A 57,671-nucleotide genomic window follows, 5' to 3' on the forward strand; every position below is an offset into this window, starting at 1 on the left:
TGTTTTTCCATCTGGGTCGCCAAATATTTACGGGCACGGGTATCCGCCAGATTCAAACGATTTTCATTGACCAGCATGGTTTGATGTTTTAACCAGGCCGCCCAGGCTTCTTTGGACACGTTTTCATAAATCTTTTTACCCAATTCGCCAGGGTAAGTTGGAAAATCTAAACCTTCGGCGTCTTTATCTAATTTTATACAGTGGACCATGCGGGCCATAATACTTACTCCTTCAATAATTCAAATTCTAGGGTGATCAGGCTGAGATTATACGTTTGATTCTTAAATTCAGTCGTCGATTGCAGTCAAAGCTGCTTGATTAAGACCAAGGATTTACGCTGCCAGTTGTACATTTTTTGTCTGTCTTTCGGTAAATCATCGACCGTTGCCTGCACAAAGCCGCGCTTTAAGAACCAATGTGCGGTACGAGTGGTGAGGACAAACAGGGAGTGAAATCCGGCACGACGTGCGCGTTTTTCCATATGCTTCAGTATGCGCTCGCCATCACCCTGGCTCTGTACATCAGGGTTAACCGTCAAACATGCCATCTCGCCCATTTTATCAAAAGGGAAAGGATAAAGCGCTGCGCAACCAAAGATGACGCCATCATGCTCAATCACCGAGAAGTAGTTGATCTCACGCTCTATCAATTCGCGACCGCGTTTGACTAAGGTGCCATCCGCCTCTAAAGGCTCAATCAATTTAATAATGCCGCCGACATCTTCGACCGTTGCTTCACGCAAGCTTTCCAGATTTTCTGTCGAAATCATGGTGCCTACGCCATCATGGGTAAATAACTCTAATAAAGCGGAACCGTCAATTTTATAGGGCACGATATGGATACGTGGCACTCCACCGCGCGACGCTTTGACCGCATGTTCGAGATAAAAAGCGGAGTCAGATGGCAAGTAAGCTTTGCTTAATTCCACCTCAGCCTGTTTGTAAGATAGCTCACGTATTTCATCACCATCTTGATCGACCAACATCGGGGTTTCGGAAATGAAAATTAATTTGTCGGCGCGTAGGGCACTTGCAGCAGACACCGCCACGTCTTCCATGGTCAAATTAAATGCCTCACCAGTCGGTGAAAAACCTAATGGGCTCAATAAAACTAAGCTGCCCGCATCTAAAATTCTATCGATGGTGTCATAGGCTACTTTGCGCGTGGTTCCTGTCAATTGGAAATCAACACCATCGACGATGCCGATAGGCTTGGCAGTGACGAAGTTGCCAGAAATAATCCTGATCGCAGCATGTGCCATCGGCGTATTTGGTAAACCTTGACTGAATGCCGCTTCAATATCCAAGCGCAATTCACCCGCCGCTTCTTTTGAGCATTCGAGCGCGGCAGTATCGGTAATGCGTATGCCATTATGAAAACGACCTTCGACATTACGCAGCGCAAGTTGCTCGGCAACTTGTGGACGTGAACCATGCACAATTACGATTTTGATTCCGAGGGCATGGAGTAGCGACAAATCCTGCGCCAAAACGGGCAGGGCGCCAGCCACTACGAGTTCCCCCGGAAACGCGACCACAAAGGTCTTTCCACGGAAGGCATGAATATACGGTGCGACCGAGCGCAACCAATGAACGAATTGAACAGAATTTTCCATGGACGGATTATAATCGCGTCCGCTATGTCTGATAATAAAACTCCCCAAAAATCACCAAAAAAAACGCCTGCTGACTTGAAGGCTTTGCGTGATAGCCTGCGTCAAGCGGCACAACAACAAGTCAAACCCACCGGATTTCCTAAAAAGGATAAGCAAGTCAAGCCTGCATTAGCGCATAGTCGTGCTGAAAATGCTAGCCAGTCAGGAAATAAACCGCTACCTCTGAATAAGCAGAAGCCTGTACAAGCCAGACCGCTACAAGCGAAAAAGCCAGAGACCCGACCAGAGCCAGCGCTGCCATTTCGTAATCCACCGCCTGTCATTACTTATCCTGAAGAATTGCCGGTTTCCGGCAGGCGTGATGAAATCGCCGAGGCGCTGCAAAAAAATCAGGTCATCATCGTCTGTGGCGAAACTGGTTCAGGTAAAACCACACAATTACCCAAAATTTGTTTGGAACTAGGGCGCGGTCAAAAAGGCTTGATTGGTCATACGCAACCGCGTCGTATTGCCGCCTCATCGACGGCGAAGCGTATTGCGCAAGAACTGAATTCTCCATTGGGCGAGCATGTCGGTTTTAAGGTTCGCTTTACTGATACATTGACCAAAGGTGCCTCGGTCAAGCTGATGACCGACGGTATCTTGTTGGCGGAAACACAGACCGATCCGCTCTTACGTCAATATGACACCATCATCATCGATGAGGCGCATGAACGCAGTCTCAATATTGACTTCTTGCTCGGCTACCTCAAGCAAATTTTGCCTAAGCGTCGTGATTTGAAAGTGATCATCACTTCCGCGACGATAGATGCGCAACGCTTTGCCAATCACTTTGGTGAAAACGGTAAAGCTGCGCCCGTAATCGAAGTTTCAGGTCGTTTGTATCCGGTCGAAGTGCGTTATCGTCCAATTCAAGCGGATGAAAAAGACAAAGAACGTGATCTGATGGTGGCGATCACCGATGCCGTCGATGAATTGTGTCGCATTGGTTCTGGCGATGTGCTAGTGTTTTTGCCCGGTGAACGTGAGATTCGTGATGCGGCAGAAGCTCTGCGTAAGCATCATCCACCGCATGTAGAAATCCTGCCTTTGTTCGCTCGTCTGTCGGCACAAGAACAGGAACGTGTTTTCAAAATATCGAATGCACGTCGCATTGTATTAGCGACCAATGTCGCTGAAACTTCTCTGACGGTTCCCGGCATCCGCTACGTTGTCGATGCTGGTTTGGCTCGCGTGAAGCGCTATAGTTATCGTAATAAAGTCGAACAATTACAAGTCGAAGCGATCGCTCAATCTGCAGCGAATCAACGCGCGGGTCGTTGCGGTCGTGTCGCGGCTGGTGTGTGTATTCGTCTGTATGAGGAACAAGAATTCAAACAACGCACGGCATTTACCGAACCTGAGATTCTGCGCTCGTCTTTAGCCGCTGTTATTTTGCGGATGAAGTCTTTGCGTCTGACGGATGTCGAAAGTTTCCCTTTCATCGAACCACCACCCGGTCGCGCGATTGCCGATGGTTACCAACTCTTGCAAGAGTTGGGCGCGATGGATGACAGCAATCAATTGACTGCCGTCGGTAAAGAACTTGCGAAGTTGCCTCTAGACCCACGTGTAGGCCGTATGATTTTGGCCGCACGCGACAATCAAGCCTTAAGCGAAGTCTTGATTATCGCCGCCGCATTGTCGGTACAAGATCCCCGTGATCGACCTATGGACGCGCAAACTGCCGCCGATTTAGCGCATAAAAAATTCGCCGATGAAAAATCCGAATTCACGTCGTATCTTAAAATTTGGAAATGGTTTGAAGACGCGATAGAGCACAAAAAAACCAATCGTCAGTTACAAGATAATTGCCGCAGTAATTTCTTAAGTCAAATGCGTCTACGCGAATGGCGCGAAGTGCATTCGCAGTTGCTGACTATCGTCAAAGAGCAGGGCTGGCGTGTGAATGACACACCCGCCACTTACGAGCAATTGCATCTTTCATTATTGACGGGTTTACTTGGCAATATCGGTTTTAAATCCGAAGAAGATGCACATTACTTAGGCGCACGCGGCATCAAGTTTTATATCTGGCCCGGTTCTTACATGGCGAAGAAAGCCGGTAAATGGATTATGGCCGCCGAGCTGGTTGATACCTCGCGTTTATACGGTCGCTGTCTAGCCCAGATACAACCAGAATGGCTAGAAAAAGTCGGCGGACATTTACTCAAAAAATCCTACGGCGAACCACGTTGGGAAAAGCGCACGGGTCAAGTGTCGGGCTTTGAACGAGCAACTCTATACGGCCTAGTCGTGTACAGCCAAAGACGCATACAGTATGGCCTAACGCATCCTAAAGAAGCACGCGAGATATTTATACGTGATGCACTGGTCGAAGGTGACTTCGATACCCGCGCACCGTTTTTAGCTTTCAATCAAAAACTGATACGTGAAATTGAAAACATAGAACACAAATCACGCCGCCAAGACGTGCTGGTCGACGATCATTTAATCGCCGCTTTCTACGACAAGCATCTACCAGCCGACGTCTACAATGCGGTCTTGTTTGAACAATGGCACAAAGAAGCGACCAAGGGCAATCCTAAATTACTTTATCTAAACAAAGATGAGTTAATGCGCCACGAAGCTGCCGGAATTACCACCGATGTCTTCCCTAAGACCATGCAAGTCTCGGGTGTGGGCTTGCAACTCTCGTATCATTTTGAACCGGGCAGTCCGCGTGATGGCGTTACTCTGTGGATACCTTTATTCTCACTGAATCAAGTATCGAGTGATCGCTGCGAATGGTTAGTACCGGGCATGATCAAAGAAAAAGTGCAGTTGCTGATTAAATCGTTGCCACAAAAAATCCGTCGTCATTGCGTGCCATTACCCGATTACGCTGCGGGATTTTGTGAGCGCAACGAATTCGGCAGAGGTAATTTCTTAGAAACCTTGATCGCCGATATCCGCGAGCAAAAAGGCTTGCAATGCCTGAGCACCGATTTTAAATTCGAACTGCTTCCGGCCCATCTCACGATGAATTTCAAAATCATCGATGAACACGGTCGCCAACTAGAAATGGGCCGCAACCTCGCCACACTACGCGCCGAATTCGGCTCGCAAGCGCGCGAAAGTTTTCAGAAAATCGCCAGCGCCGATAAATTGGCTCTGCTAGATAACTCAAAACAAGCAGGAACAACGAACAATATTGACCGTCATTCCCGCGAAAGGGTTGGCGAGGAATTTGGGCAGCATGCTGCCCGCTCGCAAACCGGATTGCGCTTGCAAGCGCAATCGCGCCCTGCAAGGGGGAATCCAGCAGCACCAGCCATCCAGCAAGAAAACCTAAAGGAAAACTTAACTGCCTGGACCTTCGACGAACTCCCGGAACTACTAGAAGTCCAGCAAGGAAAACAAACCTTAATCGGCTACCCAGCCTTAGTCGATAAACAAACCCACTGCCACATCGAAGTCTTCGACGACCCCGATGAAGCGGCACGCGTTCATCACTCAGGCTTACGCCGTCTGTTCGCTTTGCAGATGAAAGAACAAGTCAAGTTCTTAGAAAAAAACATCCCTGGCTTACAGCAAATGGGCATGCAATTTATGTCGCTAGGTTCGCAAGAAGAGTTACGCGAGCAAATCGTCACGACAGCCTTAGACCGTGCTTTCATGCAATCGCCCTTGCCGAAAAATTCCGGCGAATTCAACAAACGCCGCGACGAAGGCAAGGCCAGACTCAATTTATTAGCCAACGAAATCGCGCGTTTAGCAGGCTTAATTTTGGCCGAATACTACAGCCTGCCAAAGAAACTACAAGGCCTCAAAGCCCACGCGCAAGCCGCAGCCGATATGCAACAACAACTACAAAATCTAGTCACCAAACGTTTCATCGCAGAAGTCGATTTCGCGCAGTTAGCGCATTATCCGCGTTATCTTAAAGCGATTACGGTACGCATGGATAAACTGCGCGCCGATCCTGCTCGCGATGCAAAGTTAATGGCTGAGTGGAACATCGTCGCCCAGCCGTGGCAACGCACGCCACGTAAATCGGGTGTCGATGCCGATCCTAAGTTGATCGAGTTCCGCTGGCTGTTAGAAGAGTTGCGTGTGTCTTTATTTGCACAGGAATTGAAGACGCCTATGCCGGTGTCGGTTAAGAGGTTGCAGAAGGTTTGGGAGAGTTTGTTGCGGTAGGTTTTTTTGGGGGGGGCTGGAGAAATTCACAAGCTATCAACAATGACGATATCGGACGTAATATGAAAATCGTGACATGGAATTGTAATGGTGCATTTAGAAAGAAATTTCGAGAGATCGAAAAACTTCGTGCCGATATTTACGTTATTCAAGAATGTGAAAACCCAGAGTTCGCCATCGGTGAATTTAAAGAATGGGCAACGAATTATCGATGGATTGGCACAAACAAGAATCGAGGCATAGCGATTTTTGCTAACGAACAAACCTATTTGGAAAGCTTAGATTGGATGAGTGAAAATTTGGAATTATTCTTGCCAGTTCGAATAAATAATTCATTTAATTTGGTAGGTGTTTGGACAAAACAGGCGAATTCGCCAACATTTTGATATATTGGGCAGCTTTGGAAATATCTGACATTGCATAAGTCAAAATTTGCTGAACCAACAATTCTTTGTGGTGACTTTAACAGTAATAAAATTTGGGATGTCTGGGACAGGTGGTGGAATCATAGTGATGTGGTTCGTGAGTTGGAACATGTCAATATGAGTAGCCTCTACCACCGTTCTACCGGTGAACTTCAAGGTGAAGAAACGAGACCAAGCTTTTTCCTCCAGAAAAAACTAACAAAGCCATATCACATCGATTACGCATTTGCGACCAATGAAATGTTTGAATGCAATGTGAATGAAGTTGAATTATTTTCACCGGATGAGTGGTTAAAGTTTAGCGACCATATTCCATTAGTTTTTACAATTATGCACGCGTAGCCATGTAGGGCGGGTGAAACCCGCGCCGCTAAAACTTTGAAAATATCGCGATGGTAATTTGAAGCTAGAAATCATTTCAGCTCGGTAGTGTGGGCAGTTTTTTTTTGCCTACGCGAAAAACGCCAATCTTTTTCGCAAACAAGTCACCTATTTTTATCCAAATTTTCGCTTCTAAACAATCTCATCGTTCACAGGTCGGTGGTAGACCGACAGCTACTATCTTTTCTTTGCTTCGCCAAAGAAAAGATAGCAAAAGAAAGGCGACCACGCTGCCACTGGCCTTCGGCTTCCCAATTGTGCAGGACGAAAAATGGGAAAGCCTTGAAACTCGCCTTCGGCTCAAACAGCAAGGCTTTCTTTATCCATTTTCTGTCCCGCACAATTGGCAGTGTCAGAAGTGGGTGAAAGTCAAAAGCAACAGCAACAGCAACAGCAAAACAATCAGTAGCAACGGGCATTCATTTTTCTAATAGCTTTATAAGTCGTTGTTTTTGACTTTGTTGTTGACCTACTCCAGTTCGAGACGATGTAATTTGTGCGTCACAGAAAATGGATAAGAAAGTGTTGTGTTTGAGCGTAGCGAGTTTCAACACTTTCCCATTTTTTGTGATGCACAAATTATGCTGAAGCGTAGCGTAAGCACCCGCAGGGCGAGTCTACGGTCGTCTTTTTTGGATTACCTTTTTTGACGAAGCAAAAAAGGTAATTGGCTGTCGGGCCACACCCGACCAGCAAACCTAGAGAATGCGAGGCAGCGATTTTCGGTAAGTCGAGTGATTAGGTTTTTTGCAAATGCGGGATTAGCCAATCATTCGCAAAAAAATCATCTATTTTTATCCAAATTTTCGCTTCTAAACAATCTCATCGTTCACAGGTCGGTGGTAGACCGACAGCTACTATCTTTTCTTTGCTTCGCCAAAGAAAAGATAGCAAAAGAAAGGCGACCACGCTGCCACTGGCCTTCGGCTCAAACAGCAAGGCTTTCTTGATCCATTTTCTGTCCCGCACAATTGGCAGTGTCAGAAGTGGGTGAAAGTCAAAAGCAACAGCAACAGCAAAACAATCAGTAGCAACGGGCATTCATTTTTCTAATAGCTTTATAAGTCGTTGTTTTTGACTTTACCTTTGACCTACCCCCGTTCGAGACGATGTAATTTGTGCGTCACAGAAAATGGACAAGAAAGTGTTGTGTTTGAGCGTAGCGAGTTTCAACACTTTCCCATTTTTTGGGATGCACAAATTATGCTGAAGCGTAGCGTAAGCACCCGCAGGGCGAGTCTACGGTCGTCTTTTTTGGATTACCTTTTTTGACGAAGCAAAAAAGGTAATTGGCTGTCGGGCCACACCCGACCTGCACACCCAGAGAATGCACGGCAGCGATTTCAGCGCAGGAAATCAAGAAACCGAATATGATTGATAGCTAATTTTTTTCAAAGCTATGTGGTGGGCTCCTTATTTGTGCACACGCCAAAAGCTCTTGCTATTCCTAATTAATATGTTGCGAAACTATGAACAAAAAACCTTCCAACAAATCAGCACCAAGCGCCAAAAGAATTTACTTACTCTTGCTTTTGGTTTTCGCGCTGTTCGTATTGTGGCAATTAAAGCCCGCAATTGAGCAAAAGAAAATTCAGAATGCGCAGCAGGATGAGATGAAGGACGAGGTTTTTTACGATGATCAGGGTGAGCAGATTCATCGTTCTGTGTTTGAACAGCAGCAGGGTTTTAAGCAAGCGAAGAAACGTGGTTTTTCTTCGCATGCGGACTGTACTCGCGAGTTCGAGGGTTTGGCTAAAATCGGGTGTGATGAATTTGTTTCTGCCCAGGTAGTTGCGCCAGTCGAAGTCAAGCGCGGTGATTTTGCTAGTGGTAAAACAACGGCGGAGTGTGAGGCGGAGGTCGACGCACATTGGGATCCTATTATTAAAGATACCAAGGACAAAGGCGACATTGCCTATGCTGATAACCTGGCACGTACCAAGAGTTTGAGTTTTTCCGAGTGTCGTAATTACGATAATATTAGGATCACTCAAGTCATCCATGAGCCTAGGGTTCGAGTCGATGCATTGATCACAAAAATGATGGCAGGGCATGAGGTGAGCGAGACCGAGATTGCACTTGTGAGGAAAGAAGTGGAAGTCGCTAAGCGCTTTCCTGACGATACTGCACGCACTGGTTATTTGTCGCAAGCCGAGCGTTTCTTTGGTATGGTGGAAGGACGGATTCCTAAGCCCAAACTTAATTTGAAATTGTCTTGCGCAGAATTGCTCGACAAGAGAAAAAGTTTAAATCAGTCGGTAATGTCGGCTTCGGTTGAGCTGGCAAAGTACACTAAAGCGGATGGTAGTGTGATCGACAAAGTCTTGCACAAAGTAAAATCAGATAAATTAATGGTGATTTTTTCGGAGTTAGACTTAGTAAATCAAAGTGCGAAAGCCGCTTCGTGTGAGCTGCCTTAATCTTAGACCGGTAAATAGCCGAACTTTGCTCTTACCAGTCAGCGTTTATCAACGAAGGCTTACCAACTAGCGCGGCGGCGCCCAGCCGCCCAGTGGGCATTGGGGATGTCTGTATCTAGATGAACTTCGTCGGTTGTCATGAAAATATATTCGCCACCGACACGACCTCGATATACGCTTTGAGCGTTGGCGACTTTTCGGGTTGCTGCAGCAAAGTTCCACGCCTCTTCCATACTGCACTGTACGGTTTTATTTAAGAAAGATGGGTGCTGTTGGGCTCGCCCCCATTTCTTTGCTAGCTTGGCGTGTTTGCGTAGAGCGGCGGGGAGTGAATCATTGGCCCAAGCCCAAGTGAAGGTTCCCGTCGCTTCTTCATAAATACCTACCGTCTGAAAATGTGCCGTGCCTGTTTTGTCACCATCAAACTTAAACATAATAACGCCAGCGCTGAGATCTGCAGTCCAAGCTTTTTCTTTACCGTGCTGCCAAGTTGTCGCATGTTCGCGATGTTGGGCGAGCATTTCTTCAAAGGCCGTCGTGATAAATGCTAAGGCTTCCGCGTTGGGCATTTTTTCTGAGGTGCGGCGCAAGATGCGGTTTATAAATTGGCTGAAGTAATTCATGGATGCTGATAAAAAAGCTAATCAAATCAAATGTTTATGTCTTGCCAATAGATTTGATAGAAATAGCTTCCATTATAGCAGCACAATTTTGTCGTGGAATTGGAGTCCGAATTTGTAAGGTCGTTGAACCGCCTGAAGTGGCCATTTTTACGCTAATAGAAACATGATATTGGATGAAACTCAGTTATCGCGACGCATGAATTACTGGCGTCTGGTCAATCCTTAATCGAATATGCATAGGCAGGCTGGCGATTGTTTTAAAACATCAAAACTTCAACTTAAAATTAATCTTGTTTAAGCTATGTACCGCAAGCATGATCAGGCTGGCATAGAGTAGTGCAGCAAGCATGCCTGAGCCACCCTCGAAGGACCGCAGAGGAGAGCGTAGGCCAGTTAAGCTGAGTAGGGATTCAATTACAAATGGCAACAGGTAACAGACCAGTGGATTGACCGCAGCAGGTTGGACGACACGCATCCAATTTTGTACTTGCTTAAGATCGATTAACCAATACAGAAAGCTAAATACGCTGATGCAAATGGCGGCTGAGTAGAAGCACCAGGAAGGTGTGGCATAGATTTTGGAAATCTTAAATTCATGTCTTAGTAAAGTTGCGACGACGACTAGCACTATAGTCAAACCTAAAGCACGTAAAAAACGATCTGATTGTGTCAGCGTTTGACTTGCTTCAAAAAAAATTAAACTACAAAGAATGCCGCTTATCACAATAGAGCTATGCGCTGCGTGTGCGTCCAAGCTGAGGATAAATTGCAGTGTTTGATTGGTTTGTGCAAGCGCTATCGTGCTAGCTTGATGTGTGATTATGTAAAGCACCGTGCAAAGACCAACAGCGAGCAAGAGCAAGAATTGTTTGCCCTTAGTCACTTGATAAATTGCGCAAGAAATTAAATAGGCCCAACCGATTAAACCCAAGATTCCCCACCAATGTGCTTGCATACTTTGCGTACCATCGACACCGCCGCGGTAACTGAACGCAAGTAGGATCAACATCAAAATCCCTAGACTAACTAAGGCATGATTGAGTAATCGCTGTTTGAATTGGTAGACGCCCCAGATCAACATGAATGCCAGATAGGATAACAGCGCCCAGAGTTGTATCGGCAGTGACATTGAGGCTTGATGGTAACCATCTTCGGCATTCACCATAAAAAAACCCATGATGATTAGGGCCAGCGCACGTAACAGAATATGCAGGTTTAAATTGAATCTTTGTTCTCCCTTGGCTATGCGATGATTGATTCCGAATGGAATCGACATACCAACGATAAATAAAAAGGCAGGGAACACAATATCGGGAAAGCTCATTGCATCGGCATTGGCTGGCATGTGTTTGAGCCAGGGAGAGATACCTGCCACGCCAGCGAGTTCATTGACGATAATCATAATCAAAAAAGTGATTCCACGAAAAGCATCGATAGAAATGATTCTTTGATTTTTGAGTGTATTGATGGGTGTTAACATAAAAAAACAAACTTTCAGGAAGCTGAGCTAAGGCAAGACAGTACTGCTTCGATGGCAAACAGGCATGTAGTTGGTAAGAAAAAGCCAACGCGAGGAGGCGCAAGTAAGCCACAAAATATTACCGCAAATGATGCAGTATGGAAATTTACTCTGCTACAACTGAAACGGCAATGCATAGAACTACTTTGAGAGATAGGTAAATTTACTTAGCTTTGGGGAAATATATTTCAATTGGAATTGAATTGAGGCACACTGCGGCTTATTAAATTCACATCAAGCAACGCGAAAAAAAATATGAAAATGGCGAAAGGGAGATTGTTGACTATCCTATTTGGTTTAGTGCGCAAAGTGCGTACTTTGCACTTCTTTGATAGGCGTATTTTTAACCGAGATTTTCCATTAGGCGCGCCGAAGGCGCTATTTGAGCGCCGAGGGCGCATTTTCGGTCATTTTTGTTGCTCTTCGTTGCCAATAGCTCGCTATTGGCGCCTCATTCACATCAAAACTGCCTCGAAAAGTGCATCCCTCATCATCTCAAATCCTAATGGAAAATCTCGGTTTAATCTGCGTTCAGTTGCTAAATCTCGTCGCCTTTTAATCTTGACTTGCCTCTGGCTTGGCAGTGCGCAGGCTGTGCAGGCAGTGGAGTTGAATATCTGGGTTATGTCGACCACCGCGCAACCTCAACAAGATATGCGGGAAATTTTGCGTCCCTATCTGGCACTAAATCCTAATCTGCGTGTGAATGTTACGGTGCTCAATTGGGAAAATGCCTGGAGCAAAATTAGCGCGGCCGCAGAATCAGGGCAGGGACCCGATCTGGTTGAACTCGGTACTACTTGGGTGGCGGCTATCTCCGCGAAAGATGCATTGGAACCGATTAGCCAGGCGCAGCAAAATGAAGTCGGTGGCGAAGCCGCTTTCTTTCCTGCATCGTGGGTGACAACACATCGACATAATCAAGGCAAGGTGTTCGCTATTCCCTGGTATGCCGGTGCGCGGGTTGCGTTTTATCGCACTGACTTGTTCAAGCAAGCGGGCATCAATCCGGGAGATGCGTTCGCCAATTGGAGTAGTTTTAAACAAGCGATGCAAAAGATTAATGGCATCACTTTTGAAGGTAAGAAAGTCGCTGCTTTGGGTTATCCAGGCAAAAGTGACTCAGACATTTTGCATAATCTGGCGCCTTGGATTTGGAATGCGGGCGGTGATTTTTTGAGCCCTGACCGAAAATCGGCCAGTATTAATTCGCCTGAAACTCTACAAGCCGTCGCTTATTACACCAGCTTTGCCGATGAAGGTTTGGTGCCACGCTCAGCATTGGAAAAAGACTCGGTGCAAATTGAGTCGGGTTTCTTTACCAATCAGTATGCGGTTATCTTTAGCGGACCTTGGGTGTTGAAAATGTTGAATACACCGAAAGCCAAGGGCGGCCAATTGGAAACCGCAACGGCGCGAAATTTTGCAGTTGCGTCTTATCCTGCCGGCATAAAAGGCAATCAAACTTTTTTTTCAGGGTCCGATCTGGCATTGATGAAATCGTCCAAAAACAAAGAAGAAGCCTGGAAATTATTGAAGTATCTGGTGTCACGCCCAGCCCAAGTGAAGTTCAGCCAATTGTCAGGCATGTTACCTGCTCGTTTAGATGCTGTGAACGATCCCTCTTTGTTGAAGGAGCCTCACTATGCTGAGTTTATTCAACAGGTTAAGTTAGGACGTCACTATCCAGTCGTGGCGGCTTGGGGGCAATTAGAAACAGTGTTTCGTAGCCATATCGCGAAAATGGTGACTTCAATCAATGTGCCGCCTGTGACCGTTACGAGTGCGCAAGTTAAGGGTCAAAAAGATTCACACAGTACGCTCGCTATCAAGAGAAATCTAGAGCAAGCATCGAATCAGGCGAATGCGATTTTGGCGAAAGAACCGTAATCTTTAAACTGATTGGCGAATCTCTTGACCTCAAAATAGAATCGCCAATTGTTATTGTTCATTCTTGAATCAATGTCGATTTGTAGCCTTAAGCCTTACGGAAATTTTTTCTTGCATGCGGCAATTTTTGCAGGATCACCTTGCGCGACTTGAATACACTTAAAGCGTTTATAGCTGTTGTCAGGATCCTTTGGTAGCGGGCCGCTATTGATTGCATAAGCTGAACTTACACCAATACCCAGAGCTAAAACGAGCCCGATAAGCTTACATGTTTGTTTCATTTTTGATCTCCAATGATATAAATAGAATTGATAAGGTCTTCAAGGGGGCGTCATTTTTTCGTCGAAAACATCATCAATCACAATATAAAATCGGAAGCGCGAAAACACTATTCGGAAAACTACTTTGCAATATGAGTATTATTGCGATGAGCATTTTCACCCAGGTTGAATCCGATACTAACTCTTACTGCCATAAACTCGGTGGAATATCGCGCAGCTTGGCAGCCAACTCCATGCTGGTGCGTACTTTCAATTTCTGGCAGATATGTAGGCGGTGTGCCTCTACGGTTTTTGGGCTGATAGAGAGATGGTCTGCAATTTGTTTTCCCAGATAACCAGCGACGATTTCAGTGAGTACCATACGTTCCCTTTGTGTCAATTCAGCGATCTCTTTTAGTAAATCTGCCTGACTCAAATAGTTGTTGCGGGCCGCCTCATCGGTAGCAAGTGCGCGACTGATAGCGTCGAGCAAGCTACGATGGTCAGCTGGTTTTTCTAGGAAATCAACAGCGCCCTGTTTTAACACACGTACGACCAACGGAATATCACCATGCCCGCTCAAGAAAATGACGGGGGGCAGATAACTATTATTGAGCTTGCTGCGACGAATGAGCTCATCGAATAATTCCAAGCCATTGGTTTCGGGAATCCGTACATCGACCAGTAAACAATTGAAGTGGCCAGGGTCGACATTCTCTAGAAAATCTTTAGCCCTTTCAAATTCACAGGTCGCCCAATCACGTGTCTCCAATAGCATGACGAGCGAGCCGCGCACGCTGGGGTCGTCGTCAATGATAGCGATTTTGGGTATCTGGACTTGTGAATTGTATTGGCTGCTTTGTGTAGACATACCGACTTTCTGTGCGGAAATCATAAGGTCACCGTGGGGGTAGGTTGCTAATTATTTGACGCTGATTGTTGCGCAAAGTTCAGCGAAAAATCTTGTTCTGATTGTTTTGATTTTATTGTTGATGTCGGTAAGGCCGATGGTGCGTTTTGTGCATTCAGGGGCAAGCGAAACTGAAAATTTGCGCCGCCATCTGGATTATTGTCCGCCCAGATTTTACCGCCGTGATTCTCGATAACTGTTCTACAGATCGCCAGACCCAATCCCATCCCCTCTGATTTGGTCGTGTAGAAAGCCTGAAACAATTTATCCGCTTCAACGATGCCGTGGCCACGGTCGATAATGCTAACGCTAACATACAGATTGTCTTGTTTGACAATGATTTTCAATTGTTGTTCGGCCCGGGTTGCGGCAGGTACTTCCGTCGAGTTTGCTGTCATGCTGGCAGCTTCCATCGCTTCTAAGGCGTTACGCATCAGATTGAACAGAACTTGTTTTAGCATGACCGCATCGCAATCAAGTATCAGCTCTTGGATTTGTGCATCTAATTGAATCGGTATCTGCTGACGTTTGGCCTGTGCTTCGATCAGTTCTATCGATTCATTGATCAAGCGTGGTAGCGAGTAGGGCTCATGCGGCGTTGCGCTTTTCTGTATCAGGCTACGCATACTGCGCATGATTTTTCCTGCACGACGCGATTCTTCGCCCATTTTCTCTATCGCCTGCCGGATTTTGGGTGATTGCATTTGCTCGGTTTGCAGTAGGCATTCTGCGGCAGCGGCATAGTTGGCGATGGCGGCTAAAGGTTGATTTAGTTCATGTGCCATGCCCGAGGCAAATTCGGCAAGGCTGGATAAGCGTGCAGTGTGCTGAATCAGTTCGTCGCGCTCGCGCAGCGCTTGTTGCGTAGCTTGACGCTCTTTGAGCCAACGTCGCAATAGACGAAGCAACCAGATGATAAGGAGGCCAAATAAGAGCACAGCAAGTGCCAAAGAAAATAAAAGCGTATCAAAATTTTGTGTTGCACGTATGCTGGTTTTCAAAGACAAGCCTGTATTCGCAGGTCCAAAGTCGAGTCGGTTAACTTCTTTACTGTGCGTGACGATACCGCCTTCACTGGGAGACAATTGTTTGTCGTTTCTATCAACCAGACTCAAATCATAGCGCTGCACAAACCACCACGGTACTTCTTGCGTGAGCAGTTTATCCAGGTCGTAGGTGACCAAAATTTGGCTCTCGCTGAGTGCCTCATTGGGATTGGGCATGGCGAGTACCCATAGTGGCGCAAATTGTTCTATGACCTTGCTGTAAGCGGTATTTTTTAAATTGCGGCTTTGATTGATCGCTTCGCTGACTAAAGGGTCGTTGAGGGGCGGTAAATTGCTAGGGCGTTGTTCATAGTCAGGCAGGCCTATGATGCGTTGATGATTCTTGTCAATCAATTCGACCGCGAGTATGGCATGATTTTCTTTGACCAAGCTATCGACTCGGTGCAGTAGTTCTTCACGTGAGGTGGCTGAATTGGGATCCAGATCAAGTGCCCAGTTTTGCAACATGACTTGGTGGGTTTCTAATTTATTGGTGATGATCTGTTCCATCCATAACAGATCGAGCGAAGATTGTCGTGCGGTCGCTGCACGTTTTTCGGCATACCAAAGCCAACCTAGTGTACTAGATACAAACAAGCCTACCGTCAAAAACAGCATCATGCCTATCCAGGTCCAGCGGTTGTTGAATAAACCAGGTCGCGCAAATCGCATCTTTTTCCCTAATTGCGTTGACGGTTTGTCGTGGGCGAATAATGAATACATCAAGGTAGCGTGTAATCTAACATTCGCGAGGCTCTTTTGCAAAAATGGGCTTGTATGGCTTGCTTCGTTGAGATGAACATCGTGTTTTAGTAGGCATGTTTTTGATTTTTGAGACATCACAAAAAAGAAAAGAAAAAAACGGCAAATTTCTCAGCGAAATTTGCCGTGTAAAGCCAGTTCGCAATACAGCTTCAGTTCTTTTTAAAACTGGTGCGACTTATCCAGTCTTTTTGCTGGTGCAATGGGGGTGACGCAGCAATGGAACTAATTGGTACAACGTCCTGGGGGAAGCCGATTCCAAGTTTCTTTCGCGTTACTTCTTTACCTGTTTTAGCTTTCTTTATCGCGTGATAGAAACACATAAGCTTGGAGCCTTATTGAGTCTTACTGAGCCTCATTTAGTTTTAAATTAGTAATTGACGGTGGCTCTAATCCCAAACATCTTTGGCGGATTGTAGCTATTGAAGGTGTAACCACCCGCATTGCCTTGTCCCATCCAATTTTTGACGATGTTATTGCTCAGATTAGTACCCCACAATTCCACGTTCCATTTGTCTTCCTGGCCGGCTAATTTCAAAGCTGCGGTCCAATTCGTGTACGCATCTTGGTAATCGCCGATGACAGGATTGTTCAAGTTACGCACTGAAAAATACATACGACTCTGATAGCGCATGCCGAACGAGGGTGTCAATATCCAACCATTGCTTAGTTCAATATCATGAGAATAGTTGATGGCATAGGAATACTTCGGCGCCATCGGTAGCTGATTGCCGACCACATCTCGGATTGCACGACCACGTTTGCTAGGGTCTGAACCTAAATAAAGTGGGGCGCATGGTTCTGCACCAAACTCCTGGCGGTAACCGCACATCCAGTTGTCATCGTAGGTGGGATACGATAAAACCTTGGAGTCGAGAACCGAGGCATAGCCGGAAAGAATACCACCACTCCAGGGTCGTGCTTTGTACTCGATTTCTAAACCTTGAATTCTGGAATTGCCGATGTTTTCGGTTTTCCATGCGGTGACAACATCGCAGGTTGGATTCCAATCTGGGCAAGTCTCATCAGCGCGTAGTTTTCTTTGGCCGACCGCGTTCATGCCAGTGACATGCATGTCGTTATACTTGGTATGGAAATAGACCACACTCAAATCTAACTTGTTGTTGAAGTGGCGACCTTTGTAGCCAATTTCAAAGTTCGTGGTGAGCTCAGGTTGATATTCAAGATAGCTATATTTTTGCTTACTACCATCAGTACAAGTACCACCACCGCAGGTATCGAATTTATCGCCGAATCCGCCCGGGCGATAACCTGTTGCTGCGGAGGCAAACACCATGGTCGCTTTATCGATATCGTATTGCAGGCCGAGGCGATAAGTTGGTTTTTCCCAACTCGCTTTATGGGTATTTACGACAGGCTCAGGAAATACACCGACGCCAGCAAATGGTCCCATGCCTAAAGTCAGATCAGTACCATTGTGCGGCGTGCCAGTGCCTGGTTCTTTGGGCACAAATTTCCCGTTGTAATACCACGGCGTATCGGCGCTCCACAGACCAGCGCTGATGCCGCCGAGGTCCTCGCGACTATCTTTGCTCATACGAAAGCCTGCGGTGGCCGATAACTGATCGGCCAATTTGATATCCGCTTGTGCGAACAGTGCTTTGGAATGTACCTGACGATCAGGCTGCGCATAAAATTGACCTTGAGGCATGCCCCAAGGCGCAGCGACCAGGTTATCTTGTGCAAAGTTGATCGCATTTTTTTCTGACATATTGAAGAAGCCCGCGACGTAGCGCCATTGATCAAAATTTTGCTTGATCTGAATTTCATTGACCAGCGAACGATAATTGGAGTCCAACGTGTAACTGGCCCAATCGAGCGCATGCTGGGCGCCCCAATTGCCCCATGGCTCCATCACACCGACGTCGGATGCAAGGAAAGACTGACCGCCATCATCATCGTGATTCTGAGCGCGTTTTTGTACTGCGTAAGCGACTTTGTATCCTAGCTCAGTTTGTGGTGAGAGTTTCCACACCAGATTACTGCGATAGGTGTCGATGCTCATGTCCAGTTTGCCTGGTACATTGATCTTGGCGTACCACTGACCTTGTGGTCCGCAAGCGAAACGAGTACCGGCGGCCATTTTGCAGTCTTTTAGACCAACATCGCCGGCGCCGGAATTTTGATAATGTTCAAAACCGCCCGTCCATTCCCAATCTTTGTGAATCGCCCAACGTGCTGTCAGTCGCGTCGCCCATTGGTCGGAATTGGAGTAATAGTCCTTCGGGGATAGCACACGATTCAAGCGCTGATCCACATCAGGTTTGCCATCGGGGGTGAAATTGGCGCCACCATGTCCATCGGAAAGTAGCACACCTCTATCACTCAAATCACGTTCTTGTTTGATATAGCCATCACGTTTATCCACCATCACTGCGGCACGTAAAGCAAAGTTATCACTGATGCCAAAATTGTAGACTGAGCGTATTTCCTTACCGTTATAGTTGGCGAGGTTGAGTGAGCTCCAGCCATAGTTGGTTTTGAATTCTGGTTTGGCAGGCAAAATATTCACCACGCCCGCCGTTGAGTTGCGGCCAAATAAAGTCCCTTGTGCGCCGCGCAAAACTTCGACTTGATCCAGATCGAACATCAACGCCAGCGAGCCTTGTGGGCGCGGCGAATAAATGCCATCGATATGAATACCGACGGCCGGATCACCAATTTCCGTAAAGTTGGTGGAGGTTACGCCGCGGATAGAGACCAAAACCCCAGAGTCGCCGTTAGATAAACCAAACTGCACATTAGGAATCGCACCGCTCAAATTCAGTAATTCTTTCACATTGGCGCGTATTAAATCTTCGGCTTTAAGTGCTGTCACGGCCACTGGCGTTTTTAGTAAAGACGTCGCTTGACGCGTGGCACTGACGATGATTTCTGGGATAGTTTCTTTCTTGTTGTCCTCAGTTTTATTCGTGCTATTTTGCGCACTGGCTGTTTCTTGAGCGTCGGCTTGAAAACTGAGTAGGGTGCAAGCACTGGCAATAGCCAAATGCATGATGCTTCGTGAAGTTCTGAGGCGGGGCATTTTTGCTCTCTCGAAAGTTGGGTCGGTCTGTCATAAATATCGAGCCAATTGAATTCCCCAATGCGCCCGATGCGAAGCTCATTGCTGATGAATTTATTCAGTCCACTTGTTGACAATGAGGCTTGTCGTAGTTTTATCTTTGTTGACCTTAGTCGCAATTCAGAAATTTACTCTTGCCCCTAAGTGAATTTACTTAGTGCTTCTTAGTCAGGGCTGTCCCATCTAAATATTCATTGACTCAATCGAGAGAGAAAAGTCAAAACCCCTTGACGCCGAGGCGCTGAGATGCCGAGGCGCGCCGAGAATTGCCAATGTTTGCTCGATTTTCTCTAATTTCTTAGTGGTGAGCTAAAGAGGAAATAAAACTTGGTACCGTCTTTGTCCGCGTCTCAGCGTTGAGGGATTTTGTGAAACAAGGAACGTCATTTGTTTGACGAATGTCGCTTTAATGATAAATTTTTGAGCGGCAATTCAATTTGTGGTGGAGTGGTAAAAAATTACGCAGCTTGGCCGCGTAAAGGTGAATTCAAATTAGCGCAAAGCTGACAAATCAGCTGGTGGTTCATCACCCGCTAGTACGCCCGCGCCGCCAGCGAGGCCTTCACCTTTACGTACCAGATAGTCGGTGTGTTCATATACATTCGGACAGCCGGTTTCGGCGATTAAGGTTTTGACGATCGCGACTTTCCAGGCGTCCACACCCGCTGCTTGGAACTGACAGCTCAAATAACCCGCATCCAGTGCGTGATAATCGACAATCAGACCCGGCAAACGATCTTCTTCTGCATTGATCAGTCTTTGCGGCTTACCCGCTTGTGCTGTAAGTGGCAAGTGCTTGGCGAGTGCAGCTTGGATCCTGCGTTTGAACATAGCGTGATCGACCGCCTCGGCTTCATCAAAACTCCATACCCGGGCGCGGATTTGTGATTTGGGGCTCCAGCCTGCTCTTGCCAAAAACTGCCCTGAAGAAGAACGAACTAAGGCGGTGGCGCCAAACTTCATTTTTTCATGAAACTTACCATCGACGCGTTCTATGGCTGACAAGTAGATCCAGGGATCGCCTGCTAACAGGCTTTTTTCCTTGCCTTGTTTGATGGTGATGATGAGCATGGGTACCTCGGAGAAAAATAGTGGGCGGCATGAAATCGCCATAGAGCTCAAGTATACACGTCGGTTTCAAACTAGCACCTTTTTTGATTCGGAAATCGTGCGCCGGATGAAATAGGAAACTTTTCACTAAGCGTCATTGACCTTAGATGGACATAACTTAACGTGTAGATAAAGCCTCTTTACGCGTAAATATTGTTAGAGAAATTTTTTGTTTGGGTATTTTTCTTGGTTTCTTATGTTTTTTATTGGCACGTATGTTGCTATGTTTTGATTGTGGTCTTACAGAATCACTCAGCTTGACAACGCAATTTTCTGTAAATCGAAACCAGGATAAATGGAGGGCATCAATGTATTCCTTAGAACAGTCGTCACAAAATTTGCATCGTCATCAAGAACTATTCTTATATATATCGGTTTTTCTCACAGGCTTTGAGCGTGTGGAGCTAGAAGGAACGGGTATGACAGATCAGTACTTCAATACGATTTGTCAGGAATCAAGTGCAGAGAATTTGGAAAATTTTTTTGCCGAAGTCGCTGCAATTACACTTCAGGCACAAGGAGGCGAAGAGAAATTACTAGCCTTGATCGCTTCGAATCTGATTCCCAATTCTAGTTATCAGGGACTAGCCAAAAATATTATTTATATGTGGTACACCGGCCAATGGGAACCGACAGTAAATAATCCGAATGCCAATTTGCAGCAAGTACGCAATATCAGCGCCAATGCCTATATTCAGGGGTTGATGTGGCCTGCGGCGCAAACCCATCCGCCGGGGGCAAAGCAACCTGGTTATGGTTCTTGGGCGCATATGCCATTGTAGAAATGAGTTTGGAAGAGTGGGCGATGCGACTTGCTTGCGCCTTGTTCTCGTGACTCTTTAGCCAATCTGAATAAGTGAGTGAATGATGACGCATAACTACGATGTGGTAATTGTTGGCAGCGGCATTGCCGGTGCTGTTCTGGCTAAGACCTTAAGCCAGGCAGGCAAATCGGTATTGATGTTGGAGGCTGGCTTAGAGGCCGGTATGGCATTAGATGCTGAGCTTGCCTACCAAAACTATCAATACTATTTGCAGACGTTTTACAGTAAAGCAAATAAGGCCACTAATGGGCCTTATCCCGATATCAAAGATGCTGAGTCGCCTGATGTCCTAGAAATTCAAGCCAAGACGCCGTATGACACGGGTTATTTAGTACAGATGGGACCTTTGCCTTTTGCCAGTGACTGTCTACGTGGCGCGGGTGGGACGACCTTACATTGGTTAGGCAATGTGCCGCGTATGTTACCCAATGATTTTCGTATGAATACTTTATATGGGCAGGGTGTGGATTGGCCGATTAGCTATGAGGATTTAAAACCTTATTACGACATGGCAGAAAATGAAATTGGTGTCGCCGGTGATGTCGCAGCGCAGCTTGGGCCAGACATGACTCGAGCTAATTATGGTGAGCACTATGTCTTCCCCATGCAGAAAATTCCACAAAGTTTTCAAGACCAAGTGTGGATGAAACATACGCAAAATTTGACGGTCACCTTGGATGGGGTTCCTTACAAACTAAGTTGTATCAGTATGCCACAAGGGCGTAATTCCATACCTAACCCTCAGTATCATTTTGGCGCAGTTCAATGGGATAAAGCGCAACAAAAGCTGGTGTTGCCTTTGACGAAAAGCAAGTATCAGGTAGTCGGTTCGATATGGAGTCCATATACCGGGGAACGCTGTGAAGGGAATGCCAGCTGCGTACCGATTTGCCCTGTACAGGCCAAATATAATGCCTTAAAAACGCTCAAAAAATCGGATATGGCTAAGCTGGAAATTCGTACCCAAGCGGTCGCATCTGAACTGATGCTAGATCCACAGACAAAAGAAATTCGCGGCGTCGTGTACAAGAAATATGCCCATGGTGATGCGCCGCAATATCATACCGAAGTAGTGCAAGGAAAAATCTATGTCCTGGCTGCAAGTGCCTTAGAAAATGCCAAGCTTTTACTGGCTTCAAATGTCGCAAATTCCAGCGATCAGGTGGGGCGTAATTTGATGGATCATCTGGTTTTGCTGACTTGGGGCCTGTTCCCTGAAAAAGTGTTTCCTTACCGTGGTCCCGGTTGCACTACCTATATTCCAACTTTTCGCGATGGTGATTTTCGTAAAGATTTTGCTGCATGGATTTCTCCGCTTGATAACTGGGGTTGGTCATGGCCCACTTTTGCACCTGCGACAGATGTCAGCAATGCCTTGGCGAAAAATATTTTTGGTAAAAAACTGCGTCAACACATCAATGACATCGTGCCGCGTCAAGTCTTACTGCACTTCGAATGTGAACAAACACCGGAGCCCAGTAATCGTATGACGATAGACCCCAAATATAAAGATCAACTGGATAATTACCGACCCGTGATTCACTACGACGCTTCAGCCTACATGCGCAAATCTTTTAAAGCAGCGAAGCAAGTGTCGGATCAGATTTTCGCCGCGAATAAGATCCAAGATTTCACTGAATACAATCCCGATGAGGCTGATTTTGTGACTTGGGAAGGGCGCGGTTATACCTTCCGTGGTGCAGGTCATATCGTCGGTACTCATCGCATGGGAAATGACCCTGCCAGCTCTGTGGTAAAGCCTAGCCAGCAAACCTGGGATCATCCCAATCTCTATCTGGTCGGTTGCGGCAATATGCCAACACTGGGCACCTCCAATCCCACCTTAACGATGACAGCGCTGACCTTCATGGCAGCTGAAAATATCCTAAAACAATTAGCGGAGTGAACAATGACACAGTCTATTCAATTGACTATTGATAATGGTAATGGCCGCCGTCGTCACCAATTATTGCCACCGGATTTGCCTGTCGAACAAGCTGGTTCGATTAAGACGATTGCGTCTTTACGCCAGCATTTACAAACCGCTGTCGAGTTGGAGCATTCAACCATTCCTCCTTATTTGTGCGCGCTGTACTCTATCGACGCGGTAAGCAACGAGTTTGCTTACCGCACTATACAAAGCGTCGTGATGGAAGAGATGCTACATATGCTACTGGCGGCAAACATCTTGAACGCGATAGGCGGCGCACCGGCGATTAATAAGCCGAAGTTTATTCCGGAATATCCTACTTATCTACCACACAGCAATGAGGCTTTCCTTGTCCCACTGCAAAAATTCTCTCCTGATTGCATGAATGTGTTTTTGCAGATAGAACATCCTGCAGCGCATTGCGCACCTCCGGAACCAAATCATTACGCCACAATAGGTCAGTTTTATGCGGCCATTAAACACGCCTTACGCCACTTGAATCATACGACGCCTGGCGGTATTTTCACTGGTGATGCTAATCGTCAAGTAACACCGGATCACTATTATGGTGGTGGCGGGAAATTAGTCGCGGTGCATAATCTCGATGATGCGATTTTGGCGATTAATGAAATTATCGGACAAGGTGAGGGCATGAATGGCTCTATCGTCGATACCGATCATGCCCTATTTGGCGAGCAGATTGAATACGCACATTACTTCAAATATATGGAGGTAATGTATGAACGTCGCTATCTGCCGACAGACAGCGCGCAATCGCCTCCCACTGGTCCTGCGGTGGCGGTGAACTGGAATGCCGTATCCGATATGCAAGAGAATCCTAAGATGGGTGATTACAAAAAAGGCTCGGACCTCTGGCAAAAAACCTATGAATTTAATTATTCCTATATGCAGCTACTCAATCAATTGCATCTGGCATGCAATGGTGAGCCACAAGCCTTGATGCAGGCGATTCCCGTGATGTATGACCTCAAATACAAAGCTTTGGAATTAATGCAGATACCGACCGCCAACGGAAAGATGGCCGGTCCTAGTTTTGAGTATGTTGTGATATAGGGATTTCCCCCTGTTAGAAAAACCTTAAACGGCTTGTGCCGCCAATAAACCACTACGCACAGCTGCTTCCAGCGTTGCGGGGTAAGCACCTGCCGTGTAATCCCCTGCGATCAGTAAACCAGGAAATCTAGTGCGATTCTCTGGCCGATGTAAGTTGGGTGTGCAGGCAAAGGTCGCGCGTTTTTCAGTGATAACTTGGGTCCATTCTGGCATGAATAATTCAGGTATTTGTAATTGTTCAGCGAGTTGTTTTGCTATTGCTTGTGCCAGCGTTGAATGATCATTCTGTATTGCATCGCTTGATGCGCTTACGACGACTGCGAATAGGCCGGCTTGTTCTGGATTGAGATGACCACGATCAAAGACGAATTGTCCCCAATACCCTAGCTGAGGATGATCTGCCAAAGCAAAAAAAGCTCTTTCTAACTTGAGCTCTGGTGCATATTGTAAATAGCAAGTGGTGATTGCTTCGTAACTAAAATCAGGGAAGCTAACCGATTCTGAATCGCTTGCAGCATTATTTCCAACGCCAGCAAGCAGGCGTTGACATTGCGTTGCACTGGTAGCGACGATAATGCTGTCAAATTCCTTATCTGCTTCAGGAAATTCATCTAAAAGCCAGGTCCCATGATTTGTTGGGCGCAGCGTTTTGATATTGAGCCCCGTGAACACTTGTCCCTTGTGTTGTTGCAGGTAATTTGCTGCGGCATCCGGCAGCAAGCGGCTTAAGTCGACACGTGGAATTAACATGTCCGAGGCAGCACGTTTTGCGCCTAAGCTATCACGTAACACATTTAAAAAGACTTGAGCAGATGCGCGTTCTGGAGGTGTATTCAGGGCCGCAATGCAAAGTGGTACCCACATTAAGCGACAAAGACGTTCAGTTTGTTCGTAGCGTTCTAATAGCTCACTGACAGTACAATCGTGATTCAGTTGCCAATCCATCCAGCGGGCGGTCGTTGAGAAACGGGCCAAGGCCATTTTGTCATCACGATTAAGACCTTTTGCATTGATAAGCGCAGTAAGCAAATGTAAGGGTGCTGGCAATTTGGGAGCAATAAATTGCATGCCAGTTTGGCGCGGGTACACCATTTGTAAAGGCAGGCGCAGCAATGCTTGCTTTAGATCGATTTTCAGGAAACGCATCAAATCCAGACATGCTGTATACGCACCGAGCATGATGTGTTGACCATTATCGAGTTGCTGCCCATGGATTTCTACTGCGCGTGCACGCCCACCCAATCGCCGTGCAGCCTCTATCAAAGTAACTTGGTGGCCTTGCTTACAAAGCGTGACAGCCGCGGCGCAGCCTGCCCAGCCTGCACCGATGACGGCGACACGCTTTGTTTTTGTTTGCACGCGAAACTTAACCACGGATATACGTCTTCCACGCTAACCAAAGCTTACGGATAGGCGTGAGTGAAATTCTCTGCTTGAGTACCTGGAATTGATCCTGCTGAATTTCAACTAATAGAGCACGATAAATGGCTGCCATGATTAAGCCTGTGCGTTGCGCACGCCTGTCTTCCTCAGGCAATAAAGCAAACGCTTCATCATATAATTTTTGAGTACGCTCGTACTGAAACTGCATCAGTTTAGTAAATTGTTCGCTATGCTTGGCATTGAGAATGTCGCTAGCGGGAACATTGAATTGTTGCAGCTCATTGACCGGCAGATAGATTCTGCCTTTGCGCGCATCTTCACCGACATCACGAATGATATTCGTCATCTGAAATGCCAATCCCAATTTTTCGGCAAATTGTTTAGTTTGCGGATTTTTGATACCAAAAATACTGGCGGATAAGATTCCCACTACACCGGCCGCGTGCCAGCAATATTTTTGTAATGCGATGAAATCCAGATAGCGGTTCTGGTTCAGATCCATTTCCATGCCATCGATGATTGCGAGTAAATGAGCACCTTCTAGTTGATAAGTGCTCATATGGGGTAGCAGCGCATTCGTCACAGGGTGGCTAGGGTTATTATGCAGCATGGCCTGAACTTCTTTGCGCCACCATGCGAGCTTGCTGCGTGCGACCGCTTCATCGCTGCAATTATCGACCACGTCATCGACTTCACGGCAAAACGCATACAGTGCGGTGATGGCACGGCGTTTTTCCTGAGGTAAAAAAAGGAAGCTGTAATAAAAACTGGAGCCGCTCTGAGCGGCTTTTTCTTGGCAATATTCGTCTGGAGACATGCGAAAGCTGAGCTGATTAGATTCTTGGGCACTTATTTCAAATGGAATAAAGTGGGAATGAGGCGTAATCCTAACCGACAAGCGCAGATCGCACAAACCATTACAAAATTGTCTGGTAGTCTTTTCTTACAATATATAGACAAAAAAATGCCTCGGGCATGTTGTACAATGCGAGCTTATTTTCATGTGTTCGAGTCGGAGACGAGCTCGAAATCTGGCTAAAGCCGCTTTAAAGGTAGAGTGATCTTGATTAAATTGAATAAAAAATTGGCGATTATCGGTTCTGCATTAGTCGTGGCACTGGTAGGTTGTGGTGGCTTTGTGTACACAACGGTCGGTGGTTCTGTGAAAGGCTTAACGACTGATGGAAAAAGTACTTTGGTGTTAATTAATGACGCTAGCTATAGTCAGACCTTAACAGCTGATGGTACTTTTGCTTTTAAGGTGGCAAGTAATGCCGCTTACAATATTTCTGTTTATTCGCAACCCAATCCGGTCAATTGCACGGTGGTAAATGGCTCAGGTAGGATGACCAGTGAGGCACCGAATACCAGTATTGCAGTCAATTGCGTCCCAAACATTCCCTTAAGCGGAAATCTCTCCGGACTTGATAGTTCAAAATCGCTGCAGTTGGCTGTGAACGACATTCAACAAACGGTTATTACAGCAAATGGGGCCTTTGATCTGCAAACTTATATTGTGGATAAAAAGACTTATGACGTGAAAGTGTCGATACCACCAGCATCGCAGGTGTGCACCGTTCTAAATGGTACAGGTACTGCAAACATTAATAACTTGCCAGCAGCAAAGAATATCGCCATTAATTGTGTCGCGGGAATACCTGTTGGCGGTACTTTGGCGGGTTTGAAAGTAGGTACTGCATTGGGCTTAACGAATAACGGCACGGATGTTCGTACCATGCTTGCGGATGGCGTGTTCACCTTCAATTTCAGTTTGTTGGATGGTGCCGCTTATGATGTGCAAGTATCCACACAACCTACGGGTCAAAAATGTACGGTGACGAATGGTAGTGGCAAAGTAAGTGCGGCTGCGCCTGACGCATCGCAAAAAATCTCTGTGGCTTGCGTCGCGACTTAACGTTAAAGCATACGCTAAGTTTAGTTAGCGTTAGAAGAGTTAAAAGCCAGGGTATCCCTGGCTTTTTTATTGAACACTAATTAAGACACTCATAGTTACTTATAGGCACTCAAGCCGACCGGCTTGATTGAAATAAAAGATATCTTCATGTTTGAACCCCCATTGACCACCTTTTAGTCGGACAAAGGGTTCAAAGCTGAAAAAATCAACTTCGGATAAGGCGAGGTGATTATTGGATTGTATAAATTGGCGTAACTCGCGCTGACTTTCCAAGCTGTGCCCCACATTGCTACGAAAATCTAAGTTCACAAAACCGCTCTCGCGAATCCGCACATTAGTCCATTGAAAGAGCTGATGAAAACTGACTTCAGGTCTTAGCCATCGCATCATTTCTTCATGTAACTGTGCCAGAAAACGCAGGCCATTACGATACTCTAAAGTCTTGGGTTGTTCTACATAAGAGCCGAATTCAAATGCGAAGGTTCGCGAATAATCACCCCATACGTCATTTTTTGCAGGGCTAAGATCAATGCTGATCAGGTTTTTCCCGCCCAATTTTTCTTCGCTGGCTTGATATTGTTTTCCTGAGATAGAAAGGCAACTGCGACTTCCCGCCAAAACCAATGCCGGGCAGTCGTAATACCAAGTATCAGGGTAGCCAGATTGGCACAATAAGTCATGCGCTTTCTGCGCGATACTTTGTTCGCTATCATCAATGCTTAATAAAGCAGGCAGGCGCGCCATTGCTGATTTTGCAGCATCCTGTACCTGACGATAGTGCTTGATCTGCTCTAGGCTGGGCATAATTCAATCTTAGTATGACTTCTTTGCCATTTTACACTCAGACCCGTCGAGTGGGAATTTACATTTTCAAAGCTTTCCACAAGAGTAGAGGTGCGTCAGTTTTTAAAATTCGTGGTCGCTGATGAAATATGTCTCCCTTTACTCGTTCTATTTTTTCTAGTATGCGGAGACCACCTTGCACTACTAAGCGCAATTCAAAGCCGAATCGACCAGGTACTCGTCTGCAGAGCTGGCTGCCATCGAGCATCATTTGGCGCGTACGTTGAATCTGAAATTGCATTAGCTCTTGCCATGCATTTGAATTGAGCTTTTGTATGCCGAGGTCTATCTCAACCTCACTTATGCCGAAGTGCAATAGGTCTTCTTGCGGAATATAAACACGCTGTTTTTGCCAGTCGATAGCGATATCTTGCCAAAAGTTAATCAACTGCAGAGCACTACAAATTTGATCCGAGCAGCGCAAGTTTTCTTCGGTATCAGCATGAAATAGTCTTAACATAATACGACCTACCGGGTTGGCCGAGTGCTGGCAATAGGCAAGCAGGCTAACAAAATCTACGTAGCGTTTGGTATGAATATCCTGTTTGAATGCCGTCAGCAAGTCGAGCAAGGCGGGAACAGGGAGATGGTGAAGTCGAATAATTTCGCCTAAGTCTTGAAAAAGAGTTTGGTCGCTGCGACCACCGGCAGCAATCAAATGCAATTGATCTTCGTAGTTTTGTAAATCCGAAAGGCGTTGTTCGTCGCTGGCGTCACCTTCATCAGCTATGTCGTCGGCACTCCTGGCAAAAGCATAAATTGTGCGCACCGCAGGGCGCAAATGGGAGGGAATCAGCCAGGAGGCAACCGGAAAGTTTTCGTAATGATTGATTGTCATAATGGCATTTGAAAATAAATGACTCGAAAGTCATTGGCTTTTAAAAGATTCATCATTATAATTACTTACCCGTGAGTCAGTAATTTAATTGCGCTTCGTTTTTTAATCTGAGATAGACTTTTTATAATGCGGAAAAAGATATTTGAAGCCAATTATCGATGCCAGCTTTGCTTTGTGTTCTTATCATGTTGAGCTCCTTGGCCTATTTTTTGCCTATTTTGCACAAATCGCTGATAAAAGCTGCACTCCCGCGTAGATTGTAAATGGTATAGAAGACTGAATATTTAGTTCGACTGTCAGTTGATTGTTGTCGGTGATCATCCGCCTGAAATCGATCAAGCGAGTTTCGAACACAGCTTAAAAATTTCCCCGAGTGCAGCGCATAGGCGTTGCGCCATATGCATAGTGACGGAATAGTAAAGGAAAAACCCGTGTCAAATTCTCCATTGATCCCCACCTCTGTCTTGAAAACATCAAGTCAATCTCGTTCGCTACTCACACTTTTGTCCGTGTTAGGTATGGTAACTATGTTGAGCCTAAGCGCTTGCAGTAAAAAAGTCGAAAAGACCGAAGATATTCGGCCAGTCCGAGCTTTGCAAGCTGTGATGGAAGGGAGTGAAATTGCTACCGAATTTTCCGGTGAAGTACGTCCGCGTATAGAGTCTCGTTTAGGATTCCGGGTTCCAGGCAAAATTGTGGCGCGTAAAGTGGATGTCGGTACAATCGTGAAACGAGGCCAGGTTTTGATGCAGCTAGATCCACAAGATTTGCTGCTAGGACAGGCGCAAGCTAAGGCTGGATTAAGTGCAGCCGAAAGTAACCGCGATCTGGCAAAAGCAGAATTAAAACGCTACCAAGAATTACGTGAAAAGAATTTTGTCGCGCAAGCGGTATTAGATGCAAAAGAAACGGCGTTCAGAGCGGCGCAGGCGAGCTATGATCAGGCAAAAGCAGGATTGTCGAATCAGTCGAATCAAGCCTCATATGCTAGTTTGGTGGCCGACGTTGATGGCGTTGTGACAGGTATTGATGCCGAGGTTGGACAAGTGGTCGCGGCAGGTTCGCCAGTCGTTCGTGTCGCAAAAACAGGTGAGCTTGATGTAGTGGTTGGCATCCCAGAAGATAAAATTAATAGCATACGCAATATGTCTGACGTTAAAGTACGTATGTGGGCAAATCAAGGTGAAGTGATTGCTGCCAAGTTGCGCGAATTATCGCCGATTGCAGACCCGGTAACGCGTACTTTTACCGCCAAAGTGGCTTTGTCTCCTACGGTAAAAGATGTGCGCTTGGGCATGACGGCGATGGTGTCGTTTGGGATGAAAAATCCACATGCGATGGTGCGTTTGCCTTTAACTGCTTTGTTGCAAGAAAAAAATGTCAATTCCGTCTGGGTGGTTGAGTCTGGTGCGGTGAAATTAGTGCCTGTGCAATTGGGCGGTACGATTGGTGAAGATGTGTTGATTGCCAGCGGTGTTAGTTCTGGGCAGATGGTCGTTACTGCGGGTGTGAATTTGCTCAAAAACGGTCAAAAAGTCAAAATTTTGGGCGTTGAAGCAGCAAGTGATGCTAGCAACCCAGCGGTCATGGCAGCGAATGCAAGTGGAGTTGCTAAATGAGTCAAGTCAATCAGCAATCTCCAGGCGATAAGCCTGAGCACAAATCTGAGGGATTTAATCTATCCCGTTGGGCACTTGAACATATTCCTTTAACCCGCTATTTAATGGTTGCATTGTTACTGGGCGGAATTTTTAGTTTCGGACGTTTGGGGCAAGACGAAGATCCACCGTTTACGTTTAGAGCAATGGTGGTGCGTGCCGTGTGGCCTGGGGCTACCGCTTTGCAAATGGCAGATCAGGTGACCGATAAGTTAGAGAAGAAATTACAAGAAGCACCATATGTCGACAAAATTCGCAGTTACTCCAAACCTGGCGAAACATTGATTATTTTGCAGTTGCGTGAGTCAACGCCACCTAAAGAGACTGCTCAAACCTGGTATCAGGTGCGTAAGAAAATTGGAGATATCAAAGGTACCTTGCCGGCGGGTGTAGTCGGTCCCTTCTTTAATGATGAATTTGGTGATACTTACGGTTCAATTTTTGCGATTTCTGCCGATGGCTTTACCTACGAAGAAATGCGTGAGTACGCGGATTTCGTGCGCCAGCAATTTTTGCGTATTCCTAAAGTCGCCAAAGTCGAAATGTTCGGCGTACAAGAAGAGAAAATTAATATCGAATTTTCTCAGAAAAAGTTTTCGCAATTAGGTGTGCCATTTGAAACCGTGGTTGCGCAAATTAATTCACAAAATTCTATAGAAGGTACGGGTGTACTAACGACATCGGCGAGTAATTTGCAAGTCCGTATCTCGGGTGCTTTGCTGACCGTCAAAGATCTTGAGAATCTGCAATTGCGTGCCAATGGAACTACCTTCCGTTTAGGAGATTTTGCGGTTATTAAGCGCGAGTACAAAAATCCACCTGTCGATAAAATGCGATTCAATGGCAAGGAAGTGATTGGTCTCGGTATCTCTATGGAGAAGGGCGGCAATATTATCGAGCTTGGTAAGCATTTGCAAACTGAAGTTGCCACGATCAAGTCGCAACTACCGGTCGGCATACAATTAGATCGTGTTTCTGATCAACCTAAAATTGTTGCGTCCTCAGTTGGCGAATTCGTTAATACTTTGATCGAAGCAGTGGTGATCGTTCTTGCTGTCAGCTTCTTGTCTTTGGGTTTGCATACCAAGCCCTGGCGGCTCGATATTTGGCCCGGTTTAGTCGTCGGTTTGACGATACCGCTGGTGTTAGCGGTAACCTTCTTGTTTATGCGTATGTTGAACATCGATCTGCATAAGATATCGCTAGGTGCCTTGATTATTGCACTGGGCTTGTTGGTCGATGATGCCATTATTGCCGTCGAAATGATGGTGAGAAAAATGGAGGAAGGGTTCTCGCGTTTTGATGCCGCGACCTTTGCCTACACATCGACAGCCATGCCTATGCTCACCGGTACCTTAATTACGGCTGCGGGCTTTTTACCTATCGGTTTGGCGGAGTCAGCGGCGGGTGAGTACACCTTTTCGATGTTCTCGGTCAATGCTTTGGCTTTGTTGATTTCTTGGTTGGCCGCCGTATTATTTACGCCTTACCTTGGCTATCTTTTGTTGAAAGTGAAACCGCATGCTGGTGCGGATGGTCATCATGAATTATTTGATACACCGTTTTATACCCGTTTCCGTGCGCTGGTGAATTGGTGTGTGACTTGGCGCAAGACGACGATTGTGATTACCCTGGCAGTTTTTGGACTTGGTGTATTTGGCTTTAAATTTATTGAGCAACAGTTCTTTCCAGATTCTAGCCGTCCAGAATTAATGGTGGAATTGTGGTTGCCTGAGGGGTCTTCCTTTGCAGCGACAGAGGCCCAAGCGAAGAAGTTTGAAGCCTTTATTCAAAAGCAGCAGGGCGTGGAAAGTGTGACTAGTTATGTCGGTACAGGTAGTCCACGTTTTTATTTACCATTGGATCAGATTTTTCCACAAACGAATGTGACACAAATTGTTGTGTTGCCAAAAGATTTGAAAGCGCGCGAAACTTTGCGCCTGAAAATCACGCAGGCTTTTAAGGAAGATTTCCCTGAAGTTCGTGGTCGCGTTAAACTTTTGCCAAATGGTCCACCAGTGCCGTATCCGGTTCAGTTCCGTGTTACAGGTTTGGAAGTGGACAAGGTCCGTGAAGTTGCGGATCGCGTCAAAGCGGTGATGCGTGCCAATCCAAATGCGATCGGTGTTAACGATAACTGGAACGAGTCAGTAAAAGTCGTACGCATCGATATGGATCAAGATAAGTTGCGTGCGCTGGGAATTACATCTCAAACTGTGATGCGTGCAGCAAACACGATCTTGACAGGCACCACCGTTGGGCAGTTTAGAGAGTCAAATAAGTTGATCGATATTGTTGTCCGTCAGCCAGTTGATGAACGATCCACAGTACAGGCTTTGAGTAATGCAAACATTCCTACTGTAGGCGGCAAAACAGTACCCTTATCGCAAGTGGCACGCATAGGCTTGGCTTGGGAGCCAGGTGTGGTGTGGCGTGAAGGGCGTGAATGGGCGGTGACTGTGCAATCTGATGTTGCGGACGGCATACAGGGACCAACCGTGTCTTCGCAAATTAATCCTAAATTAGATGCGATCAGAGCGAGCTTGTTGCCAGGCTATAAAATTGAATTGGCAGGTGCTGCAGCAGATAGTGGTAAAGCGCAAGAATCGATTGCCGCAAATGTGCCTTTGGTGATTTTTATTATCTTCACTTTACTGATGTTGCAACTACATAGCTTCTCACGTGCAGTATTGGTGTTCTTGACCGGTCCTTTAGGCGTAGCCGGTGCAGCAATGGCTTTACTACTTTTGCAAAGACCATTTGGTTTCGTGGCGCAATTAGGGGTAATTGCCTTGTTCGGCATGATTATTCGCAATTCCGTCATTTTGATTGATCAGATTGAGCAAGACCGAGAAGCGGGTGTGCCAGCTTGGGATGCAATTGTTGAGGCTGCGGTTCGCCGTTTCCGTCCGATTATTCTGACAGCTGCCGCAGCGGTATTGGCGATGATACCTTTGTCACGGTCTGTCTTTTGGGGGCCTATGGCAGTGGCGATTATGGGCGGATTGATTATTGCAACTGCATTAACTTTGTTGTTCTTGCCAGCCTTGTATGCGGCTTGGTTCCGAATTAAGAAGGTTTAAATAGTAGTTTGAAAGAGCGCTTAGGTTGGCTGGAAAAATCATTCGTGTGCCTTGCTTTAGGTAATGTGGAAAGAGCGTTTTATCGCGTGTAATTGACAGGCTTTGATAAAAAAATCGTCGTCAAAGTTGGTAAAAATAAGTGCTTTAAGCGTTCTTTCTAATTCGATTACAAAAAAGACGAGACAAGCAGTAAGAAAATCCAGTAGAATAGTCGGCTGAAGTTGAAATGCCACAATGCTAGTTATGGGCGACAATGCAATTTAAGTCGCCCTTTGCTTTTGTTGGAAGGCATGCTCATCCCGCGAGGATGGCGAAATTGGTAGACGCACCAGGTTTAGGTCCTGACGCCAGCAATGGTGTGGGGGTTCGAGTCCCCCTCCTCGCACCACAGACTCTTTATATTTGGACGATTTTCATGGCAACTGCAGTCGAAACTTTAGAAAAATTAGAACGTCGTATTACGCTCACATTCCCGATTTCAGAAATGCAACCGGAAATTGAGAAGCGTTTAAAAGTACGTGCTCGTTCAGCAAAGGCGCCTGGCTTCCGTCCAGGAAAAGTGCCGATGAAAATGGTCGCGGCTCAATATGGCTATCAAGTTGAAAATGAGGTGCTCAACGAGAAGGTGGGCATCGCTTTCAGCGAAGCAGTTAAAGAAAATAACTTGCGAGTTGCTGGCTATCCACGTATTGAACCTAAGAAAAGCTATTCTGAAAACTACTTTACTTTTGATGCCACTTTTGAAGTGTATCCAGAAGTTGTTGTAGGTGATTTGTCTGGTGTTGAAGTGACTCAGGTTAAAACTGATGTAACTGTTGCCGAGATCGACAAGACAATCGATATTTTGCGCAAGCAACGCGTGCATTTCCACGTTAAAGGTGAGCAAAGTGCGCACGGCGATGGCGGTGCGGATCAGTCTGCACAAAATGGCGACCGCGCTACGGTTGATTTCGTTGGTACGATAGACGGCGTTGAATTTGCTGGCGGTAAAGCAGAAGCGTTTGCTTTCGTCTTAGGTGAAGGGCGCATGTTGCCAGAATTTGAAGCGGCAACTTTGGGCTTGAAAGTAGGCGATTCTAAAGTGTTCCCACTAGCTTTCCCTGAAGATTACCATAGCAAAGATGTGGCTGGTAAAACTGCCGAGTTCACGGTTACTCTGACAAAATTGGAGTGGGCACATTTGCCTGAGGTTGATGCTGAATTCGCAAAAATGTTGGGCGTAGAAGATGGCGACCTGGCAAAAATGCGTAACGACATCAAGGATAATCTTGAGCGCGAAGTTAAAGGCCGCGTTAAAGCAAAGACCAAAGACAGCGTCATGGATGCTTTAGTCAAAGCAGTGGAATTTGATGCTCCAGTAGTGTTGATTGAGCAAGATGCAGAGCGTTTAGCTGAAATGACACGTCAAGATATGGCACAGCGTGGTATGAACGTGCAAGGTGTGCCGTTTCCAACTGAATTGTTTACAGCACAAGCAGAACGTCGCGTACGTTTGGGTTTGATTTTGGCTGAATTGGTGAAAGCGAATCAGTTGCAAGCAACAGCAGATCAAATCAAAGCACAGGTAGAAGATTTTGCTCAAAGCTACGAAGATCCGCAGCAAGTAGTGAAGTACTACTATAGTGATCGTAATCGTTTAGCTGAAGTCGAAGCCCTTGTATTAGAAGAAAACGTCGTTAACTATGTGTTGGGTAAGGCAAAAGTGAGTGATTCAGTTTTGCCGTTTGACGAATTGATGGGTAATAACCCAGCACAATAAGATAGGATAATTCATGACAGGCATCATTCATAACTCTGGTTTAGAAACAAATATGCTTGGCATGGTGCCAATGGTGGTTGAGCAAAGTGGGCGAGGAGAACGTGCTTACGACATCTATTCCCGCTTGCTCAAAGAGCGTGTGATTTTTCTGGTTGGTCCGGTTAATGATCAGGCTGCAAACTTGATCGTCGCCCAGTTGTTGTTTTTAGAGAGTGAAAATCCAGATAAGGACATTTCACTTTATATTAATTCTCCTGGGGGCTCGGTATCTGCGGGTATGGCAATATTTGATACGATGCAGTTTATCAAGCCTGATGTGTCGACACTATGCACAGGATTAGCAGCTTCTATGGGGGCTTTCCTGTTAGCGGCCGGTGCAAAAGGTAAGCGATTTTCTTTGCCAAACTCTCGCATCATGATTCATCAACCATTAGGCGGTGCACAAGGTCAGGCATCTGATATTGAAATTCAAGCACGTGAGATTTTGTATTTGCGTGAACGTTTGAACGGTATTTTGGCTGAAAAAACGGGCCAAAGCATTGAGCAAATTGCGAAAGATACCGATCGCGATAATTTTATGTCGGCGGATACAGCCGCTGAATATGGTTTGATCGATAAAGTACTAACGCATCGTATTTAAGAATTTCCTGCGTAGAAATGAATAAGAAACGCCCGCGACCTTCAGGTGCGGGCGTTTTTGTTTATCTAAGCTCATTTGTCAAGCTTGGTAATTGAGTTTTGTATCTGTAAAATTATTTGCTTTGCCTAGTTTATGCGATTTTTGCAGTAATATAACGGGCATCGCCTACTTCGTTAAAATTAATAAAAAGCATTATGTCAGATAAAAAAAGCACTGCTGGTGAAAAATTACTTTACTGCTCATTCTGCGGTAAGAGTCAACATGAAGTGAAGAAACTGATCGCTGGGCCATCGGTCTTCATATGTGATGAATGTATTGATTTATGTAACGATATTATTCGTGATGAAATCAATGCGCTGGAGCCGATTAGCTCCGCGAAAAGCGATTTGCCAACTCCCGTTGAAATTACAGAATTGTTGGATCAATACGTGATCGGGCAAGAGAAAGCAAAGCGCATTTTGGCCGTCGCAGTCTACAACCACTATAAACGTCTAAAACATTTGGGTAAGAAGGATGATGTTGAACTCGCTAAGAGTAACATCTTGTTGGTTGGTCCTACGGGCTCCGGTAAAACCTTGTTGGCCCAAACGCTGGCACGTATGTTGAATGTGCCATTTGTGATTGCGGATGCGACGACTTTGACCGAGGCTGGTTACGTCGGTGAAGATGTGGAAAATATCATTCAAAAGTTACTGCAAAATTGCAACTACGAAGTAGAGCGAGCCCAAAAAGGTATCGTCTATATCGATGAAATAGACAAGATTTCACGTAAAGCAGAAAACCCTTCCATTACCCGAGATGTGTCGGGCGAGGGTGTGCAGCAAGCTTTGTTGAAATTGATTGAAGGAACGATGGCATCGGTGCCACCACAAGGGGGGCGTAAGCATCCTAATCAAGATTTCATTCAAATCGATACGACCAATATTATGTTTATTTGCGGTGGTGCGTTTGATGGTTTGGCGAAGATTATTTCTGATCGCTCGGAGAAGAGTGGTATCGGTTTTGCGGCCAGTGTGAAAAGCGAAAGTCAAAAAAGTGCTAGCCAGGTTATTCTTGATGCGGAGCCACAGGACTTGATTAAGTTCGGGATCATTCCCGAATTAGTTGGTCGTTTGCCAGTGATTGCGACCCTGATGGAGTTGGATGAGGCTGCTTTGATTCAGATTTTGGTTGAACCAAAAAATGCCTTAATTAAACAGTACGCAAAACTGCTGGAGATGGAGGGTTGCGAGCTCGAGATTCGTCCTTCGGCGTTGCAGGCCATTGCTAAGAAAGCGATCGCCCGTAAAACTGGCGCGCGTGGTTTACGTTCCATACTAGAACACGCTTTGCTCGATATCATGTTCGAATTACCGAGCGAGAAAAATGTCAGCAAAGTGGTTATTGATGAAAATACCATCAATAATGGCGCAAAACCATTGTTGATTTACAACGAACAAGCTAAAGTTGCAGGTGCGTAATATTTCCATTATTTCAAACTCAGTTGCAATTCAGTCGTTTTATTGAAAATTTCCGCAATCTTTTTGCGAATCAGCTTTTTTTGCCTGTGATTCGCAAAAATAAACGGTACAATTTATCGAAACAATAGAGATTTTTAGCTTCAATCGAAAAGCTACCCGGAGACTTCTCTGTGTGGCTTTTTTTATTGTTTTTTTCGGATGACGGGCTTGAGTTTTAGCCTAGTGCGCCAATCTAGTTACTGTAATTTTTTAAAAGGTGCGCCATGACAACTTCCACAATTACTGAACGTACAGAATTACCCTTATTGCCATTGCGCGATGTCGTGGTATTCCCTCACATGGTGATCCCATTGTTTGTTGGTCGTCCAAAATCGATCAAGGCTTTGGAAGCCGCGATGGAGCAGGGCAAGAGTATTATGCTGGCGGCACAAAAAGCCGCAGCAAAAGATGAGCCATCAGCTGAAGATATTTATGAAATTGGCTGTATTGCGAATATCTTGCAGATGTTGAAACTGCCAGACGGTACCGTTAAGGTATTGGTCGAAGGTACGCAACGTGCGCGTATTCATCATATTACTGATTCCGAATCGCATTTTATCGCCGACTTGACACCAGTTGCTTTGGACGCTGGAGACGATTCTGAAGTCGAAGCTATGCGTCGTGCGATCGTGCAGCAATTCGACCAATATGTAAAACTGAATAAAAAAATCCCACCAGAAATCTTGGCCTCTTTATCTGGCATAGATGATGCTGGTCGTCTGGCCGATACTATCGCTGCGCACCTGCCTTTAAAGCTGGAGCAAAAACAAGTTATTCTGGAAATTTTTAGTGTTGCTAAGCGCCTCGAACATTTACTTGGCCAGCTAGAAGGTGAGTTGGACATACTTCAAGTTGAGAAGCGTATCCGCGGTCGGGTTAAGCGCCAGATGGAAAAATCGCAACGTGAGTACTATTTGAATGAGCAGGTCAAAGCGATTCAAAAAGAGCTCGGTGAAGGCGAAGAGGGCGCGGATATTGATGAACTCGAGAAGAAGATAACGGCTGCGAAAATGCCGAAAGAAGCGCGCGATAAGGCAATGAATGAGTTGAAAAAACTCAAGATGATGTCGCCTATGTCGGCTGAGGCAACTGTAGTACGTAATTACATCGATACTATCGTTAATTTACCTTGGAAGAAAAAATCCAAAGTGAATAATGATTTGAGCAATGCGGAAAAAGTATTGAGCGACGATCACTACGGTTTAGATAAGGTGAAAGAGCGTATTCTAGAATATCTCGCGGTTCAACAACGTGTCGATAAATTGAAAGCACCAATTTTGTGTCTGGTTGGCCCTCCTGGTGTTGGTAAAACTTCACTTGGACAATCGATTGCGCGTGCCACGAACCGTAAGTTTGTTCGTATGGCCTTGGGTGGCGTTCGTGATGAAGCCGAGATCCGTGGTCATCGTCGTACTTATATTGGTTCTATGCCTGGGAAAATTTTGCAGAGTCTGTCAAAAGCAGGCGTGCGCAATCCTTTATTCTTGCTCGACGAAGTGGATAAGATGGGAGCCGATTTCCGTGGCGATCCATCTTCAGCTTTGTTGGAGGTTTTGGATCCGGAACAAAATCATACCTTTTCAGATCATTACATTGAGGTTGATTTTGATTTGTCCGACGTTATGTTTGTGGCGACCTCGAATTCTTATAACATTCCACCGGCCTTGTTAGATCGGATGGAAGTGATACGTTTATCGGGTTACACGGAAGATGAAAAAGCGAGTATCGCATTGCGTTATTTGTTACCTAAGCAAGTCAAGAATAATGGTTTGAAAGAAGAAGAAATTTCAGTTTCAGAATCTGCGATTCGCGATATTATTCGTTACTATACGCGTGAAGCTGGGGTGCGTTCATTGGAACGTGAAATCTCTAAAATCTGCCGCAAAGTTGTGAAGATGTTGTTGTTGAAAAAGACCGAAAAGAAAGCCACGATCACGTCGAAAAATCTAGATAAATTTTTGGGTGTGCGTCGTTTTGATTTTGGTGTAGCGACCAAAGAAAATCAGGTCGGTCAAGTCGTTGGTTTAGCATGGACGGAAGTCGGCGGTGATTTGTTGACCATTGAGGCGGTGTCTATGCCGGGTAAGGGAGCAACGATACGCACTGGTACACTAGGCGATGTAATGAAGGAGTCGATTGAGGCAGCTCGTACCGTGGTTCGTAGCCGAGCTGCGCGTTTAGGTATTAAGGCCGATGTATTTGAAAAAACCGATGTGCATATTCACGTGCCTGAAGGTGCAACACCGAAAGATGGTCCATCCGCGGGGATTGCGATGACCACGGCAATGGTATCGATCTTTACTGGTATTCCAGTACGTGCAGATGTGGCGATGACAGGTGAGATTACACTTCGCGGTGAAGTTCTGCCAATTGGTGGTTTGAAAGAGAAGCTGTTGGCGGCACATCGCGGTGGAATTAAAACTGTGTTGATCCCAGAGGAGAATGCGAAAGATCTGACGGAAATTCCTGATAACGTCAAAAACAAGCTGGAGATTATTCCAGTGCGTTGGATTGATAAAGTCTTGGAAATTGCGTTGGAGCGTCAGCCTGTTCCTCTAACGGAGGAGGAGATGGCTGTGCCTACGGTCGCAAAAGCTGACGCGAGCGCAGATACTTCCACGATTAAGCATTGATTAGTATCTACAATTTCTCTTTGTCGCTCAATAGAAAAAATGCCCGATGATTTTATCGGGCATTTTTTTTAGAAGTTTTGCACTTACGTGCACTTACGGTTAGTGAGAATGATCTTTAATCGCTTTGACTAATGGACTCAAACATATTTATTCTCTAGATTTACTTACCAGCTGCGCAGCAAGCCAACTGCAAGGCCTTCTAGCGCAAAGTCGGTTTCATTTTCATTTACGATAATGGGTGAGAAGTCCGGATTTTCCGGTAGCAGTTCAACTCCGCTTGAAGTTTTCAAATATCGTTTTACGGTAACTTCTTCACCTATGCGTGCCACGACAATCTGCCCATTGCGAGCAGTATCCGTTTTTTTGACGGCGAGCAAATCGCCATCCATGATCCCTATGTCGCGCATCGACAAACCACGAACTCTGAGTAAAAAATCTGGTTTAGCAGAAAACAATGACGGATCGACTTGGTAAGTCGCTTCCACATGTTCAGTTGCCAAAATCGGCGATCCGGCTGCCACACGTCCGACTAAGGGCAGACTTAATTGCATCAAAGCTGGATGCGGTAACGCCATTTGCATATTTGGCATGGAGTTTGATAACTCTGATTCTAATAATCGAATACCGCGGGAGGTGCCAGCAGCAATTTCAATAACACCTTTACGCGCTAAGGCTTGCAAATGCTCTTCTGCAGCGTTAGTCGAGCGAAAGCCTAACTCATTGGCGATTTCAGCACGGGTTGGTGGAAATCCTGTATTTTGAATAGCATCTTTTATGAGGTTGAGAATTTGTTCTTGGCGTGCGGTGAGCTTGAGCATGGTAGTCCCGATGGAATCTGAATTGAGTCTGAAGAATCTGAATTTAATCTTGGTATATGCTAAAAGAGGCTGTATATATAAGCAGACTGTATTTTTATACAGTAAATGGCTGAATGCAAGTTATTTTGTGTTTTTTTTACATTTAACCAATCCATCCGCATTAAATATGCACTGTTCGTGTCGCGAAGAAGTGCCGTAAATTCTAATTAAGTGTTACAGGTGATCTAACTGCTTGATTATGATAGGAAAGTGCGTTATAGTCTCGGGCTGTCCTCTTCCTGCACTCGTCTTGACGCCGAGGCAGGCTTTATTTTTGTCCACAAGGAGAAATTATGCGTCATTATGAAATCGTATTTATCGTACATCCCGATCAAAGCGAGCAAGTTCCTGCAATGATCGAACGCTACAAAGCTAGCGTAACTACACGTGGCGGCCAAGTGCACCGCGTTGAAGATTGGGGCCGTCGTCAACTGGCTTACATGATTCAAAAATTAGCTAAAGCTCACTATGTTTGCATGAACATTGAGTGCGACGCTGAAACTTTGCTTGAGTTGGAAACAGCATTCAAATTTAATGATGCCGTATTGCGCCACCTCACAGTTAAATTGAAAAAAGCAGAAACAGCTCCTTCTCCAATGATGAAGTCTGTGCAGAAAGAAGATTCTGCTAAGGCACAACGTGTTGAAGCTCCAGCAGCTTAATCGTTTTGACTAAGAGCGTGTAGGAACCAGTTAGTCATAATTGAGAGTCAGCAACTTGTGAATCAACTTAAAGTAGTCGCTGCGGTTGTTGAAAAGTCAGTGTTGCGTTATACCCCAGCGGGAATACCCATCGCGACAGCAACTTTAGTGCACGACTCTAAGCAGGTGCAAGCAGGTGGTGAACGTCAAGTTGAGTTTGAAATTGCTGCAATTGCCGCAGGTGAAATTTCAAAACGATTCTTGGATATTGAGCTCGGTATGTTTATGATTTTTACAGGTTTCTTAGCACGCAAAAACCGCAACAGCAAAAGTCTCGTTTTTCATGTTACTGAATTTCAGGAAGCTGAAATAACAATAGAAAACGAAACAAATTTACTAGATTAGGAGCCTAAAATGGCATTCGGTAAAAAATTTGATAAAAGCAAATTAAAACAAAAGCGTCAGCAACAAAATCCTTTGTTCAAACGTAAAAAATTCTGCCGCTTCTCAGCGGGTCATGTCGCAGCAGTTGACTACAAAGACATCGATACATTAAAAGATTTCATCCAAGAAAACGGCAAAATTATGCCTGCACGTTTGACTGGTACTAAAGCTTTGTATCAACGTCAAGTTGACACAGCAGTTAAGCGCGCACGCTATCTCGCGTTGTTGCCTTACACTGATTTGCACACAGCGTAATTGACGACGGAAATTAGGAGAAAAACATGCAAGTTATTTTGATGGATAAAGTCGTTAATCTCGGCAATCTGGGTGATGTAGTTCGTGTTAAAGATGGTTACGCTCGTAACTTTTTGATTCCACAACGTATTGCTCGTCGTGCAACTGCAGCTGCGATCGCTGAATTTGAAGCGAAACGCGCTGAGTTGGAAAAAGCAGCAGCTGCTAAATTGGCTGAAGCGCAAGCTCAAGGTGAAAAATTGAACGGTTTGACAGTTCAAATTTCTCAAAAAGCAGGTGTGGATGGCCGTTTGTTCGGTTCAGTAACCAACTTCGATATCGCTGAAGCATTGGCTAAACAAGGTTTCGCAGTTGAAAAGGCGCAAGTTCGCTTGCCAGCTGGTCCTTTGAAAACAACTGGCGATCATTCTGTTTCCGTGGCTTTGCATACGGACGTTGTGGTCGACGTAATCGTAGCTGTTTTGGGCGAGCACGCTTAAGTTTAGTTCTTTCGAGAGCCAAAAAAGCCGGGTTTTCCCGGCTTTTTTTATGACTGTTTTTGTCGCTATTAAATATTGAGATCTGACAATTATTTAGTAGAAAAGTAGGTGCCAAGAAAATTATGAAAATGATTTGCGTATCTATTATTTGCCCAAAATATTCTTGATTTAAAGCTTGTTATTTGAGATGTTTCTTCTGTTTTTGAGTAGGAATAAAAAGGTATAATGCGCACCATGAAACCGCCCTCAGATCCCCAGTTAGACTCAATCCGCGTACCTCCACATTCCATCGAAGCTGAACAATCAGTTTTGGGTGGTTTGTTGCTCGATAATGCTGCGTGGGATAGGATCGCTGATTTTATTCGTGAAGACGATTTTTATCGTTACGATCACCGCATTATTTTTCAATTTATCGTTAAGCTGGTCAATTCTTCTCGTCCAGCCGACGTCATCACCGTATTCGATGCCTTGAATGCTGCCGGGAAAGCAGATGATGTTGGTGGCCTGACTTACTTAAACGCATTGGCGCAAAATACACCCTCAGCGGCAAATATTCGTCGTTACGCCGAAATTGTGCGGGATCGCGGCGTACTGCGTAAGTTGATCACGGTCGCAGATGAAATTTCTGGCCAGGCATTTAATCCGCAGGGCAAAGAAGTGAAGCAAATGCTGGATGAAGCGGAATCCAAAATTTTTGCGATTGCAGAAGAGGGGGCGCGTGGTGCACAAGGTTTTCATGCCATTCAGCCTTTATTGACCCAGGTGGTAGAGCGCATTGACGAGTTGTATAACCGTGATCACACTAGCGATATTACGGGAGTACCGACGGGCTTTGTCGATCTGGATCGTATGACCTCAGGGCTACAGCCAGGTGACTTAATTATTGTTGCGGGTCGCCCTTCCATGGGTAAGACGGCTTTCTCAATCAATATTGGTGAGAATGTCGCAATTGATAGCGGACTTCCTGTCGCCGTGTTTTCGATGGAGATGGGCGGCGCGCAATTAGCGATGCGTATGTTAGGTTCGGTCGGTAAGTTGGATCAACATCGTTTGCGTACAGGTCGTTTGATCGATGAGGATTGGCCGCGTTTGACACATGCAATTCAAAAGATGAATGAAGCACAGTTTTATATTGATGAAACGCCAGCCCTAAGTTCAATTGAGTTACGTGCCCGCTCTCGCCGCTTGTCACGCCAGTGCGGCAAACTTGGCTTGATCATTATTGATTACTTGCAGTTGATGTCGGGTAATTCTGGGGGGGAAAATCGTGCGACTGAAATTTCCGAAATTTCTCGTAGTTTAAAAGGCTTAGCGAAAGAATTGCAATGCCCGGTTATTGCTTTGTCGCAGTTAAACCGCTCGTTGGAGCAGCGCCCGAACAAACGCCCTGTGATGTCAGATCTGCGTGAGTCTGGAGCGATCGAGCAAGATGCGGACGTGATTTTGTTTATTTATCGTGATCAAGTCTATAACCCAGACTCTCCTGATAAAGGAACCGCGGAAATCATTATTGGTAAACAGCGTAACGGGCCAATTGGCAGTGTTCGCTTGACCTTCCTTGGTGAATATACCAAGTTTGATAACTACACAGGCTCCTTGTCAATTTACGGTGATAGTGAATAGTTTTTTGTAGTATGTATTTGTTTTTTCTTTAGTTTTTGTAGTGCCACTAAGTCAGATGATCCTTGCAATTGCAGTATAAATAGCAGGGACTTAATATAAAAAATTTCTATTTTAGGGAAATGAAAATGTTTGGACGATTAATGCCCACCGAGGGTAAATTTTTTGAGCTTTTTAATCAACACGCTGAATTGTGTGTCAAAGGCTCTAAAGAAATGGTCGCTTTGATGACCAATTTTGATGACCTGGAAATTCGAGTGCATGCGATAGAGAGTATTGAAAAGCAGGCAGATGCTGTGACTTATACGGCGATTGAATTGCTGCATAAAACCTTCATTACACCAATTGATCGTGATGATATCCATAAGTTGATTACAAAGATGGATGACATCCTTGATTTGCTTGAGGATGCGGCCCAAACAATTTCACTTTACGATATTCGTGAAATCACGCCTGAAGCGAAACGCTTAGCCGAGTTGTGTTTAGCATGTGCCTTGAAGGTAAAAGAAGCGGTTGCGCTTTTACATAATATGGATAATTCGCGTCAAATTTTGACTATCTGCGAAGAGATTGACCGTTTGGAGTCAGATGCAGATCACGTCATGCGTGCCGCGATGTCAAAGTTATTCCGCGACGAGCCAGACGTTCGCAATTTGATTAAGCTCAAAGCGATTTATGAGATTCTTGAAACTGTGACGGACCGTTGCGAAGATGTGGCAAACATTATTGAAGGCATTATTGTTGAAAACGCATAAATTGCTTGTCCTTTAATCTGTTTTGTCTTTTGTATCTTCTGATCGAAGATACATTAAAAGAAAGTTCACATCTATGGAAACTTTATCTCCGACTTTGACGGTCATCATTCTTTTGGTGATCTTAGCTTTACTTTTTGATTTTATGAATGGTTTTCACGATGCGGCAAATGCAATTGCCACAGTCGTGTCTACCGGTGTATTAAAGCCCGGTCAAGCGGTAGCAATGGCTGCGTTATTTAATGTTTTGGCATTTTTTGTATTTAATTTGTCGGTTGCAAAAACTATAGGTAAGGGAACGATTGAACCATCAGTGATCGATCACTATGTGATTTTTGGTGCTTTAATTGGGGCCTTATTTTGGAATTTGGTTACTTGGTATTTCGGTATACCATCTTCCTCTTCACACGCTTTAATTGGTGGTTTAATTGGCGCAGCTGTAGCAAAAGGTGGTACTGATACTTTAATCGCTGGTGGCTTGTATAAAATTATTTCATTTATTGTGCTATCGCCGTTGATAGGATTCTTGCTTGGTTCTCTGATGATGTTGATTGTGTCGTGGCTGTTTGTGAAATCGACGCCTAGTAAGGTTGATAAATGGTTTAGACGCTTACAATTGGTTTCTGCTTCTGTGTTTAGTTTGGGGCATGGCGGTAACGATGCCCAAAAAACTATGGCGATTATCTGGATGTTGCTCATTGCTACAGGCTACTCAAAGGCGTCAGATCTAGCACCACCGCTCTGGGTTGTCTACTCATGTTATGCTGCAATTGGTTTTGGTACACTATTTGGTGGCTGGAGAATTGTCAAAACGATGGGGCAGAAGATCACCAAGTTGAAGCCTGTTGGTGGATTCTGTGCGGAGACTGGTGGTGCTGCTACTTTGATTTTTGCCACCATTTTTGGCATTCCAGTTTCGACCACGCATACCATTACCGGCGCGATTGTTGGTGTTGGCTCAGCGCAAAAAATGTCAGCAGTTCGTTGGGGTGTTGCTGGTAATATTGTATGGGCTTGGATATTGACTATTCCCGCATCTGCCTTTGTTGCTGCTATTGCTTGGTGGGTAGGTACAAAAATTCTGTAGTTCGCGTAAAGTGTAGTAAGTTGAAAAAAATCCCAGATCAATTGTCTGGGATTTTTTTTGTTTGCATTGACTGTATTACATTTGCTTAAACAGATGTACGAAACTTCGACTAACCTCTAATTTTTCGGTGAGCCCTTTAATTTGAACTAAATGACGTCCACGCATATCGCGTACTACGCCAGAGATGGCTTTCGAGTTTACTAAGGTTGAGCGATGAATTTGCCAGAATAATTGCGGATCAAGTTCCTCTGCCAGATCACGTACCGGCTTACGAATTAAGGCCTCATAGGTCGCGGTTTGTACTCGTGTATATTTTTCGTCCGACTGAAAGAATAAAATATCTTCAACCGGAATCAGGCGTAATTCTTGACCAATCGATGCCTGTATCCATTGCAGGTAATTGGCTTTTGGCGCTATGCCTAATTGTTTTGCCAATTGCGCCAACATGTTGCTCATGTCATTGGGCTCGTTTGCGGTAGTTAATCTGGCTTTAAGGCGTTCGACGGTCTTGCTAAGACGTTCTGTATCGGCAGGTTTTAAGACATAGTCTACAGCGCCCTGATCAAATGCTTCGACCGCGTACTGATCGTATGCGGTGATAAACACGATATGCGCTTTCGTTCCAATTTCTTTGGCGGCTTCTAAACCCGTTTTTCCAGGCATGCGGATGTCGAGGAAGGCCAAGTCGGGTTTGTGTAAATCCACCAATTGAATTGCCTCTTCACCATTTTTTGCTTCAGCTAAAATTTCTAGTTCTGGCCAGACTTGTTCCAGGCGCGAGCGTAGTTGGTCGCGCATTAGTCTTTCATCATCGGCGATAATTGCGGTTGGCATTATTCTTTTCTCGTCTCATGAATTGTGGTTGATGGTACTTATAGATTTGCAATGTTGGTCGATTCGGCTATCACTTTGCAATTTCGAAAGGAATCTCTATGGTAACGCAGACGCCACTGGGTTGGTTAGGTGAAATTATAATTTGTGCTTTATCTTTGTAAATTAGTTTCAAACGCTCCCGAATGTTTTGTAAGCCAAGCCCTGTGCCATTACTGGGTACCGCGCCAAACCCCAAGCCATCGTCGCGTACAGTGACTGATAGTCGATTGTTTAATACCTCAGCACGGAATTGCAGCGTACCCCCTTCAGTTTTAACTTCTAGTCCATGCTTAATCGCATTTTCAACCAGCGACTGCAACATCATTGGCGGGAAGGACGCATTCCGTAATCCATCTGGCATGATGAAATCGATATTTAATCGCTCCTCCATGCGCATTTTTAATAATTCTAAATACGCTTTAACCATGTCGGCCTCCCGACCGAGATTGGTCTTAGCCGCATTTTCTCGCATTTGTGGTAGCACTGCTCGTAAGTAAGCAATCAAGCTTCTTTGCATTTTTGCCGCACGCGGTGGATCCGTTTCAATTAAATATTCGACCGATGCCAGCGTGTTGAAAAGAAAGTGGGGTTCTACTTGCGCCTGCATCATTTGCATTTGTGCTTCACTGACTTGGCGCAATAAGGCTTCGCGTTCGGCGCTGGCATTAGCGGCCTTCGCTTTTTCCTCCGCGCGTACCTTGCCGCCTAAGAGCGCCTTCATTCCAAATAAGCCAAAAACTAATAACAGGACAAAATTTTGAAACCAACGTGAGGATTTTGTTTTCTCTTCGTCGCTGGCTTCGGCTGCCGCATTTGCCTTGGCTCTATCCATTTCAGCACGGATTTCTCTCGCAATCTCTTTGGGCAATTTAATATGAACATCATCTTTGCCGAAGGTAATGCCGGGTGTTTCACTTTCCTTATTGTTACTAGGTAAACTTGCGACTGTTGATTCTATTTTTTCGCTTAATTTTTCTTGATTTTCATCTACCGTTTTCCAGCCACTACCATCAATATCAATGCGCTTATTTCCTGTTGATTTTTCGGGCGCTTTGATACGAATGCCAGTGTTGTCGATTTCAAATTTGGGGTCTTCGTTAGATGGGGTGGCAGCAGATGCAGGATCCATTTTCTTTTGATGAATTCTGACCTTTTTGACTTTTTGGGTTTCCTCTGTCGAGAAAAAAGTATTTTGAATAATGTCGGCGGATGCCAATAACAATATGGCAAACAGAAAAAATTTCCACCACGATAGCTTGCTAACCCAAGTAGCCGTTTTATCAAACGCTCTACTTAGCCAAATCAAAGTGTTCGTGAGCCAAACTTTGGCCGTTTCTATCGTCTGCGGATCTATCGTAAATTTGGACATAAAAATTCTTAGTGGCTTGCCCCATCACGATCTGATGCGCGATGTGAGATGTAGGGTTGATTCGATGTTGGAACTTTATCTGAATGACGCCGACCTTGGTGGCAAAATGCGACGATCCGTACAAATTCAGGGACAGGGTGAAATTTCACGACATTTTTTCAGTGTCTCAGAATGAGTTAGGCGCATTGAACTCGTTTGATGAACAATGTCGCTTTGACCCGATCTTCACGCCAAACGGAAAATTGCAATCGGTTGAGCAAATAGTGAAGGTCAACCGATTTTTCTAGAACATGGAATTATTTGGGATTTGATTCTAGCCAATTACGTAGGTCATCTTTAGTAAGAGGACGTGCGTACAAATAGCCTTGTGCCAAATGGCAACCAAAGGACATTAAAGTTTCCGCCTGACGCTCGGTTTCTACACCCTCTGCTATAACCTTGATATTCAAACTCTTACTCAGTTGTACAATCATTTTGGCAATACTACCTTCATCTGAAGTTTCATTGATTTCATTGACAAAGGCGCGGTCAATCTTGAGTTTGTCTACGTTGAGTTTTTGCAGATGACTAAGGGATGAAAATCCAGTTCCAAAATCATCAATTGAAACTTGGGCACCTAATTGCTTGATATGGTGCAGTGTTTTGATTAAGAGCTCAGGATCTGTCATTGCCATCGATTCAGTAATCTCTAGTTCCACGCAATTGGGCGGTGCCTGAGTATCCTTCAATGCTGCTTCCAAGCTCTGCAAAAACAAGGGATGTGAAAATTGTGCCTGAGAGACATTGACCGCCATCTTGAAGTCAGTAAATCCTAGTTTGTGCAATTCAACCAGTTCAAAACAGGCGCTGCGTAGTACCCATTCACCGATATCGACAATTAAGCCCGAGTACTCAGCAATAGGAATAAATTGATCTGGTGGGACAAATTTACCATCTTCGGTTTTCCAGCGTAATAATGCTTCTGCGCCGACAGCGGTTTTTGTTCGCATATCAATTTGCGGTTGATAGACCACAAATAATCGTTCATTTTCAAATGCTGCACGTAAAGCATGCATCATGCGCACGCGTTCTCGAATTTCGACACCCATGTCGATAGTGAAATAGCTATGCGAGGAGCGTTGATGAGCCTTGGCACGTTTTAACGCAATATTGGTGTCTTTTAGTGCATCTGAACTACCGCCCTCATAATTTTCTAAACGCACTAAGCCAATGGTGGAAGAGAGTTGAACATCTTGATTGTCAACATCGAAAGGCAGATGGAAAATTTCAAAAATATTCTCTGGTGAGACTAAGTTTTCATTACCTAGTAAAGCAAAAGTATCACCCCCTACGCGTGCTAAATGGCAAGCGGTGCCAAAATGGTTTAAAAGGCGTTTTGCAACCGCGCATAGCAACATGTCACCAAACTGATGACCTAAAGCATCGTTAGTTTCTGCAAAGTGATCGATATCGATTAAAGATAATACTGTCCCCTCTCGACTTGTCGATTGCAAAGTCTCATTTAAGGTTTGCAGAAGTTTAAGGCGATTTGCAAGTCCCGTTAATGGATCAAAATAGGCGTATTTGTGAAGTCGGGAGGTGAGCATGACATTGTTTAAACCCACCGATATGTTGCTGCAAAATACGTCAATCAATCGCTTGTCCATTTCATTGACGCTTGTTTGCAAAAATACGTAAATATCTTTCTGGGCGACATTTTCGAAGCGCAACAGGGTGCCAAATTGACCAAAAATGCTTTGTCGAGATGTGACTGATTGTTGTATCAATTCGCGAACGTCTTCGTTATCCACTCGATCTAACATTTGGTCAGTTAAATGACTAAATGCATTGCTTGCAGCAATCACCAATAAGTCTGCTGTGGAGCTGATATTCTGGTTGTCTTCGCTTGGACTGCAGACAATGCCTTCGACTTTTCTGCCTAATAATTTCGCGATTTGATGCAATACACCAACTGAAAAATTTTGCAATCCCTTTTGCGACATGAGTTCGGTGCTGGCATTGACGATAAGTTCCAAGCCACGTTGATTTGCTGTGATTGAGCAAATTTGTTCATAGGAGCGAATCGCCGAAGTAACTGTCGTATATAGTTTGGTGCGAGTCAGCTCGGATTTGGTCTTGTAGTCATTGATATCGTAGTCACGAATTGCATCAATCTCTGGTGCATAACCTGGCTGTCCCGTTCTCAGGATAATGCGAACGTCGTTTAAGCCAAGATTTTTCCTGACATAATTAACCAGATTTAATCCTGCGTCCTCTTGTTCCATTACTACATCGAGCAAAATAACAGCTATGTCGTGTTCACTGGAAAGTATGTCGCGAGCTTCATTTGCTGAGTAAGCATGAAGGAAATTAAGGGATCTATTTTGTATTTCTAAATTGCCAAGTGCAAACATGGTTGCAGAGTGAACGTCAGGATCATCGTCGATAATCATGATGCGCCAACTTGGTTTCGGGCTGCTGACGTTTGCTGCATGATCTGAACTTAATTCGTCCAAAAAGACTAAGGCATCGTCGTTGTGATGATTTAATTCACTCATCTATTTTCATGCTCCAGTGGAGATGTAGTTATGTATGGGCGCCTCTAAAAATTCTGATCTTGTCACGACGTGTTTTTGCGAGAAAAAATTTATTTTTAACATATCAAGCATATGCTGCGGACTAAAATTTTTTTCGCGCCTCGCCTGACTTAGAATTTCAAATTTCTAGGTGCACCCTTATGTTAAACAAACGCTGCAATTTCATCAGGGTTTTATGATGAGTCTTAGTGCAGTATAAAACAAGATACGAGAAATAAACTGTTGGTTTGGTGCAAATATACTGTTTTAAATTTTTTTTATTCAAACCAAACGCTTTTGTCTGATTTGAATTCCTGAAGAAATGTGACAAGGCTGATAAAATGCAGCAGCTTTTTCCACTTTTATTAGAACGAGAAATATGTCAGGCAATACATTAGGTACTTTGTTTACAGTGACGACATTTGGTGAGTCACATGGACCAGCAATTGGATGTGTGATTGATGGATGCCCACCAGGCTTGGTATTGTCGGAGGCTGATATTCAACCCGAGTTGGATAGGCGTAAGCCAGGCACATCGCGTCACGTGACTCAGCGTCAGGAGGCGGACAGAGTCGAAATATTGTCTGGAGTTTACGAAGGAAAGACCACAGGTACACCGATCGCGCTTCTTATCCGCAATGAAGATCAACGTAGTAAAGATTACGGGAATATAGTTGAAACCTTTCGACCGGGGCACGCTGATTTTACTTATTGGAATAAGTATGGCATCCGTGATCCGCGCGGTGGTGGTCGTTCATCAGCGCGCTTAACTGCACCCGTGGTAGGTGCTGGCGCGATCGCAAAAAAATGGTTATTGCAGCAATATGGTACGAAGTTTTATGGTGGAATGACCCAATTGGGTGATATTTCAATTCCTTTTTCTTCTTGGAGTTACACCAATGAGAATCCATTTTTTGCCCCCACGAATGATGCGCAACTGATCGCTGAATTAGAGGCTTATATGGATGGTTTGCGTAAGGATGGGGATTCAATTGGTGCTCGTATTGATGTTGTTGCCAGTAACGTGCCAGTAGGATTGGGCGAACCTATCTATGATAAGTTGGATGCGGAAATTGCCTATGCCATGATGGGCATTAATGCCGTAAAAGGCGTAGAAATCGGCGCTGGTTTTGGCTGTGTTGCACAACGAGGTTCTGAGCACGGTGATGAATTGACTGAAGCTGGGTTTATGAGCAATAACGCCGGTGGTATTTTGGGGGGTATTTCCACTGGTCAGGACATTCGTGTATCGATGGCGATTAAACCTACGTCGTCTATTCGAACTCCAAAACGTTCAATTGACAAACAAGGAAATCCTGTCTTGGTGGAAACTTTTGGACGTCACGATCCTTGTGTCGGTATTCGTGCTACGCCGATTGCAGAGGCCATGCTGGCTTTGGTATTAATGGATCATGCCTTACGCCATAGGGCGCAATGTGGCGATGTTGTCTTGGCATCGGTAGCTACTTAAGAAGTCGCTCAGTTCGCTGTGGCTGGTCAAGTTAAAATCTAAATGAGAGAATTTTTTCAAACGATGTGTCGACTGTGGTGAAATTCTCTCAAATTTCCTCAAAATAAAAGTTGGTGGTTTGTCTGCTTGATGCGACTTTTCAATTAAAAATTTCGATTTTTTTAAAATATTGAAATATTGTTTGGTTGAATCGAGATTAAAAAAACCGAATTGGGCAGTTTTGCATTGCACAATTGTGGCATAATCGAAAGCTGATTTTTAGCTTTACGAATTCTTTTAATTTCAGGCAATAATTATGGCCAAGACGCTTTACGACAAACTTTGGGAATCCCACGTAGTTCATACAGAAGACGACGGTACAGCGATTTTGTATATAGATCGTCATCTCTTACATGAAGTCACCAGCCCTCAGGCATTTGATGGATTGAAATTGGCTGGACGTCAGCCTTGGCGCACTTCTGCTAATTTGGTCGTCGCTGATCACAATGTTCCAACCACGAATCGTCTGGGCGGCATTGCTGATCCCGTCTCACGTTTGCAAGTTGAGACGCTTGATGCCAACGCTAAACAATACGGCTTAACTTATTTCGCGATGAATGATCTGCGCCAGGGAATTGTGCACGTCATCGGTCCTGAGCAGGGCGCCACTTTGCCAGGAATGACTGTCGTTTGTGGCGATTCTCATACCTCCACGCATGGTGCCTTCGCTTGCTTGGCGCATGGTATTGGAACTTCAGAAGTAGAACATGTGCTCGCGACGCAAACTTTGTTGGCAAAGAAATCAAAAGCCATGCTGATTCGGGTTGATGGCGAAACACCATCTGGAATTACAGCGAAAGATATCGTATTGGCGATTATTGGCAAGATAGGTACCGCTGGTGGTACTGGTTATGCCATTGAATTTGCGGGCGCCGCGATTGAACGTCTCTCGATGGAGGGACGTATGACGGTTTGCAATATGGCGATTGAGGCGGGTGCCCGAGCGGGTATGATTGCAGTCGATCAAACCACGATTGATTATGTAAAAGGTCGTCCTTTTAGCCCCTCGGCGAGCGATTGGGAAAATGCGGTCGCCTATTGGAAGACTTTGCACTCTGATGAGGGAGCGCAGTTTGATACTGTCGTCACCTTGAATGTCGCTGATATTGAACCTCAAGTCACTTGGGGGACTTCGCCTGAGATGGTGGTTTCTATTGACGGACAAACGCCAGACCCCAAAAATGAATCCGATGCCGTCAAGCGTGATGCCATTGAAAAAGCACTTGCCTATATGGATCTACGTCCGAATATGCCGATCAATTCAATTCAGATTGATAAAGTGTTTATCGGCTCTTGTACCAATTCTCGAATTGAAGATTTGCGAGCTGCCGCGAAAGTAGTCGCTGGCAAAACGCGCGCTTCAAATGTGAAATTGGCGATGGTCGTGCCGGGCTCAGGTTTGGTGAAAAAACAAGCGGAGCAAGAGGGTTTAGATAAGATTTTTACAGCGGCAGGTTTTGAATGGCGTGAACCAGGTTGCTCCATGTGTTTGGCGATGAATGCGGATCGTCTGGAGCCAGGTGAACGTTGTGCTTCAACGTCGAATCGTAATTTTGAAGGTCGCCAAGGGCAGGGTGGTCGTACGCATTTGGTCTCGCCGGAAATGGCTGCTGCGGCTGGTATTGCTGGTCATTTCGTTGATGCGCGCAATTTTGCTTAACTCACAAAAAGGATATAACAATGAAAAAATTAGCTATTCTCTCTATGTTGATGACGGTCTTTTTGAGTCTGTCCGCTTGCAATACGATACAAGGCATAGGTAAAGATGTAAAAAAAGCAGGTGAAGTTGTGGAAAGTGCAGGAAAAAAATAGTCATGGAAAAGTTTGCTTTGTTAGATGGATTGGTCGCACCTTTGGATCGCGCTAATGTCGACACGGATGCGATCATCCCTAAACAATTTCTGAAGTCAATCCTGCGCACGGGGTTTGGTCCGAATTTATTCGATGAGTGGCGTTATCTTGATCATGGCGAGCCCGGAATGGATAACAGCAAGCGGCCGTTAAATCCAGATTTTGTATTGAATCAAGCACGTTATCATGGCGCTTCAATTTTGTTGACTCGTAAAAATTTTGGCTGTGGTTCTTCGCGCGAACATGCACCTTGGGCACTCGATCAGTTTGGTTTTCGTGCTGTGATAGCCCCCAGTTTTGCCGACATTTTTTTCAATAATTGCTTCAAAAATGGCTTACTGCCGATAGTGCTGAGTGAAGAAAATGTTGATTATTTGTTTAAGCAAGTTCGTGAAAATGAAGGTCTGCATTTGCAAGTTGATTTAGAAGCGCAAACTGTTGGTTTGAAAACTACGGGGGAAAGCTTTTCGTTCGAAGTCGATGCATTTCGCAAATACTGTTTGCTCAATGGCTTAGATGACATAGGTTTGACCTTGGTTCATGCAGAAAAAATTCGGGCGTTTGAACAACAACATATCGCCGCCCGTCCATGGTTGGCCGCGGTTATCTAAAAATAAACTCGATATTCTTATTTACATCTTTCACATTTAAATATCAGCATGAAAATTGCCATTTTGCCGGGTGACGGTATTGGTCCTGAAATAGTTGATCAGGCCGTTAAAGTTTTGAAAGTCTTGGGTGAAGCCTTTGAAATGGAATTTGCTCCCGTTGGTGGTGCAGGTTATGAAGCAGCAGGGCACCCGCTGCCAGAAGCTACCTTGAAATTGGCAAAGGATGCAGATGCGGTGCTGTTCGGAGCGGTTGGAGACTGGAAATACGATACGCTTGATCGACCACTTCGTCCCGAGCAGGCCATTTTAGGTCTGCGTAAGAATCTGAATTTATTTGCCAATCTGCGTCCGGCAATTTTGTATCCAGAATTGGCTGGCGCGTCTACTTTGAAGCCGGAAGTGGTTTCTGGCTTGGATATTTTGATTATCCGTGAATTGACTGGTGATATTTACTTCGGCCAGCCACGTGGTGTACGTGAGTGTCCTGATGGTCCATTCCAAGGGCAGCGTGAAGGTTTTGATACCATGCGCTATGCTGAAGGCGAAATTCGTCGCATCGCGCATGTTGCGTTTCAAGCGGCACGTAAGCGCGACAAGCGCTTAACTAGTGTGGATAAAGCGAATGTATTGGAGACTTTCCAATTTTGGAAAGACATCATGATTGATGTACATAAAGAATATCCCGACGTCGCTTTGGATCACATGTACGTCGATAATGCCGCCATGCAACTAGTCCGTGCGCCTAAGAAGTTTGACGTGATGGTGACGGGTAATATGTTTGGTGATATTTTATCGGATGCCGCTGCGATGTTGACGGGCTCTATTGGTATGTTACCTTCTGCTTCACTTGATGCGAATAATAAAGGTTTGTATGAACCTTCACACGGATCAGCACCCGATATTGCAGGTAAAGGCATCGCCAATCCGCTAGCGACGATTTTGTCCGCTGCCATGATGTTGCGGTATTCGTTGGGCAAAGCTGAGCAGGCCGATCGTATTGAAGTCGCTGTGAAGAAGGTGTTAACCCAAGGTTTGCGTACGCCAGATATTTTTGAAGATGGCTGCATTAAAGTCGGCACGTCTGAAATGGGTGATGCGGTGGTAAGTGCTTTAGTTTGATTTTTTGTGAAACAGGGTGACCTGTAATTTTTAGGGAAAGATGATGAAACTAGTTGGTTTGGTCGGTTGGCGTGGAATGGTTGGTTCGGTCCTCATGCAACGTATGCAGGAAGAGGGCGATTTTGCTCATATAGAACCCGTGTTTTTTTCAACTTCGAATACCGGTGGCGCAGCGCCATCGATGGCGAAGAATGAAAAGACATTGAAAGACGCAAATGATATTGACGCATTAAAAAAATGCGACATCATTATTACCTGCCAAGGCGGTGACTATACCTCTGAGATTTTCCCTAAGCTACGTGCTTCCGGTTGGAATGGATTTTGGATTGATGCTGCATCCACATTGCGCATGGAAAATGATGCGATTATCGTGCTTGATCCCGTCAACTTAGATGTGATCAAGAGCGCGTTAAACCGTGGCGTTAAGAATTATGTTGGCGGAAATTGCACAGTATCTTGCATGTTAATGGGCTTGGGTGGTTTGTTTCAGCATGGTTTGGTTGAGTGGATGTCGTCCATGACGTATCAGGCAGCTTCAGGTGGTGGCGCGCAACATATGCGTGAATTGTTGACTCAATTCGGTTCGATTAATGCTGAAGTTAAAGCTTTACTTGATGATCCTGCCGCTGCAATCTTAGAAATTGATCGTAAGGTTTTAGCAAAACAGCATAGCTTCAGTGCTGATGAAACAAAACAATTTGGCGTGCCTTTAGCTGGCAACTTGATTCCTTGGATTGACAAAGATTTGCACAACGGCGTTTCCAAAGAGGAATGGAAGGCTGGTGCCGAGACGAATAAGATTCTAGGCTTAGGTGAGGCATTTGGTTCTAAAGCGATTCCAGTTGACGGCTTGTGCGTACGTATTGGTGCTATGCGTTGTCATTCTCAAGCATTGACGATTAAATTGACCAAAGATGTTCCGCTCGATGAAATCACCGATATGCTCGCGAAAAATAATCCGTGGGCAAAAGTAGTTCCAAATACGCGTGAAGATTCTATGCGTGATTTGACGCCAGCGGCGGTGACCGGCGGTTTGACGATTCCGGTTGGTCGTTTGCGTAAGATGCAAATGGGTGGAGATTATTTGTCCGCTTTTACGGTTGGAGATCAATTGTTGTGGGGGGCAGCAGAACCTCTGCGTAGAATGCTACGTATCTTAATAGAAGACTGAATTAACAGAATTCCTTGAACATTCAAAAAGGGATGAAACTTCATCCCTTTTTCTTTATTATTTCGTATTTTTTTCATCTAATTGTCTAGCGGTAACAACGAATTGAGCGGGAAATTATCATTTCTCCTCTTAATGTATTTACCATACCTAGAATTCACGTTAAGCTTGCG

General features: G+C 45.2%; 47 protein-coding genes and 1 tRNA gene (1 of these 48 running past the window's edge). 29 read left to right on the forward strand and 19 right to left on the reverse strand.

Features of this window, described 5'->3' with window-relative positions:
* Together AC1RR2_RS06275 and argA are read right to left on the reverse strand one after the other, a co-directional pair.
* Positions 1 to 218: the 5' portion of an oxidative damage protection protein gene (locus tag AC1RR2_RS06275; RefSeq protein WP_493221441.1), read on the reverse strand. Its footprint begins 55 nt before the window's first position; 218 of the gene's 273 nt are visible here — the first part of the coding sequence; its start codon is at positions 216 to 218; its stop codon lies off the left edge, out of view.
* An 86-nt stretch (positions 219 to 304) separates the two neighbouring features.
* A complete protein-coding gene (gene argA / locus AC1RR2_RS06280) occupies positions 305 to 1,615 on the reverse strand; it encodes an amino-acid N-acetyltransferase (RefSeq protein ID WP_493221442.1) in 1,311 nt (436 codons plus the stop codon).
* A gap of 24 nt (positions 1,616 to 1,639) precedes the next feature.
* On the opposite strand from argA, the gene hrpA reads away from it, so the two are divergent.
* From hrpA to AC1RR2_RS06295, 3 genes are read left to right on the forward strand one after another with little or no spacing between them, the layout of a single operon-like run.
* Positions 1,640 to 5,797 carry an ATP-dependent RNA helicase HrpA gene (gene hrpA / locus AC1RR2_RS06285; protein WP_493221443.1) on the forward strand — a complete coding sequence of 1,386 codons (4,158 nt, stop codon included), beginning with the start codon at positions 1,640 to 1,642 and terminating at the stop codon, positions 5,795 to 5,797.
* Positions 5,776 to 6,183: an exonuclease/endonuclease/phosphatase family protein gene (locus tag AC1RR2_RS06290; protein WP_493221444.1), complete on the forward strand. Its 408-nt coding sequence runs from the start codon at positions 5,776 to 5,778 to the stop codon at positions 6,181 to 6,183. The genes hrpA and AC1RR2_RS06290 overlap by 22 nt, the downstream gene beginning before the upstream one ends.
* Before the next feature lie 30 nt (positions 6,184 to 6,213).
* Positions 6,214 to 6,564, forward strand: coding sequence for a hypothetical protein (locus tag AC1RR2_RS06295; protein ID WP_493221445.1), 351 nt, complete (start codon positions 6,214 to 6,216; stop codon positions 6,562 to 6,564).
* Between the two features lie 188 nt (positions 6,565 to 6,752).
* Here AC1RR2_RS06295 and AC1RR2_RS06300 read toward each other — a convergent pair whose 3' ends face one another.
* Positions 6,753 to 7,022: a hypothetical protein gene (locus tag AC1RR2_RS06300; RefSeq protein ID WP_493221446.1), complete on the reverse strand. Its 270-nt coding sequence runs from the start codon at positions 7,020 to 7,022 to the stop codon at positions 6,753 to 6,755.
* A gap of 403 nt (positions 7,023 to 7,425) precedes the next feature.
* On the reverse strand, positions 7,426 to 7,644 hold the full coding sequence (locus AC1RR2_RS06305; protein ID WP_493221447.1) for a hypothetical protein: 219 nt from the start codon (positions 7,642 to 7,644) through the stop codon (positions 7,426 to 7,428).
* A 428-nt stretch (positions 7,645 to 8,072) separates the two neighbouring features.
* Here AC1RR2_RS06305 and AC1RR2_RS06310 point away from each other — a divergent pair, with 428 nt between their 5' ends.
* Positions 8,073 to 9,023, forward strand: a complete 951-nt coding sequence (locus tag AC1RR2_RS06310) for a hypothetical protein (protein WP_493221448.1) — start codon at positions 8,073 to 8,075, stop codon at positions 9,021 to 9,023.
* Between the two features lie 59 nt (positions 9,024 to 9,082).
* On the opposite strand, the gene AC1RR2_RS06315 is transcribed toward AC1RR2_RS06310, so the two are convergent.
* The gene (locus AC1RR2_RS06315; protein ID WP_493221449.1) at positions 9,083 to 9,646 is read right to left on the reverse strand and encodes a DUF6882 domain-containing protein; all 564 of its coding nucleotides are present in this window, start codon (positions 9,644 to 9,646) and stop codon (positions 9,083 to 9,085) included.
* A 265-nt stretch (positions 9,647 to 9,911) separates the two neighbouring features.
* The gene (locus AC1RR2_RS06320; RefSeq protein ID WP_493221450.1) at positions 9,912 to 11,126 is read right to left on the reverse strand and encodes a DUF5009 domain-containing protein; all 1,215 of its coding nucleotides are present in this window, start codon (positions 11,124 to 11,126) and stop codon (positions 9,912 to 9,914) included.
* Between the two features lie 600 nt (positions 11,127 to 11,726).
* Here AC1RR2_RS06320 and AC1RR2_RS06325 point away from each other — a divergent pair.
* Positions 11,727 to 13,055, forward strand: a complete 1,329-nt coding sequence (locus tag AC1RR2_RS06325) for an extracellular solute-binding protein (RefSeq protein WP_493221451.1) — start codon at positions 11,727 to 11,729, stop codon at positions 13,053 to 13,055.
* Between the two features lie 95 nt (positions 13,056 to 13,150).
* Here AC1RR2_RS06325 and AC1RR2_RS06330 read toward each other — a convergent pair whose 3' ends face one another.
* The 5 genes from AC1RR2_RS06330 to AC1RR2_RS06350 form a co-directional block, all read right to left on the reverse strand.
* On the reverse strand, positions 13,151 to 13,336 hold the full coding sequence (locus AC1RR2_RS06330; protein WP_493221452.1) for a hypothetical protein: 186 nt from the start codon (positions 13,334 to 13,336) through the stop codon (positions 13,151 to 13,153).
* Positions 13,337 to 13,520: 184 nt separating this feature from the next.
* The gene (locus tag AC1RR2_RS06335; RefSeq protein WP_493221453.1) at positions 13,521 to 14,210 is read right to left on the reverse strand and encodes a response regulator transcription factor; all 690 of its coding nucleotides are present in this window, start codon (positions 14,208 to 14,210) and stop codon (positions 13,521 to 13,523) included.
* Between the two features lie 23 nt (positions 14,211 to 14,233).
* On the reverse strand, positions 14,234 to 15,943 hold the full coding sequence (locus tag AC1RR2_RS06340; protein WP_493221454.1) for a sensor histidine kinase: 1,710 nt from the start codon (positions 15,941 to 15,943) through the stop codon (positions 14,234 to 14,236).
* A 460-nt stretch (positions 15,944 to 16,403) separates the two neighbouring features.
* Positions 16,404 to 19,079: a TonB-dependent receptor gene (locus tag AC1RR2_RS06345; protein ID WP_493221455.1), complete on the reverse strand. Its 2,676-nt coding sequence runs from the start codon at positions 19,077 to 19,079 to the stop codon at positions 16,404 to 16,406.
* Between the two features lie 531 nt (positions 19,080 to 19,610).
* Complete coding sequence (locus tag AC1RR2_RS06350; RefSeq protein WP_493221456.1) at positions 19,611 to 20,189, reverse strand: class I SAM-dependent rRNA methyltransferase; 579 nt, start codon at positions 20,187 to 20,189, stop codon at positions 19,611 to 19,613.
* A gap of 347 nt (positions 20,190 to 20,536) precedes the next feature.
* Here AC1RR2_RS06350 and AC1RR2_RS06355 point away from each other — a divergent pair, with 347 nt between their 5' ends.
* From AC1RR2_RS06355 to AC1RR2_RS06365, 3 genes are all read left to right on the forward strand, one after another.
* Positions 20,537 to 21,010, forward strand: a complete 474-nt coding sequence (locus AC1RR2_RS06355) for a hypothetical protein (RefSeq protein ID WP_493221457.1) — start codon at positions 20,537 to 20,539, stop codon at positions 21,008 to 21,010.
* A gap of 85 nt (positions 21,011 to 21,095) precedes the next feature.
* A complete protein-coding gene (locus AC1RR2_RS06360) occupies positions 21,096 to 22,958 on the forward strand; it encodes a GMC family oxidoreductase (RefSeq protein WP_493221458.1) in 1,863 nt (620 codons plus the stop codon).
* Between the two features lie 3 nt (positions 22,959 to 22,961).
* Positions 22,962 to 24,056: a ferritin-like domain-containing protein gene (locus AC1RR2_RS06365; protein WP_493221459.1), complete on the forward strand. Its 1,095-nt coding sequence runs from the start codon at positions 22,962 to 22,964 to the stop codon at positions 24,054 to 24,056.
* A gap of 24 nt (positions 24,057 to 24,080) precedes the next feature.
* Here the strand turns inward: AC1RR2_RS06365 and hpnE are convergent, their stop codons facing one another.
* Both hpnE and hpnD read right to left on the reverse strand, forming a co-directional pair.
* On the reverse strand, positions 24,081 to 25,415 hold the full coding sequence (hpnE, locus tag AC1RR2_RS06370) for a hydroxysqualene dehydroxylase HpnE (RefSeq protein WP_493221460.1): 1,335 nt from the start codon (positions 25,413 to 25,415) through the stop codon (positions 24,081 to 24,083).
* Between the two features lie 7 nt (positions 25,416 to 25,422).
* On the reverse strand, positions 25,423 to 26,256 hold the full coding sequence (gene hpnD / locus AC1RR2_RS06375; RefSeq protein ID WP_493221461.1) for a presqualene diphosphate synthase HpnD: 834 nt from the start codon (positions 26,254 to 26,256) through the stop codon (positions 25,423 to 25,425).
* A gap of 246 nt (positions 26,257 to 26,502) precedes the next feature.
* Here hpnD and AC1RR2_RS06380 point away from each other — a divergent pair, with 246 nt between their 5' ends.
* The gene (locus AC1RR2_RS06380; protein WP_493221462.1) at positions 26,503 to 27,354 is read left to right on the forward strand and encodes a hypothetical protein; all 852 of its coding nucleotides are present in this window, start codon (positions 26,503 to 26,505) and stop codon (positions 27,352 to 27,354) included.
* Positions 27,355 to 27,453: 99 nt separating this feature from the next.
* Here AC1RR2_RS06380 and AC1RR2_RS06385 read toward each other — a convergent pair whose 3' ends face one another.
* Both AC1RR2_RS06385 and hpnC read right to left on the reverse strand, forming a co-directional pair.
* Positions 27,454 to 28,158 (reverse strand): M24 family metallopeptidase, encoded by a 705-nt coding sequence (locus tag AC1RR2_RS06385; protein ID WP_493221463.1) that lies wholly within the window; start codon positions 28,156 to 28,158, stop codon positions 27,454 to 27,456.
* Between the two features lie 58 nt (positions 28,159 to 28,216).
* Positions 28,217 to 29,035, reverse strand: a complete 819-nt coding sequence (gene hpnC / locus AC1RR2_RS06390; protein WP_493221464.1) for a squalene synthase HpnC — start codon at positions 29,033 to 29,035, stop codon at positions 28,217 to 28,219.
* Between the two features lie 431 nt (positions 29,036 to 29,466).
* Between hpnC and AC1RR2_RS06395 the strand changes: the two genes are divergently transcribed.
* The 7 genes from AC1RR2_RS06395 to lon all read left to right on the forward strand — a co-directional run bounded on the left by AC1RR2_RS06395 (position 29,467) and on the right by lon (position 40,307).
* Positions 29,467 to 30,654 (forward strand): efflux RND transporter periplasmic adaptor subunit, encoded by a 1,188-nt coding sequence (locus AC1RR2_RS06395; RefSeq protein WP_493221465.1) that lies wholly within the window; start codon positions 29,467 to 29,469, stop codon positions 30,652 to 30,654.
* Positions 30,651 to 33,776, forward strand: coding sequence for an efflux RND transporter permease subunit (locus tag AC1RR2_RS06400; protein WP_493221466.1), 3,126 nt, complete (start codon positions 30,651 to 30,653; stop codon positions 33,774 to 33,776). The genes AC1RR2_RS06395 and AC1RR2_RS06400 overlap by 4 nt, the downstream gene beginning before the upstream one ends.
* 301 nt (positions 33,777 to 34,077) lie before the next feature.
* Positions 34,078 to 34,164 (forward strand) — tRNA-Leu (locus tag AC1RR2_RS06405).
* A 27-nt stretch (positions 34,165 to 34,191) separates the two neighbouring features.
* Positions 34,192 to 35,535 (forward strand): trigger factor, encoded by a 1,344-nt coding sequence (gene tig, locus AC1RR2_RS06410; RefSeq protein WP_493221467.1) that lies wholly within the window; start codon positions 34,192 to 34,194, stop codon positions 35,533 to 35,535.
* Between the two features lie 13 nt (positions 35,536 to 35,548).
* Positions 35,549 to 36,175: an ATP-dependent Clp endopeptidase proteolytic subunit ClpP gene (clpP, locus tag AC1RR2_RS06415; protein WP_493221468.1), complete on the forward strand. Its 627-nt coding sequence runs from the start codon at positions 35,549 to 35,551 to the stop codon at positions 36,173 to 36,175.
* Between the two features lie 194 nt (positions 36,176 to 36,369).
* Positions 36,370 to 37,635, forward strand: coding sequence for an ATP-dependent Clp protease ATP-binding subunit ClpX (gene clpX / locus AC1RR2_RS06420; protein ID WP_493221469.1), 1,266 nt, complete (start codon positions 36,370 to 36,372; stop codon positions 37,633 to 37,635).
* Between the two features lie 263 nt (positions 37,636 to 37,898).
* Positions 37,899 to 40,307, forward strand: coding sequence for an endopeptidase La (gene lon / locus AC1RR2_RS06425; protein ID WP_493221470.1), 2,409 nt, complete (start codon positions 37,899 to 37,901; stop codon positions 40,305 to 40,307).
* Positions 40,308 to 40,471: 164 nt separating this feature from the next.
* Here the strand turns inward: lon and lexA are convergent, their stop codons facing one another.
* On the reverse strand, positions 40,472 to 41,125 hold the full coding sequence (lexA, locus tag AC1RR2_RS06430; protein WP_493221471.1) for a transcriptional repressor LexA: 654 nt from the start codon (positions 41,123 to 41,125) through the stop codon (positions 40,472 to 40,474).
* 332 nt (positions 41,126 to 41,457) lie between these two features.
* Between lexA and rpsF the strand changes: the two genes are divergently transcribed.
* The 7 genes from rpsF (at position 41,458) to AC1RR2_RS06465 (ending at position 46,442) form a co-directional block, all read left to right on the forward strand.
* Entirely contained in the window at positions 41,458 to 41,826 is a 369-nt protein-coding gene (gene rpsF, locus AC1RR2_RS06435) for a 30S ribosomal protein S6 (RefSeq protein WP_395011227.1), read from the forward strand.
* Between the two features lie 57 nt (positions 41,827 to 41,883).
* Positions 41,884 to 42,210 (forward strand): primosomal replication protein N, encoded by a 327-nt coding sequence (gene priB, locus AC1RR2_RS06440; protein ID WP_493221472.1) that lies wholly within the window; start codon positions 41,884 to 41,886, stop codon positions 42,208 to 42,210.
* A gap of 9 nt (positions 42,211 to 42,219) precedes the next feature.
* Positions 42,220 to 42,504, forward strand: a complete 285-nt coding sequence (gene rpsR / locus AC1RR2_RS06445; RefSeq protein ID WP_186889822.1) for a 30S ribosomal protein S18 — start codon at positions 42,220 to 42,222, stop codon at positions 42,502 to 42,504.
* 26 nt (positions 42,505 to 42,530) lie between these two features.
* Complete coding sequence (gene rplI, locus AC1RR2_RS06450; RefSeq protein WP_314857990.1) at positions 42,531 to 42,983, forward strand: 50S ribosomal protein L9; 453 nt, start codon at positions 42,531 to 42,533, stop codon at positions 42,981 to 42,983.
* 234 nt (positions 42,984 to 43,217) lie between these two features.
* Entirely contained in the window at positions 43,218 to 44,606 is a 1,389-nt protein-coding gene (locus AC1RR2_RS06455) for a replicative DNA helicase (protein WP_493221473.1), read from the forward strand.
* A 125-nt stretch (positions 44,607 to 44,731) separates the two neighbouring features.
* Complete coding sequence (locus AC1RR2_RS06460) at positions 44,732 to 45,358, forward strand: DUF47 domain-containing protein (RefSeq protein ID WP_493221474.1); 627 nt, start codon at positions 44,732 to 44,734, stop codon at positions 45,356 to 45,358.
* A 73-nt stretch (positions 45,359 to 45,431) separates the two neighbouring features.
* Positions 45,432 to 46,442, forward strand: coding sequence for an inorganic phosphate transporter (locus tag AC1RR2_RS06465; protein WP_493221502.1), 1,011 nt, complete (start codon positions 45,432 to 45,434; stop codon positions 46,440 to 46,442).
* 75 nt (positions 46,443 to 46,517) lie between these two features.
* Here the strand turns inward: AC1RR2_RS06465 and AC1RR2_RS06470 are convergent, their stop codons facing one another.
* The 3 genes from AC1RR2_RS06470 to AC1RR2_RS06480 form a co-directional block, all read right to left on the reverse strand.
* The gene (locus AC1RR2_RS06470) at positions 46,518 to 47,276 is read right to left on the reverse strand and encodes a LytR/AlgR family response regulator transcription factor (protein WP_493221475.1); all 759 of its coding nucleotides are present in this window, start codon (positions 47,274 to 47,276) and stop codon (positions 46,518 to 46,520) included.
* A 70-nt stretch (positions 47,277 to 47,346) separates the two neighbouring features.
* On the reverse strand, positions 47,347 to 48,684 hold the full coding sequence (locus tag AC1RR2_RS06475; protein ID WP_493221476.1) for a sensor histidine kinase: 1,338 nt from the start codon (positions 48,682 to 48,684) through the stop codon (positions 47,347 to 47,349).
* A 296-nt stretch (positions 48,685 to 48,980) separates the two neighbouring features.
* Positions 48,981 to 51,221 (reverse strand): bifunctional diguanylate cyclase/phosphodiesterase, encoded by a 2,241-nt coding sequence (locus AC1RR2_RS06480; protein ID WP_493221477.1) that lies wholly within the window; start codon positions 51,219 to 51,221, stop codon positions 48,981 to 48,983.
* Between the two features lie 397 nt (positions 51,222 to 51,618).
* Here AC1RR2_RS06480 and aroC point away from each other — a divergent pair, with 397 nt between their 5' ends.
* The 6 genes from aroC to asd all read left to right on the forward strand — a co-directional run bounded on the left by aroC (position 51,619) and on the right by asd (position 57,501).
* Entirely contained in the window at positions 51,619 to 52,710 is a 1,092-nt protein-coding gene (aroC, locus tag AC1RR2_RS06485; RefSeq protein WP_493221478.1) for a chorismate synthase, read from the forward strand.
* Between the two features lie 295 nt (positions 52,711 to 53,005).
* Complete coding sequence (leuC, locus tag AC1RR2_RS06490) at positions 53,006 to 54,409, forward strand: 3-isopropylmalate dehydratase large subunit (RefSeq protein ID WP_493221479.1); 1,404 nt, start codon at positions 53,006 to 53,008, stop codon at positions 54,407 to 54,409.
* A 20-nt stretch (positions 54,410 to 54,429) separates the two neighbouring features.
* Complete coding sequence (locus AC1RR2_RS06495; protein WP_493221480.1) at positions 54,430 to 54,561, forward strand: entericidin A/B family lipoprotein; 132 nt, start codon at positions 54,430 to 54,432, stop codon at positions 54,559 to 54,561.
* 2 nt (positions 54,562 to 54,563) lie between these two features.
* The gene (gene leuD / locus AC1RR2_RS06500) at positions 54,564 to 55,211 is read left to right on the forward strand and encodes a 3-isopropylmalate dehydratase small subunit (protein ID WP_493221481.1); all 648 of its coding nucleotides are present in this window, start codon (positions 54,564 to 54,566) and stop codon (positions 55,209 to 55,211) included.
* 48 nt (positions 55,212 to 55,259) lie between these two features.
* Positions 55,260 to 56,330, forward strand: a complete 1,071-nt coding sequence (gene leuB, locus AC1RR2_RS06505; RefSeq protein ID WP_493221482.1) for a 3-isopropylmalate dehydrogenase — start codon at positions 55,260 to 55,262, stop codon at positions 56,328 to 56,330.
* 43 nt (positions 56,331 to 56,373) lie between these two features.
* Positions 56,374 to 57,501 carry an aspartate-semialdehyde dehydrogenase gene (gene asd / locus AC1RR2_RS06510; RefSeq protein ID WP_493221483.1) on the forward strand — a complete coding sequence of 376 codons (1,128 nt, stop codon included), beginning with the start codon at positions 56,374 to 56,376 and terminating at the stop codon, positions 57,499 to 57,501.
* Positions 57,502 to 57,671: the final 170 nt, after the last annotated feature.

This window comes from Undibacterium sp. GW821-FHT11H02 (genome assembly GCF_058808015.1).

What these genes read in the sequence shown, in the direction of transcription:
- AC1RR2_RS06315 (WP_493221449.1), bottom strand. Translation starts at nt 9,646, where the DNA reads ATGAATTACTTCAGCCAATTTATAAACCGCATCTTGCGCCGCACCTCA.
- aroC (WP_493221478.1), top strand. Translation starts at nt 51,619, where the DNA reads ATGTCAGGCAATACATTAGGTACTTTGTTTACAGTGACGACATTTGGT.
- hrpA (WP_493221443.1), top strand. Translation starts at nt 1,640, where the DNA reads ATGTCTGATAATAAAACTCCCCAAAAATCACCAAAAAAAACGCCTGCT.
- AC1RR2_RS06400 (WP_493221466.1), top strand. Translation starts at nt 30,651, where the DNA reads ATGAGTCAAGTCAATCAGCAATCTCCAGGCGATAAGCCTGAGCACAAA.
- lon (WP_493221470.1), top strand. Translation starts at nt 37,899, where the DNA reads ATGACAACTTCCACAATTACTGAACGTACAGAATTACCCTTATTGCCA.
- AC1RR2_RS06455 (WP_493221473.1), top strand. Translation starts at nt 43,218, where the DNA reads ATGAAACCGCCCTCAGATCCCCAGTTAGACTCAATCCGCGTACCTCCA.
- lexA (WP_493221471.1), bottom strand. Translation starts at nt 41,125, where the DNA reads ATGCTCAAGCTCACCGCACGCCAAGAACAAATTCTCAACCTCATAAAA.
- AC1RR2_RS06360 (WP_493221458.1), top strand. Translation starts at nt 21,096, where the DNA reads ATGACGCATAACTACGATGTGGTAATTGTTGGCAGCGGCATTGCCGGT.
- AC1RR2_RS06330 (WP_493221452.1), bottom strand. Translation starts at nt 13,336, where the DNA reads ATGAAACAAACATGTAAGCTTATCGGGCTCGTTTTAGCTCTGGGTATT.
- AC1RR2_RS06385 (WP_493221463.1), bottom strand. Translation starts at nt 28,158, where the DNA reads ATGCCCAGCCTAGAGCAGATCAAGCACTATCGTCAGGTACAGGATGCT.
- AC1RR2_RS06460 (WP_493221474.1), top strand. Translation starts at nt 44,732, where the DNA reads ATGTTTGGACGATTAATGCCCACCGAGGGTAAATTTTTTGAGCTTTTT.
- AC1RR2_RS06320 (WP_493221450.1), bottom strand. Translation starts at nt 11,126, where the DNA reads ATGTTAACACCCATCAATACACTCAAAAATCAAAGAATCATTTCTATC.
- AC1RR2_RS06355 (WP_493221457.1), top strand. Translation starts at nt 20,537, where the DNA reads ATGTATTCCTTAGAACAGTCGTCACAAAATTTGCATCGTCATCAAGAA.
- leuB (WP_493221482.1), top strand. Translation starts at nt 55,260, where the DNA reads ATGAAAATTGCCATTTTGCCGGGTGACGGTATTGGTCCTGAAATAGTT.
- AC1RR2_RS06480 (WP_493221477.1), bottom strand. Translation starts at nt 51,221, where the DNA reads ATGAGTGAATTAAATCATCACAACGACGATGCCTTAGTCTTTTTGGAC.
- AC1RR2_RS06470 (WP_493221475.1), bottom strand. Translation starts at nt 47,276, where the DNA reads ATGCCAACCGCAATTATCGCCGATGATGAAAGACTAATGCGCGACCAA.
- asd (WP_493221483.1), top strand. Translation starts at nt 56,374, where the DNA reads ATGAAACTAGTTGGTTTGGTCGGTTGGCGTGGAATGGTTGGTTCGGTC.
- clpP (WP_493221468.1), top strand. Translation starts at nt 35,549, where the DNA reads ATGACAGGCATCATTCATAACTCTGGTTTAGAAACAAATATGCTTGGC.
- tig (WP_493221467.1), top strand. Translation starts at nt 34,192, where the DNA reads ATGGCAACTGCAGTCGAAACTTTAGAAAAATTAGAACGTCGTATTACG.
- AC1RR2_RS06340 (WP_493221454.1), bottom strand. Translation starts at nt 15,943, where the DNA reads ATGCGATTTGCGCGACCTGGTTTATTCAACAACCGCTGGACCTGGATA.
- clpX (WP_493221469.1), top strand. Translation starts at nt 36,370, where the DNA reads ATGTCAGATAAAAAAAGCACTGCTGGTGAAAAATTACTTTACTGCTCA.
- AC1RR2_RS06365 (WP_493221459.1), top strand. Translation starts at nt 22,962, where the DNA reads ATGACACAGTCTATTCAATTGACTATTGATAATGGTAATGGCCGCCGT.
- rpsR (WP_186889822.1), top strand. Translation starts at nt 42,220, where the DNA reads ATGGCATTCGGTAAAAAATTTGATAAAAGCAAATTAAAACAAAAGCGT.
- argA (WP_493221442.1), bottom strand. Translation starts at nt 1,615, where the DNA reads ATGGAAAATTCTGTTCAATTCGTTCATTGGTTGCGCTCGGTCGCACCG.
- AC1RR2_RS06495 (WP_493221480.1), top strand. Translation starts at nt 54,430, where the DNA reads ATGAAAAAATTAGCTATTCTCTCTATGTTGATGACGGTCTTTTTGAGT.
- AC1RR2_RS06475 (WP_493221476.1), bottom strand. Translation starts at nt 48,684, where the DNA reads ATGTCCAAATTTACGATAGATCCGCAGACGATAGAAACGGCCAAAGTT.
- AC1RR2_RS06345 (WP_493221455.1), bottom strand. Translation starts at nt 19,079, where the DNA reads ATGCCCCGCCTCAGAACTTCACGAAGCATCATGCATTTGGCTATTGCC.
- rpsF (WP_395011227.1), top strand. Translation starts at nt 41,458, where the DNA reads ATGCGTCATTATGAAATCGTATTTATCGTACATCCCGATCAAAGCGAG.
- leuD (WP_493221481.1), top strand. Translation starts at nt 54,564, where the DNA reads ATGGAAAAGTTTGCTTTGTTAGATGGATTGGTCGCACCTTTGGATCGC.
- AC1RR2_RS06350 (WP_493221456.1), bottom strand. Translation starts at nt 20,189, where the DNA reads ATGCTCATCATCACCATCAAACAAGGCAAGGAAAAAAGCCTGTTAGCA.
- AC1RR2_RS06465 (WP_493221502.1), top strand. Translation starts at nt 45,432, where the DNA reads ATGGAAACTTTATCTCCGACTTTGACGGTCATCATTCTTTTGGTGATC.
- hpnC (WP_493221464.1), bottom strand. Translation starts at nt 29,035, where the DNA reads ATGACAATCAATCATTACGAAAACTTTCCGGTTGCCTCCTGGCTGATT.
- AC1RR2_RS06335 (WP_493221453.1), bottom strand. Translation starts at nt 14,210, where the DNA reads ATGATTTCCGCACAGAAAGTCGGTATGTCTACACAAAGCAGCCAATAC.
- AC1RR2_RS06310 (WP_493221448.1), top strand. Translation starts at nt 8,073, where the DNA reads ATGAACAAAAAACCTTCCAACAAATCAGCACCAAGCGCCAAAAGAATT.
- rplI (WP_314857990.1), top strand. Translation starts at nt 42,531, where the DNA reads ATGCAAGTTATTTTGATGGATAAAGTCGTTAATCTCGGCAATCTGGGT.
- AC1RR2_RS06300 (WP_493221446.1), bottom strand. Translation starts at nt 7,022, where the DNA reads ATGCCCGTTGCTACTGATTGTTTTGCTGTTGCTGTTGCTGTTGCTTTT.
- AC1RR2_RS06305 (WP_493221447.1), bottom strand. Translation starts at nt 7,644, where the DNA reads ATGCCCGTTGCTACTGATTGTTTTGCTGTTGCTGTTGCTTTTGACTTT.
- hpnD (WP_493221461.1), bottom strand. Translation starts at nt 26,256, where the DNA reads ATGTCTCCAGACGAATATTGCCAAGAAAAAGCCGCTCAGAGCGGCTCC.
- leuC (WP_493221479.1), top strand. Translation starts at nt 53,006, where the DNA reads ATGGCCAAGACGCTTTACGACAAACTTTGGGAATCCCACGTAGTTCAT.